Source organism: Kitasatospora sp. NPDC052868 (assembly GCF_044547105.1).
Classification (GTDB): Bacteria; Actinomycetota; Actinomycetes; order Streptomycetales; family Streptomycetaceae; genus Kitasatospora.
The window spans coordinates 256,450-310,592 of record NZ_JBITZW010000010.1 but is presented as its reverse complement, the minus strand read 5'-3'; the positions used below and the strand labels follow the sequence as shown (position 1 = coordinate 310,592).

At 73.7% G+C, this 54,143-nt stretch carries 59 protein-coding genes and 1 pseudogene (2 of these 60 only partly in view); 20 read left to right on the top strand and 40 right to left on the bottom strand.

Annotation, left to right across the window (positions count from 1 at the left end):
* Positions 1 to 521, bottom strand: partial view of a collagenase gene (locus tag ACIGZJ_RS19835; protein ID WP_396458431.1) — the beginning only. The gene continues 1,957 nt to the left of window position 1, outside the view; only the first 521 of its 2,478 coding nucleotides appear in the window; it begins with the start codon at positions 519 to 521; its stop codon lies beyond the left edge, outside the window.
* Between the two features lie 356 nt (positions 522 to 877).
* Entirely contained in the window at positions 878 to 1,447 is a 570-nt protein-coding gene (locus ACIGZJ_RS19830) for a DoxX family protein (RefSeq protein ID WP_396458407.1), read from the bottom strand.
* 167 nt (positions 1,448 to 1,614) lie between these two features.
* Here ACIGZJ_RS19830 and ACIGZJ_RS19825 point away from each other — a divergent pair, with 167 nt between their 5' ends.
* Together ACIGZJ_RS19825 and ACIGZJ_RS19820 are read left to right on the top strand one after the other, a co-directional pair.
* A complete protein-coding gene (locus tag ACIGZJ_RS19825; RefSeq protein WP_396458406.1) occupies positions 1,615 to 2,211 on the top strand; it encodes a TIGR03086 family metal-binding protein in 597 nt (198 codons plus the stop codon).
* A gap of 92 nt (positions 2,212 to 2,303) precedes the next feature.
* Entirely contained in the window at positions 2,304 to 2,930 is a 627-nt protein-coding gene (locus ACIGZJ_RS19820) for a hemerythrin domain-containing protein (protein WP_396458405.1), read from the top strand.
* A gap of 60 nt (positions 2,931 to 2,990) precedes the next feature.
* Here ACIGZJ_RS19820 and ACIGZJ_RS19815 read toward each other — a convergent pair whose 3' ends face one another.
* The 11 genes from ACIGZJ_RS19815 to ACIGZJ_RS19765 form a co-directional block, all read right to left on the bottom strand.
* Positions 2,991 to 3,779, bottom strand: coding sequence for a VOC family protein (locus tag ACIGZJ_RS19815; RefSeq protein ID WP_396458404.1), 789 nt, complete (start codon positions 3,777 to 3,779; stop codon positions 2,991 to 2,993).
* Between the two features lie 259 nt (positions 3,780 to 4,038).
* A complete protein-coding gene (locus ACIGZJ_RS19810) occupies positions 4,039 to 5,436 on the bottom strand; it encodes an ABC transporter ATP-binding protein (protein ID WP_396458403.1) in 1,398 nt (465 codons plus the stop codon).
* Positions 5,433 to 6,245, bottom strand: a complete 813-nt coding sequence (locus ACIGZJ_RS19805) for an ABC transporter permease subunit (RefSeq protein WP_396458402.1) — start codon at positions 6,243 to 6,245, stop codon at positions 5,433 to 5,435. Before ACIGZJ_RS19805 ends, ACIGZJ_RS19810 begins: the two co-directional genes overlap by 4 nt.
* Positions 6,242 to 7,186, bottom strand: coding sequence for an ABC transporter permease (locus tag ACIGZJ_RS19800; RefSeq protein ID WP_396458401.1), 945 nt, complete (start codon positions 7,184 to 7,186; stop codon positions 6,242 to 6,244). Before ACIGZJ_RS19800 ends, ACIGZJ_RS19805 begins: the two co-directional genes overlap by 4 nt.
* Entirely contained in the window at positions 7,183 to 8,754 is a 1,572-nt protein-coding gene (locus tag ACIGZJ_RS19795) for an ABC transporter substrate-binding protein (RefSeq protein WP_396458400.1), read from the bottom strand. Before ACIGZJ_RS19795 ends, ACIGZJ_RS19800 begins: the two co-directional genes overlap by 4 nt.
* Before the next feature lie 2 nt (positions 8,755 to 8,756).
* Entirely contained in the window at positions 8,757 to 9,560 is an 804-nt protein-coding gene (locus tag ACIGZJ_RS19790; protein WP_396458398.1) for a class I SAM-dependent methyltransferase, read from the bottom strand.
* Positions 9,557 to 10,762: an MFS transporter gene (locus ACIGZJ_RS19785; RefSeq protein ID WP_396458397.1), complete on the bottom strand. Its 1,206-nt coding sequence runs from the start codon at positions 10,760 to 10,762 to the stop codon at positions 9,557 to 9,559. Before ACIGZJ_RS19785 ends, ACIGZJ_RS19790 begins: the two co-directional genes overlap by 4 nt.
* Positions 10,759 to 11,823, bottom strand: a complete 1,065-nt coding sequence (locus ACIGZJ_RS19780; RefSeq protein ID WP_396458396.1) for a dipeptide epimerase — start codon at positions 11,821 to 11,823, stop codon at positions 10,759 to 10,761. Before ACIGZJ_RS19780 ends, ACIGZJ_RS19785 begins: the two co-directional genes overlap by 4 nt.
* A complete protein-coding gene (locus ACIGZJ_RS19775) occupies positions 11,820 to 12,887 on the bottom strand; it encodes a PLP-dependent cysteine synthase family protein (RefSeq protein WP_396458395.1) in 1,068 nt (355 codons plus the stop codon). Before ACIGZJ_RS19775 ends, ACIGZJ_RS19780 begins: the two co-directional genes overlap by 4 nt.
* A complete protein-coding gene (locus ACIGZJ_RS19770; protein WP_396458394.1) occupies positions 12,884 to 13,714 on the bottom strand; it encodes a Rossmann-like domain-containing protein in 831 nt (276 codons plus the stop codon). Before ACIGZJ_RS19770 ends, ACIGZJ_RS19775 begins: the two co-directional genes overlap by 4 nt.
* Complete coding sequence (locus ACIGZJ_RS19765; RefSeq protein WP_396458393.1) at positions 13,711 to 14,988, bottom strand: ATP-grasp domain-containing protein; 1,278 nt, start codon at positions 14,986 to 14,988, stop codon at positions 13,711 to 13,713. The genes ACIGZJ_RS19770 and ACIGZJ_RS19765 overlap by 4 nt, the downstream gene beginning before the upstream one ends.
* 168 nt (positions 14,989 to 15,156) lie before the next feature.
* On the opposite strand from ACIGZJ_RS19765, the gene ACIGZJ_RS19760 reads away from it, so the two are divergent.
* The 4 genes from ACIGZJ_RS19760 to ACIGZJ_RS19745 all read left to right on the top strand — a co-directional run bounded on the left by ACIGZJ_RS19760 (position 15,157) and on the right by ACIGZJ_RS19745 (position 18,869).
* Entirely contained in the window at positions 15,157 to 15,714 is a 558-nt protein-coding gene (locus tag ACIGZJ_RS19760) for a GNAT family N-acetyltransferase (protein ID WP_396458392.1), read from the top strand.
* 146 nt (positions 15,715 to 15,860) lie between these two features.
* Complete coding sequence (locus ACIGZJ_RS19755; protein ID WP_396458391.1) at positions 15,861 to 16,529, top strand: TetR/AcrR family transcriptional regulator; 669 nt, start codon at positions 15,861 to 15,863, stop codon at positions 16,527 to 16,529.
* A gap of 68 nt (positions 16,530 to 16,597) precedes the next feature.
* Positions 16,598 to 18,130 (top strand): MFS transporter, encoded by a 1,533-nt coding sequence (locus ACIGZJ_RS19750; RefSeq protein WP_396458389.1) that lies wholly within the window; start codon positions 16,598 to 16,600, stop codon positions 18,128 to 18,130.
* A 298-nt stretch (positions 18,131 to 18,428) separates the two neighbouring features.
* Positions 18,429 to 18,869 (top strand): PPOX class F420-dependent oxidoreductase, encoded by a 441-nt coding sequence (locus ACIGZJ_RS19745; RefSeq protein WP_396458388.1) that lies wholly within the window; start codon positions 18,429 to 18,431, stop codon positions 18,867 to 18,869.
* Positions 18,870 to 18,917: 48 nt separating this feature from the next.
* On the opposite strand, the gene ACIGZJ_RS19740 is transcribed toward ACIGZJ_RS19745, so the two are convergent.
* Positions 18,918 to 19,148 (bottom strand): hypothetical protein, encoded by a 231-nt coding sequence (locus ACIGZJ_RS19740; protein ID WP_396458386.1) that lies wholly within the window; start codon positions 19,146 to 19,148, stop codon positions 18,918 to 18,920.
* A 57-nt stretch (positions 19,149 to 19,205) separates the two neighbouring features.
* The gene (locus ACIGZJ_RS19735) at positions 19,206 to 19,475 is read right to left on the bottom strand and encodes a DUF1876 domain-containing protein (RefSeq protein WP_392928228.1); all 270 of its coding nucleotides are present in this window, start codon (positions 19,473 to 19,475) and stop codon (positions 19,206 to 19,208) included.
* A gap of 159 nt (positions 19,476 to 19,634) precedes the next feature.
* Here ACIGZJ_RS19735 and ACIGZJ_RS19730 point away from each other — a divergent pair, with 159 nt between their 5' ends.
* Together ACIGZJ_RS19730 and ACIGZJ_RS19725 are read left to right on the top strand one after the other, a co-directional pair.
* Positions 19,635 to 20,489, top strand: coding sequence for a YndJ family protein (locus ACIGZJ_RS19730; protein WP_396458385.1), 855 nt, complete (start codon positions 19,635 to 19,637; stop codon positions 20,487 to 20,489).
* Positions 20,486 to 21,100 (top strand): DUF1990 family protein, encoded by a 615-nt coding sequence (locus tag ACIGZJ_RS19725; RefSeq protein WP_396458384.1) that lies wholly within the window; start codon positions 20,486 to 20,488, stop codon positions 21,098 to 21,100. The genes ACIGZJ_RS19730 and ACIGZJ_RS19725 overlap by 4 nt, the downstream gene beginning before the upstream one ends.
* 91 nt (positions 21,101 to 21,191) lie before the next feature.
* Here the strand turns inward: ACIGZJ_RS19725 and ACIGZJ_RS19720 are convergent, their stop codons facing one another.
* Together ACIGZJ_RS19720 and ACIGZJ_RS19715 are read right to left on the bottom strand one after the other, a co-directional pair.
* On the bottom strand, positions 21,192 to 21,557 hold the full coding sequence (locus tag ACIGZJ_RS19720) for a darcynin family protein (protein ID WP_396458382.1): 366 nt from the start codon (positions 21,555 to 21,557) through the stop codon (positions 21,192 to 21,194).
* Between the two features lie 49 nt (positions 21,558 to 21,606).
* Positions 21,607 to 22,500 carry an NAD(P)H-binding protein gene (locus ACIGZJ_RS19715; protein ID WP_396458381.1) on the bottom strand — a complete coding sequence of 298 codons (894 nt, stop codon included), beginning with the start codon at positions 22,498 to 22,500 and terminating at the stop codon, positions 21,607 to 21,609.
* Between the two features lie 106 nt (positions 22,501 to 22,606).
* Here ACIGZJ_RS19715 and ACIGZJ_RS19710 point away from each other — a divergent pair, with 106 nt between their 5' ends.
* Positions 22,607 to 23,557 carry a LysR family transcriptional regulator gene (locus ACIGZJ_RS19710; protein ID WP_396458380.1) on the top strand — a complete coding sequence of 317 codons (951 nt, stop codon included), beginning with the start codon at positions 22,607 to 22,609 and terminating at the stop codon, positions 23,555 to 23,557.
* Between the two features lie 41 nt (positions 23,558 to 23,598).
* Here ACIGZJ_RS19710 and ACIGZJ_RS19705 read toward each other — a convergent pair whose 3' ends face one another.
* From ACIGZJ_RS19705 to ACIGZJ_RS19695, 3 genes are all read right to left on the bottom strand, one after another.
* Positions 23,599 to 24,381 carry an anti-sigma factor family protein gene (locus ACIGZJ_RS19705; RefSeq protein ID WP_396458378.1) on the bottom strand — a complete coding sequence of 261 codons (783 nt, stop codon included), beginning with the start codon at positions 24,379 to 24,381 and terminating at the stop codon, positions 23,599 to 23,601.
* The gene (locus ACIGZJ_RS19700) at positions 24,378 to 24,950 is read right to left on the bottom strand and encodes a sigma-70 family RNA polymerase sigma factor (RefSeq protein WP_396458377.1); all 573 of its coding nucleotides are present in this window, start codon (positions 24,948 to 24,950) and stop codon (positions 24,378 to 24,380) included. Before ACIGZJ_RS19700 ends, ACIGZJ_RS19705 begins: the two co-directional genes overlap by 4 nt.
* 71 nt (positions 24,951 to 25,021) lie before the next feature.
* Positions 25,022 to 25,621, bottom strand: coding sequence for a hypothetical protein (locus ACIGZJ_RS19695; protein ID WP_396458376.1), 600 nt, complete (start codon positions 25,619 to 25,621; stop codon positions 25,022 to 25,024).
* 189 nt (positions 25,622 to 25,810) lie between these two features.
* Here ACIGZJ_RS19695 and ACIGZJ_RS19690 point away from each other — a divergent pair, with 189 nt between their 5' ends.
* Complete coding sequence (locus ACIGZJ_RS19690; protein ID WP_396458374.1) at positions 25,811 to 26,200, top strand: thioredoxin family protein; 390 nt, start codon at positions 25,811 to 25,813, stop codon at positions 26,198 to 26,200.
* Positions 26,201 to 26,365: 165 nt separating this feature from the next.
* Here ACIGZJ_RS19690 and ACIGZJ_RS19685 read toward each other — a convergent pair whose 3' ends face one another.
* The 6 genes from ACIGZJ_RS19685 to ACIGZJ_RS19660 form a co-directional block, all read right to left on the bottom strand.
* Positions 26,366 to 27,583 carry a hypothetical protein gene (locus tag ACIGZJ_RS19685; protein WP_053683279.1) on the bottom strand — a complete coding sequence of 406 codons (1,218 nt, stop codon included), beginning with the start codon at positions 27,581 to 27,583 and terminating at the stop codon, positions 26,366 to 26,368.
* Positions 27,584 to 27,722: 139 nt separating this feature from the next.
* Positions 27,723 to 28,145, bottom strand: coding sequence for a hypothetical protein (locus ACIGZJ_RS19680; RefSeq protein ID WP_053683281.1), 423 nt, complete (start codon positions 28,143 to 28,145; stop codon positions 27,723 to 27,725).
* Positions 28,146 to 28,215: 70 nt separating this feature from the next.
* Positions 28,216 to 30,207, bottom strand: coding sequence for a ParB N-terminal domain-containing protein (locus tag ACIGZJ_RS19675; protein WP_107091151.1), 1,992 nt, complete (start codon positions 30,205 to 30,207; stop codon positions 28,216 to 28,218).
* A 100-nt stretch (positions 30,208 to 30,307) separates the two neighbouring features.
* A complete protein-coding gene (locus ACIGZJ_RS19670) occupies positions 30,308 to 30,769 on the bottom strand; it encodes a DUF6197 family protein (RefSeq protein ID WP_053683283.1) in 462 nt (153 codons plus the stop codon).
* 17 nt (positions 30,770 to 30,786) lie between these two features.
* Positions 30,787 to 31,029: a hypothetical protein gene (locus tag ACIGZJ_RS19665; protein ID WP_053683285.1), complete on the bottom strand. Its 243-nt coding sequence runs from the start codon at positions 31,027 to 31,029 to the stop codon at positions 30,787 to 30,789.
* 68 nt (positions 31,030 to 31,097) lie between these two features.
* Positions 31,098 to 31,841, bottom strand: a complete 744-nt coding sequence (locus ACIGZJ_RS19660; protein WP_053683287.1) for a DUF2786 domain-containing protein — start codon at positions 31,839 to 31,841, stop codon at positions 31,098 to 31,100.
* Between the two features lie 559 nt (positions 31,842 to 32,400).
* Between ACIGZJ_RS19660 and ACIGZJ_RS19655 the strand changes: the two genes are divergently transcribed.
* From ACIGZJ_RS19655 to ACIGZJ_RS19645, 3 genes are all read left to right on the top strand, one after another.
* Positions 32,401 to 32,814 (top strand): hypothetical protein, encoded by a 414-nt coding sequence (locus ACIGZJ_RS19655; protein ID WP_053684196.1) that lies wholly within the window; start codon positions 32,401 to 32,403, stop codon positions 32,812 to 32,814.
* Between the two features lie 286 nt (positions 32,815 to 33,100).
* Positions 33,101 to 33,436, top strand: coding sequence for a hypothetical protein (locus tag ACIGZJ_RS19650; protein ID WP_396458373.1), 336 nt, complete (start codon positions 33,101 to 33,103; stop codon positions 33,434 to 33,436).
* 92 nt (positions 33,437 to 33,528) lie between these two features.
* Positions 33,529 to 33,888 (top strand): hypothetical protein, encoded by a 360-nt coding sequence (locus tag ACIGZJ_RS19645; RefSeq protein ID WP_159040783.1) that lies wholly within the window; start codon positions 33,529 to 33,531, stop codon positions 33,886 to 33,888.
* 140 nt (positions 33,889 to 34,028) lie between these two features.
* On the opposite strand, the gene ACIGZJ_RS19640 is transcribed toward ACIGZJ_RS19645, so the two are convergent.
* Positions 34,029 to 34,178 carry a hypothetical protein gene (locus ACIGZJ_RS19640; protein WP_199840497.1) on the bottom strand — a complete coding sequence of 50 codons (150 nt, stop codon included), beginning with the start codon at positions 34,176 to 34,178 and terminating at the stop codon, positions 34,029 to 34,031.
* Positions 34,179 to 34,235: 57 nt separating this feature from the next.
* Positions 34,236 to 34,391, bottom strand: a pseudogene (locus tag ACIGZJ_RS19635) (DUF255 domain-containing protein); the annotation flags it as partial.
* A gap of 227 nt (positions 34,392 to 34,618) precedes the next feature.
* On the opposite strand from ACIGZJ_RS19635, the gene ACIGZJ_RS19630 reads away from it, so the two are divergent.
* The 3 genes from ACIGZJ_RS19630 (at position 34,619) to ACIGZJ_RS19620 (ending at position 39,863) form a co-directional block, all read left to right on the top strand.
* Positions 34,619 to 35,785, top strand: coding sequence for a serine hydrolase domain-containing protein (locus ACIGZJ_RS19630; RefSeq protein ID WP_396458372.1), 1,167 nt, complete (start codon positions 34,619 to 34,621; stop codon positions 35,783 to 35,785).
* Between the two features lie 114 nt (positions 35,786 to 35,899).
* On the top strand, positions 35,900 to 37,066 hold the full coding sequence (locus ACIGZJ_RS19625; protein WP_396458371.1) for a serine hydrolase domain-containing protein: 1,167 nt from the start codon (positions 35,900 to 35,902) through the stop codon (positions 37,064 to 37,066).
* Positions 37,067 to 37,688: 622 nt separating this feature from the next.
* Positions 37,689 to 39,863, top strand: coding sequence for an MMPL family transporter (locus ACIGZJ_RS19620; protein ID WP_396458370.1), 2,175 nt, complete (start codon positions 37,689 to 37,691; stop codon positions 39,861 to 39,863).
* A 222-nt stretch (positions 39,864 to 40,085) separates the two neighbouring features.
* Here the strand turns inward: ACIGZJ_RS19620 and ACIGZJ_RS19615 are convergent, their stop codons facing one another.
* On the bottom strand, positions 40,086 to 40,274 hold the full coding sequence (locus ACIGZJ_RS19615; RefSeq protein WP_396458369.1) for a hypothetical protein: 189 nt from the start codon (positions 40,272 to 40,274) through the stop codon (positions 40,086 to 40,088).
* A gap of 48 nt (positions 40,275 to 40,322) precedes the next feature.
* Positions 40,323 to 41,228, bottom strand: coding sequence for a mycothiol conjugate amidase Mca (gene mca, locus ACIGZJ_RS19610; RefSeq protein WP_396458367.1), 906 nt, complete (start codon positions 41,226 to 41,228; stop codon positions 40,323 to 40,325).
* 239 nt (positions 41,229 to 41,467) lie between these two features.
* On the opposite strand from mca, the gene ACIGZJ_RS19605 reads away from it, so the two are divergent.
* Entirely contained in the window at positions 41,468 to 41,881 is a 414-nt protein-coding gene (locus ACIGZJ_RS19605) for a DUF4307 domain-containing protein (protein WP_392928668.1), read from the top strand.
* Between the two features lie 393 nt (positions 41,882 to 42,274).
* Positions 42,275 to 42,775, top strand: coding sequence for a transcription elongation factor GreA (gene greA, locus ACIGZJ_RS19600; RefSeq protein WP_387944600.1), 501 nt, complete (start codon positions 42,275 to 42,277; stop codon positions 42,773 to 42,775).
* Between the two features lie 72 nt (positions 42,776 to 42,847).
* Here greA and ACIGZJ_RS19595 read toward each other — a convergent pair whose 3' ends face one another.
* The 3 genes from ACIGZJ_RS19595 to ilvA form a co-directional block, all read right to left on the bottom strand.
* Positions 42,848 to 43,705, bottom strand: coding sequence for an ABC transporter permease (locus ACIGZJ_RS19595; protein WP_396458366.1), 858 nt, complete (start codon positions 43,703 to 43,705; stop codon positions 42,848 to 42,850).
* 1 nt (position 43,706) lies between these two features.
* Entirely contained in the window at positions 43,707 to 44,768 is a 1,062-nt protein-coding gene (locus ACIGZJ_RS19590) for an ATP-binding cassette domain-containing protein (RefSeq protein ID WP_396458364.1), read from the bottom strand.
* A gap of 219 nt (positions 44,769 to 44,987) precedes the next feature.
* Complete coding sequence (gene ilvA, locus ACIGZJ_RS19585; RefSeq protein ID WP_396458363.1) at positions 44,988 to 46,199, bottom strand: threonine ammonia-lyase; 1,212 nt, start codon at positions 46,197 to 46,199, stop codon at positions 44,988 to 44,990.
* Between the two features lie 122 nt (positions 46,200 to 46,321).
* Here ilvA and ACIGZJ_RS19580 point away from each other — a divergent pair, with 122 nt between their 5' ends.
* Positions 46,322 to 46,801 carry a MarR family winged helix-turn-helix transcriptional regulator gene (locus ACIGZJ_RS19580; protein ID WP_396458362.1) on the top strand — a complete coding sequence of 160 codons (480 nt, stop codon included), beginning with the start codon at positions 46,322 to 46,324 and terminating at the stop codon, positions 46,799 to 46,801.
* A gap of 33 nt (positions 46,802 to 46,834) precedes the next feature.
* On the opposite strand, the gene ACIGZJ_RS19575 is transcribed toward ACIGZJ_RS19580, so the two are convergent.
* On the bottom strand, positions 46,835 to 47,989 hold the full coding sequence (locus tag ACIGZJ_RS19575) for a cystathionine gamma-synthase (protein ID WP_396458361.1): 1,155 nt from the start codon (positions 47,987 to 47,989) through the stop codon (positions 46,835 to 46,837).
* Positions 47,990 to 48,131: 142 nt separating this feature from the next.
* Here ACIGZJ_RS19575 and msrA point away from each other — a divergent pair, with 142 nt between their 5' ends.
* Complete coding sequence (msrA, locus tag ACIGZJ_RS19570) at positions 48,132 to 48,797, top strand: peptide-methionine (S)-S-oxide reductase MsrA (RefSeq protein WP_396458360.1); 666 nt, start codon at positions 48,132 to 48,134, stop codon at positions 48,795 to 48,797.
* A 46-nt stretch (positions 48,798 to 48,843) separates the two neighbouring features.
* On the opposite strand, the gene ACIGZJ_RS19565 is transcribed toward msrA, so the two are convergent.
* The 6 genes from ACIGZJ_RS19565 to ACIGZJ_RS19540 all read right to left on the bottom strand — a co-directional run.
* Positions 48,844 to 49,332, bottom strand: a complete 489-nt coding sequence (locus ACIGZJ_RS19565) for a DUF1203 domain-containing protein (RefSeq protein WP_396458359.1) — start codon at positions 49,330 to 49,332, stop codon at positions 48,844 to 48,846.
* A gap of 160 nt (positions 49,333 to 49,492) precedes the next feature.
* Positions 49,493 to 50,269: a hypothetical protein gene (locus ACIGZJ_RS19560; RefSeq protein WP_396458358.1), complete on the bottom strand. Its 777-nt coding sequence runs from the start codon at positions 50,267 to 50,269 to the stop codon at positions 49,493 to 49,495.
* Positions 50,266 to 50,820 carry a SigE family RNA polymerase sigma factor gene (locus ACIGZJ_RS19555; RefSeq protein WP_396458357.1) on the bottom strand — a complete coding sequence of 185 codons (555 nt, stop codon included), beginning with the start codon at positions 50,818 to 50,820 and terminating at the stop codon, positions 50,266 to 50,268. The genes ACIGZJ_RS19560 and ACIGZJ_RS19555 overlap by 4 nt, the downstream gene beginning before the upstream one ends.
* A gap of 280 nt (positions 50,821 to 51,100) precedes the next feature.
* Positions 51,101 to 52,414: an Ig-like domain-containing protein gene (locus ACIGZJ_RS19550; protein ID WP_396458356.1), complete on the bottom strand. Its 1,314-nt coding sequence runs from the start codon at positions 52,412 to 52,414 to the stop codon at positions 51,101 to 51,103.
* 195 nt (positions 52,415 to 52,609) lie between these two features.
* Positions 52,610 to 52,945 carry a hypothetical protein gene (locus ACIGZJ_RS19545; protein WP_396458355.1) on the bottom strand — a complete coding sequence of 112 codons (336 nt, stop codon included), beginning with the start codon at positions 52,943 to 52,945 and terminating at the stop codon, positions 52,610 to 52,612.
* A gap of 460 nt (positions 52,946 to 53,405) precedes the next feature.
* Positions 53,406 to 54,143 carry the 3' portion of a cystathionine beta-synthase gene (locus tag ACIGZJ_RS19540; protein ID WP_392928645.1) on the bottom strand. It continues 663 nt past the right edge of the window, so only the last 738 of its 1,401 coding nucleotides appear in the window; its start codon lies off the right edge, out of view — the gene reads right to left on this strand; the stop codon is at positions 53,406 to 53,408.

Below are 54,143 nucleotides of genomic sequence, written 5' to 3'. Positions count from 1 at the left end.
CCGGGGTGGTACCACTGCACGAAGTAGCCGGCGCGCAGGAAGAGCACCAACTGGCCGGTGGCGGTGGTGTTGTTCCCGGGGTAGGCCGCGGCCGCGTCGCGCAGCGCGTTCGCGACCGTCACCATCTGGTCCTCGCGGAACGCGTTGCGCGCGTCGGTGCCGGTGATGTTGAACAGCTGGTTGACGCAGTTCAGGTCGACGGACTTGATCTGCTGGACGAGGGCGCTGCCGGTCCGGCTGGTGAAGTCGCCGACGTTGCAGGCCGCGGCCTGCGCCGCGGCGGCGCCCTGACCGAGCGACTTGACGGACTTCTGCTGCGCCTCGGCGGTCAGCATCAGCGGGGCGCGGTCGCGGGCGGGAACGGCCTTGTTGGCGCCGTGCTCGTCGAGGTCCGCGCCGATGGCCGGCTGGGGGGCCGGAGCGGTCGATGCGGCGGGGGCGGCGTCGGGCTTCGGCGCGGTCGGGACGGGAGCGGCGGAACTGCGCGGGGTGAACAGGCCGAGCGCCAGCAGCATCGCCATGGCGAACGTCAACAGCCGCGCTATCTGCGCACGTTGGATCGGTGGAGCGGTTCTCACGTGGGGGCCTCCGGGCCATCTTCGGCCGCGCTGGGGGGTGCGGCCGTACGGGAGTGAGGACCGTAGCGACGGCGCCGTTGGGGAGGCTCCGTCGTGCACACGGTGGGGAGTGTGACATGTACAATGGCATACATCACATGACGGTGGGAACCCTCGGGTGCCGACGAGTTTTCGACGGCCGCACGCGGACAGCGCGAAGGCCGCCGCAACGGGATTGACTCCTCGTCACGACGGCCGCTCGGGGGGGGCGTCCTAGCTACCGGCCACCGGGGGCTGCGGCCGGATCATCCGGCCTCGGGTCACTTGCGCAGCAGCAGGATGACCCCGGCGGTCAGCAGGCCCACCACCACGGCGGACGCGCCGTACGCGAGCCGGTGCGAGCGCAGCACGGGCAGGAAGCGGTCCACGGCGTAGCGGCCCGGCCCGGTGAGGGCGAGCGCGGCGGCGCCGGCGGTGAGCAGCAGCTCGTACTCGCTGCCCTTGGGGGCGAAGAACCCGCCGCCCCAGGTGACGGCGATCGCGTTGACCATGGTGCCGACGATCGCGGCGGCGGCCAGCGGGGTGAGCAGGCCGACGGCCAGGGCGAGTCCGCCCAGGGTCTCGGTGAGGCCGGCCACGACGGCCATGGCGTCGCCGGCCGGGTAGCCGCTCATGGTGAAGAACTGACCGGTCCCGTCGATACCGCCGCCGCCGAACCAGCCGAAGAGCTTCTGGCTGCCGTGCGCGGCCATGGTCAGGCCGAGGACGAGGCGCAGCAGCAGGAGGCCTGCGTCGTAGGCGTGCGGGGAGGTCGTGGCGGGTCCGGGTGCGAACCGGTCCGGACGGGCGGGGGCGGTGGCGGCGGTCGTGCTCGGGCTGGTGCTCGGCATGCGCGTCTCCATCATTCATGGTCAGGCTTTGTTCAAATTCGAACCGATCGCCATCGACGGTACCTGCTGGTTCGAATTTGAACAACCTGCCGCGCGGCGGGTGACGGTCCGGACCGCCGGGGCGCCGCGAGTCGCGGGCGGGCCGCTCCCGGGGGCAGGCTGGAGCCATGGCTCATCGCAGGGAACACCGGCGGACCGCCCAGTCCGGTACGCCGTACGCGCAGGCGCTGGCCGAGTTCGGGGACCGGGTCCGGCTCGTCGCCCCCGGCCAGTGGGAGGCTCCGACGCCGTGCACCGACTGGTCGGTCCGCGACCTGGTCAACCACCTCACCGCCGAGCAGCTCTGGGTGCCCGAGCTGCTGATGGGTTCGACGGTCTCCGAGGTCGGCGGCCGGTTCGACGGCGACGTGCTCGGCGCGGACCCGGCCGCCGCCTGGACGGCCGCCGCCGACGCCGCCCGCGAGGCCTTCGAGGTGCCGGGCGCCACCGAGCTGACCGTCCACCTGTCCTACGGCGACGTGTCCGCCCAGTACTACCTGGACCAGCTCACCACCGACGCCGTCGTGCACGCCTGGGACCTCGCCGAGGGCATCGGCCACCGCACCCGGCTGCCGGAGCCCCTGGTGGACTTCGCGCTCGGCGAGCTCGCCGGCGCCGGGGACCTGTCCGGCAGCGGGCTGTTCGACGCGCCGCTGCCCGTCCCCGACGGCGCGGGCCCGCAGACCCGGCTGCTGGCCCTCACCGGGCGTCGAGACCGGCTCTGACCTGCGGGATCGTGGTGGTCACCCGCCGTACCGCCCGGTGACGCCGGATACTGGAGGTGTCGGGGGGCAACCGGACGAGAGGCGGGCGGACCATGAGCCGCAGGCCGGACATCCTCGGCGAGTTCACCGCCGACCACCGGGCGGTGACGGAACTGCTCGCCCGGATCGAGGGCGGGACGGAAGCGGGCCCGGGCGCGGCGGCGCTTCCAGAGGGCCCGGCGGCTGCGGCCGCGGGCCCGGGCGGGACCGCGGCCGCAGCGGGGGAGGCAACCGGTCCGGAGGCGGCGGCGCCCGTGGCCGGGGCGCCGGCGGCGGATGACGCCCCCGCGGACGCCGGAGCCGGTGCCGACGGGCGGGGCGAGCTGCTCGCACAGCTCACCGATCTGCTGTTCAGCCACTGCGCCGCCGAGGAGGAGCACCTGTTCCCGGTCGTCCAGCACGACGTACCGGAGGGCGGCGCGCTGGTGTTCGCGAGCATCCACGAGCACCTCGCGATCGGCCAGTACCTCTCCGACCTGCAGGGCCTGGCAGCGAACGACCCGGCCTTCGACACGCTGGTCCAGGGGCTGGCCGAGACCGTCCGGCGGCACCTCACGGCGGAGGAGAAGGCGCTGTTCCCGGCCGCCCGCAAGGCGCTGCCCGCCGCCGCCCGGGCCGCGCTCGGCGAACGGCTGCGGGCGGAGCGGGCGGCGGCGGAACCGGCGGGGCCCGGGAGCTGAGGCCGGCCGGGCCGATCGGGCCGAGCCCTGGGCTTCGGACCTTGGCGTCAGGCCGGGGTATCAGGCCTTGGGGCCGAGCACCGCGAAGCGCCCGCCCTCCGGGTCCTGGAGGCGGGCCACCCGCCCGTACGGGGAGTCGAAGGCCGCACCGACCGCCGAGCCGCCGAGCTCCTCGGCCCGGGCCAGCGCCGCGTCGGTGTCCGGGACGGCGAAGGACACCTCCCAGTGCGGCGGCAGCCCCTGCGGGCCGCCAGCCTGCTCCCGGGCGAGGGCGGCAACGCTGTGCCCCTCGGCCCGCAGCACCACCCGGTCGTGCTCCCAGCGCACCTCGAAGCGCTCCGGGTCCCGGCCGTCCCAGCGGAACACCTCGCCGTAGAAGAGCGCCGCCGCGAACGGGTCGGGCGTGCGCAGCTCGATCCAGACCGGCGCTCCGGGCAGGTCCAGGCGCCGGGCCCGGCCCAGCGGCCCCTCCCAGATCCCGAACACCGCCCCCGCCGGGTCGGCGGCGAACGCCATCCGCCCCGCGTCGAAGGCCAGCGGGCCCACGGCCAGCGTGGCACCGCGCTCGCGCACGGCGTCGGCGGCCGCGTCCGCGCTCTCGGTGCCGAAGTAGCTGGTCCACGCCACGGGCAGGGTGAGACCGGCGCCGGCCACCCCGAGCCCGGCCACCGCCTCGCCACCGGTCACCGCGTGCACGTACGGGCCGAAGCGGTCCGGCCCGGGCTCGAACTCCCAGCCGAGCAGCGGGCCGTAGAACGCCTTGGCCGCGTCCAGATCCCGGGCCATCAGGCTCACCCAGCACGGAACGGCCGCCACGCAGCGCACCCTGGCGGTCTCGCCGCTGCTCATCGCGAACCTCCTTGACCGCCCGGCCGCCGGGCCCGTCCCGACTCCCACGGCCTGCCGGCCGCCCGGGCGCCCTCAGCCTAGGCCGTGTCCGACGGTTCCCGTCGGATCAGCGCGCGCCCGGCGGGTACTGCTCGGGCCCGGGTGCGGCACGGCGCCCGACCCGCGGGCGCGGGCGCCCGGGGCCGTCGGGTCGCCGCGCGGGGGCTCTGCGCAGGCTCTCGGAACCGGTACCGGGGGCCGCGAAAGAGTCGCGGGCCGGTCAGCCCCCGGTCAGTCGGCCGTCGGCCAGGACGGCGACGGCGTCCGCGAGGGCGTTCGCGGCGGTGAGGTCGTGGGTGATCAGCAGCAGCGCCGGGCCGGTTCGCCCGCGCAGGGCGGCGAGCCGGTCGAGGACCGCCGTACGGGTGGCGGCGTCCAGCCCGGAGGTGATCTCGTCGCAGACCAGGACGGCCGGGCGGACGATCAACGCCCGGGCGAGGGCGGCCCGTTGCAGCTCGCCGCCGGAGAGGGCGCCGGGGCGCCGGGCCGCCTTGGCGGTGTCGAGTCCGAGCGCGGCGAGCAGCTCCGCGGCCTCGTCGGCGGCCGCCCGCCGGGGCAGACCGCGCAGCCGGACGGCGGCCCGGGCGACCTGTTCGACGATCGGCCGGTGGTCCGCGAAGGCGGCCCGGGCGTCCTGGAACACGTACTGCACGGCCGCGAGTTGGCGGCGGTCGCGTCGGCGGACGCTGCGCGGCAGCGGTTCGCCGTCGAGGCGGACGGCGCCCTCGTGGCGCGGGTGCAGTCCGGCGAGGCACCGGCCCAGCGTGGTCTTGCCGCTGCCGGACGGCCCGACCAGCGCCAGGCACTCCCCCGCCCGCAGCTCCAGCCGGACGTCGTGCAGCACGGCCGCGCCCCCGGCGTGGCGCGCGGTGAGGCCGTCGACGGCGAGGCGGACGGCGCCGCGCGGTGGGCGGCGTCCATCGGGGGCCGGCCAGGCCGACCGCTCCGGGGGTGGTCCGGGCGCGGCCAGTACCGAGGCCGGCGGGCCGGTGCGCACCGTGCGGCCGGCCGCGAGGACGACCACCTCGTCGGCCAACTCCCGGACCACGTCCAGGTCGTGGCTGAGCAGCACGATGCCGATGCCGTCGGCGGCGAGCTCACCGAGGAGGGCGGTGAGGCGCTGTCGGGTGAGCGGGTCCTGACCGGTGGTGGGCTCGTCGGCGATGACGATACGGGCGCCGAGCAGCAGCGCCTGGGCGAGCACCACCCGCTGCTGCTGGCCGCCGGAGAGCTGGTGCGGGAAGCGCCTCAGCACCCCTTCGACATCGGCCAGCCGGGCCTGCCGCAGGGCCTCGCGGACGGCGGGCGCCCCGCCGCCCGTGCGGCGGGCGATGTCGCGCAGCAGGACGCCGACCCGGCGGGCCGGGTTGAGGACGGTGGCGGGGTGCTGCGGGAGGTAGCCGATCGGACCGGCGGGGGCCGCCACCGTGCCGCCCACCGACGCGCCGGGCGGGTACTCGCCGAGCAGCGCCAGGGCGGTGGTGGTCTTGCCGCTGCCGGACGGCCCGACCAGGGCCGTGACCCGGCCGGGGCGGACCCGCAGGCCGACGTCGTGCACCAGCACGCGTCCGTCGACCTCGACCCGCAGGCCGTCCACGGTGGCGAGGGCGGCGGTCATCGCCTGGGCTCCTTCCGGCCGGGGCGGACCCGGTGGCGCCGGCGCTGGAGCGCCGTGTCGAACAGCAGGTTGGTACCGGTGGCGAGGCCGGCGATCAGCAGGGCGGGGACGAGGACGGCCCACGGCTGGAGCAGGAGGCCGGGCCGGTTGCGGTCGACCATCACGGCCCAGTCGGCGGCGTCGGGTCGGACGCCGACGCCGAGGAAGGCGGCCGTGCCGACCAGGTGGAGCGCGCCGACCAGGCGGGTGCCCGCGTCGGCGGCCAGGGTGCGGCGGATCGAGCGGGCGACCTGGCCGAAGGCGATCCGGTGCCAGGACTCGCCGTGCAGCCGCAGCGCCTCCACCACCGGGCGGGCGGCTGCCTCGACGCCCGCCGCGTGGGCCACCCGGGCGGCGTCCGGGGCGGCGGCGAGCGCGACCAGGGCGGCCAGCCCGGCCGGGCCCGGGCTCACGGCGGTGGCGACCAGCAGGACGAGCAGCAGCGAGGGCACCGCGATCAGCACGTCCAGTGGCCGCAGCAGCAGCTCCTCCAGCCAGGCGCGGCCGGTGAGCGCGGCCGCCAGCGCGAGCGGCACCGCCAGCGCGTAGCCGAGGGCCGTCGCGGCGACGGCCACCAGGACCACCGACCGCCCGCCGAGCAGGACTTGGCGCCACACCTCGCGGCCGGTGAAGTCGGTGCCCAGGCCGAGGCCGCCGCCGGACGCGAAGGAGACGCCGTGCTGGCCGGGCGGCCCGGCGAGCAGCGGCCCGAGCAGGGCCAGCAGCAGCGGGACGGCGACCAGCGCCGCCCCGAGCCCGTACCGCCTCACACCGGCACCTCCGTCCGGGGTGCGAGTCGGCGGGCCAGCAGGTCGGCGGCCAGGTTCACCACGACCGTCACCGCGCCGAACAGCACCGCCAGCCCCTGCACCACCGGCAGGTCGCGGGCCGCGACGGCGTCGAGCAGCAGCGTCCCGAGGCCGGGCAGGACGAACAGGGCCTCGGCCACCACGACCCCGCAGAGCAGCCAGTCGGCGGTGCGGGCGAGCTGCTGGGCGGCCGGGGCCAGGGCGTTGGGCAGGGCGTGGGTCCAGCGGACCCGGGCGGGCGGGACGCCGCAGCGCCGGGCGTGCACGGCGTAGGGCGCGGCCAGCGCCTCGACCAGACCGGCCCGGACCAGCCGGGCGACGCTGCAGACCGGGCGGGCCAGCAGCACCAGCACCGGCAGGACCAGGACGGCCGGCTGCCGCCACACCCCGCCGACGGCGGTCGGCGGCAGCCAGCCCAGCCGCAGGGCGAACACCGCGGTCAGCAGCACCCCGAGGGCGAACTCCGGTACGGCGTAGACCGCCAGGGTGAGCGCGCTGATCGCGCGGTCCAGCGGACCGCCCTCGCGGCGGGCGGCGAGCATCCCGAGGCCTACCGCCGACGGCACCAGCAGGGCCAGTACCAGGGCGGCCAGCAGGGCGGTCGGCCCGAAGCCCTCCGCCAGGAGGTCCGCCACCGGCCGTCCGCTGACCAGCGAGCGGCCGAGCCCGCCGTGCGCCAACTCCCCCGCCCAGTCGGCGAACCGTTCGACGGCCGACCGGTCCAGCCGCAGCTCGGCGCGGAGCGCGGCGATCCGCACCGGGTCGGGGTCGTCCCCGGCGAGGGCCACGGCGGCGTCGCCGGGCAGCGCCTCGGTGAGGACGAAGACCAGCACCGGTACCGCCGCCACCTGTGCGGCGCCGAGCAGCAGCCGGCGCCCGGCCCAGCCGCGCAACGGGCTCATGCCAGCCAGACCTTGTCGAAGCGCGCCCAGTCCAGGGTGTTGGCGGGTGCGTCGGCGGCCACGCCGTGCAGCCGCCGGGAGGTGCCGAGGATCCAGTCCGCGAAGCCCCAGATCAGGAAGCCGCCCTCGTCGTGGAGCCGGCGCTGCATCTGCTCGTAGAGCGCGGCGCGGGCGGCCTGGTCGGCGGTGGACTGCGCCCTGGTGTACAGCTCGTCGAACTCGGGGTGGCGCCAATGGGTGGCGTTGGTGGTGGAGTTGGAGAGCAGCCGCTGGGAGAGGTGCGACTCGACGGGCAGCGCCCCGGAGCGGTAGGAGGCGAGCACCCCGCCGTCCAGGATGTCCTTCCAGTAGGTGTCCTTGCTGCCGACCCTCACCTCGACCGTGACGCCCGCCCGGGCCGCCTGCTCCCTGAGGATGCCTGCCGCCTCGACGAACCCGGCGGCGACGGGCGAGGTGTCCAGGGTGACCTTGAGGCCCTCCGCGCCGGCCTCGCGCAGCAGGGCGCGGGCCCGGTCGAGGTCCTGGGTGCGCTGCGGCAGGTCGGCCGGGTAGTACTGGGCGCCCTTGCCGAAGACGTCGTTGCCGATCTCGCCCGCCCCGGAGAGGGCGCCGTCGACCAGCTCCCTGCGGTCGGCGATCAGGAAGAACGCCCGGCGGACCCGAGGGTCGTCGAACGGCGGCCGGTCGGTCTTCATCACGAAGCCCTGCATGGCGCTGTTGCGCAGCCGGACGATGCCGATCCGGCCGCCGCGTTCGTGGGTGCGGGCGGTGGCGGGGGCCAACTCGTGGGCGTACTCGGCCTGTCCGCCGATGAGGGCGTTGATGCGGGCCGACTCCTCGTTGGCGACCAGGATCTCCAGCTCGTCCAGGTGCGGGGCGCCGTCCCAGTAGCCGGGGTTGCGCCGCACGAGCAGGGCGGATCCGGGGGTGAAGGAGACGAAGGCGAACGGTCCGGAGCCGACCGGCCGGGTGAAGTCCTCGGCGCCCTCGGGGACGATGTAGGCGCCGAACGCGGCCAGCACGTTGGGGAATTCGGCGTAGGGCCGCTTCAGTCGGAACTCCACGGTGGCCGTGTCCACGGCGCGGCTGGCGGCGAGGTCGATCGGTTCGAGCGAGGCGCGGGCGCGAAACGCCCGCCCGGGGTCGGCTATCCGCCGGTAGCTGTAGAGCACGTCGGCGGCGGTGACGGGCCGGCCGTCGTGGAAGGCGGCCTTGCGCAGCCGGACCGTCCAGGTGTCGAGGGTGGCGTTGGGCTCCCAGCCGCTCGCCAGCCGGGGGCGGGCGGCGAGGTCGGCGCCGGCGTCGGCGAGCTTGTCGTAGAGGGCCTTGGCGCGGGCCGCGTCGGCGAAGAGGTTGGTGAGGTGCGGGTCGAGGGTCTCGCCCGCGCCGCCGCCGGCGAAGACGGCGCGCAGCCGGCCGCCGCCGCGCGGGGTGGCGGCAGTGGTGGCGGCGGCCTCGGCGCCGGTGGCGGCATCGGTGCCGGTGGCGGCGGTGCGGGAGGTGCAGGCCGCGAGGCCCAGGGCGGCGCCGGCGGTGAGCAGGGTGCGGCGCGCAAGTGCGTTGGTCATTCTCAACTGCCTTTTCTCACATGTGGATCGAGTCGGGCGACCAGGTGGATCCGGTCCGCCTCGGCGGTGTCGGCGGGCCGGTCGCCCTCCGCCCAGGGCGGGTCGGTGCGCGGTCCGGGGCGGTCGTAGAGGTCAAGGACGGAGAAGCCGTTGGCGGCGAGCACGTACCGCAGCTCCTGTGGGAGGAGCAGCCGCCAGGCGGAGTGCTGGGTGACCGGCTCGCCGCCGGCGTCGTCGGTCCAGATCCGGGTGCGGCGCAGGAGTTGGGCCGCGTGGTCGATCCGCAGGGTGGTGTGCGAGGTGTGGGTGACGCCGTCGTGGGTGAGGGTGTCGGTGCGCGGGGCGTCGAGGAGTTCGGTGCGGCCGAGGAAGAAGGCGCCGTTGCGCATCTCGGCGATCAGCAGCCCGCCGGGGTGCAGCCGGCGGCGCAGGCCGCCGAGCAGGGCGTCCAGGTCCTCGTTGGTGTGGCAGTAGAGCAGTGCGCTGTCCAGGCACAGCGCCGCGTGGAAGCGCCGGCCGGGCCGCAGGCTCCGCATGTCGCCGACGTGGTAGTCGGGCCCGGGGTGGCGGGTGCGGGCGTGCCGGATCATCGCCTCGGAGCTGTCCAGGCCGGTGACCGTGCGCCCGGCGGCCCGGTGCAGCCACTGTGCGTCGCGGCCGGTGCCGCAGCCGAGGTCGAGCACCTCGGCTCCGGCGCGGTACTCGCGCAGCACCGACTCGGCCCACCGGGCGGCCCGGAACCCCGGGTCGGGGAAACGCAGTTCGTAGAGTTCGGGGTTGTCGGTGAGCAGGTTGCGGCCGTTCATCGGGCCTCGCTGGGGAGTGGGCGGGCGGGGGTGGGGAGTCGTCCGGTGCGGTGCAGGCGGGTGAGGGCGGCGGCGGAGGCCAGGCCGAGGCCGCAGCAGAGCAGCCAGGGCGCGGCGGCGGCGCCGTCCATGGCCCGCCCGACCGCCGTGTTGCCGAGGGCGGCGGCGACGCCGGAGACGACGTAGTAGAGGCCGTAGTAGGTGCCGGTGAGGCCGTCGCGGCCGAAGGCGGGGATGAGTTCCAGCACGAAGGGCTGGGCGGTCATCAGGCCGAGCTGGAGCAGCAGGACGCCGCCGAGGACGCCGGGCAGGCCGGGCGCGGCGAGCGGGAGCAGGAAGCCGGTGGCCGCCAGCGCGAGCCCGAGCGGGATCCAGCGGCCGGGGGCGGCGCGCTGTTGGAGCCTGGTGGTGATGCGCAGTTGGAGGGTGAGGTTGGCGAGGGTGCTGGTGAGGAAGACCAGGCTGACGGCGCCCTCCCAGCCGGTGGCGCGGCGGGCGGCGTCGGGCAGCAGCAGGTAGAGCTGGCTCTCCATGCCGAACAGGCCGACCATGGCGACGGCGAAGGCCAGGAAGCGCCGGTCGGCGGCGACCTCGCGCCAGTCGGCGAGCAGGCCGCGCTCGGGCGGCGGGACGTCCCGGGCGGGCAGGGCGAGGGCCTGCGCCGCGGTGAGCAGGGCGAAGATCCCGGCGGCGGTCAGCGCCGCGGCCCGGAAGTCGACCAGCAGCAGGAGGGTGCCGAGCAGCGGGCCGGCCAGCGCGCCGGTGGTCGCGAACACGTTGAACAGCGCGAACGCCTCGGCCTTGCGCTCCCCCGCCTCGTGCGCGACGTAGGTGCGGACGGCCGGGTTGAACAGGGCGCCGGCCAGGCCGCTGAGCACCGAGGCGGCGAGCAGCACGGCGAGCGAGTCGCCGAGCGCGAACAGGCCGAAGCCCGCGGTGCGCAGGGCGCAGCCGGCGATGATGACGCGGCGGGCGCCGAGCCGGTCGGCGGCCGAGCCGCCGATGATGAACAGGCCCTGCTGGCTGAGGTTGCGCACGCCGAGGACGGCGCCGACGGCGAGGGCGGAGAGCCCGAGGTCCTGGCCGAGGTGGCCGGCGAGGTACGGGATGAGCAGGTAGAAGCCGGTGTTGACGCCGAGCTGGTTGACCAGCAGCAGCCGTACGGGCAGCGGGAAGGTCCGTACGGCGCGCAGTATCCTCACCGGCCGGCCGCCTGGTCGGGGGTGCGGACGGGCAGCACGCCGAGGCCGGCCCGGTCGGGGGTGCGGACCGTCCCGTCGGCGCCGCCGATGCCCTGCCAGGGGTCGTGGGCGAGCAGCAGGTGGCCGTCGAGGTCGACCCAGCGGGCGCGGTCGGCGAGGTGGACGGCGGGGGCGATGCCCAGCGAGCTGGCGGCCAGGCAGCCGAGCATCAGCTCGGTGCCGCTGCCCTGGAGGGCGGCGTGGATGCGCAGCGCCTGGTGGACGCCGCCGCACTTGGCGAGTTTGATGTTGACGCCGTGGACCCGGCCGGCCAGCCGGACGGCGTCCTCGTAGCCGACGGCGTCCTCGTCGGCGATGATCGGCAGCGGGGAGTGCGCGGCGAGGGCGGCGAGCTCCTCGGGCCGGCCGGGGGCGATCGGCTGCTCGACCGCCTCGACGCCCAGGGCGGCGAAGGCGGGCAGGAGCCGGCGGGCGGTGGACGGGCTCCAGGCGCCGTTGGGGTCGAGCAGCAGGCGGGCCTGCGGCGCGGCCTCGGCCACGGCGCGGACCCGGGCGAGGTCCTCGGCCGGGTCCGCGGAGCCGGCCTTGATCTTGAGCACGGTGAAGCCGGCGGCGTCGAGCCGGGCGGCCTGGACGGCGGCGCGGGCGGGCTCCTCGATGCCGATGGTGCGGGCGGTGGGGGCGGCCACCGGGGCGAGCCGGCCGAGGAGTTGGTGGACGGGTGCGCCGGCCCGCTTGCCGACCAGGTCGACCAGTGCGGCGTCGACGGCGGCCAGCACTCCGGCTGCCGGTTCCTTGAACTGCGCCGCTCCGCGCTGGAGTTCGGCGAGGGCGCACTCCGGGTCGGGGAGCCGCTCCAACCCGGGCCGCAGGGCTTCGAGTTCGCGCAGGATGCGGTCGGTGGGCAGCTGGAGGTAGGCGCTGCTGACGGCCTCGCCGTGGCCGGTGAGGCCGCCGTGCGAGACGGCGAGCCGGACGGCGTCGCGCTCGGTGGTGACCGAGCGGGAGATCCGCAGCGGCCGGGCGAGCCGCAGCCGTACGGTGTGGACGGCGATCCTCATCGGCGTTCCTCCGGGCGGTCGGTGCGCCAGCGGGCCCAGCCGGCGACCTCGACGGCGGCCGGGTGCGGGATCTCGATCGGGCGGGGCGCGGCGGGTGCGGGCTCCAGCCCGTGGCGGTGGCAGAACGCGTCGTCGTAGACGGTGCCGAGGTAGCGGTGCGGGCCGTCGGGGAAGACGGTGGCGACGGCCGCGCCGGGGTGCACCCGGGCGGCCCAGGCGGCGACCAGGGCGACGGCTCCGGTGCTCCAGCCTCCGCTGACGAAGCTGCCGCGGGCGAGCCGCCGGCAGGCGTCGACCGCCTCGGCGGGGCCGACCCAGTGGATCTCGTCGAAGACGTGGTGGGCGACGTTGCGCGGGTGGATGGAACTGCCGAGGCCGCGCATCAGCCGGGGGCGGGCGGGTTGGCCGAAGATGGCGGAGCCGACGGAGTCGACGCCGATGATCCGCAGGCCCGGCCAGCGGCGGCGCAGCGGTTCGGCGAGCCCGGCACTGTGGCCGCCGGTGCCGACGCTGCACACCAGCACGTCCAGGTGGTCGAGTTCGGCGGCGATCTCCTGGGCCATCGCGTGGTAGCCGGCCGCGTTGTCGGGGTTGTTGTACTGGTCGGGCCAGTAGGCGCCGGGGAGTTCGGCCAGCACGGCGCGCAGCCGGGCGAGTCGGGCCGCCTGCCAGCCGCCCTGGCGGGCGGGTTGCCCGACGATCTCCAGCCGGGCGCCGTAGGAGTACAGCAACTGGCGCATGGACGGTTCGAGTTCGGCGTCGCCGACCAGCACGACGGGGTGGCCGAGGGCCTGGCCGGCGAAGGCGAGGCCGATTCCGAGGGTGCCGGAGGTGGACTCCACCACGGTGGCGCCGGGCCGGAGTTCGCCGCGGGCGTGGGCGCCGCGGAGCATGGCGACGGCGGAGCGGGCCTTCATGCCGCCGGCGCCGAGCCCCTCCAGTTTGGCCCAGAAGCCTGGGTGCGGGTGGGGCAGCGGGGTGCGGATGCGGGCCAGCGGGGTGCGGCCGAGCAGGCTCAGCAGCTCGGGGTTGCCGAGGCCGGCCGGGGTGAGCAGCGCGGTCACCGGGTGTCGCCGCCGTACAGGTGGAGGACGGTTGGTCCGCCGTCGAGCCAGAAGAAGGGGTACGGCTCGGCGCTGACGGCGGTGGCACCCTCGCCGAGCAGTCGGGGCAGCACGGCGCTGCCGGTCTGGGCGAACAGCACCAGCGGTTTGCCGGTGTCCCGGGCGTGGGCGAGCAGCGGGTCGAGCGTGCCGTTGCCGAGGGTCATCCCGGAGGCGAGGACGGCGTCGCAGTCGTCGAGGTGGGCGAGGGCGTCGGTGCGCACCGGCTCGCCCCACTCGGTGGTGCCGCCCTTGAGGTCGCACGGGAGGTAGTCGATGCCGCGCGAACGCAGCTGTTCCAGCAGCGAGTTGACGACGCCGACGACGAGGGCGCGGCGCACCCCCGCGGCCGGGAGCAGGCCGGTGACGGCCCGGGCGCGGGCGCGGGACTTCGCCAGCGAGCCGCCGGCCGGCAGGGTGACCGGGCGGGCCCCCGCGGCGCGGGTGTGCGGCCGGCAGTGCATCAGGTAGGCGTCGAGGGCGGCGACCCGGACGGCGGTGAGCGGGTGGTCGAGCAGTGCGGCGACGCTCGCGCCGACGCAGTCGGTGAGCGCGTCGGCGGGCAGTTCGCCGGGCTCCACGGCGCAGGAGCCGACGGCGGCGCCGAGGCGCAGGCTGAGCACCTCGTTGCGGTAGCCGCGGGCGCGGCCGGTGTGCCGGACGGCCTGGCTGGTGGCGAAGGCGAGGGCGATGTGCTGGTCGGCCGGGTCCGGTCCGTACCGCCCGGCGCGGGCCTGGTCGGTGAGCGTCGACAGCGCGGTGGCGCCGTCCAGGGCGGTGGCCGTCATGCGGGCACCGCCTGGGCGGCGGCGGGGCGCAGGCGCGGCCGCAGGCCGGTCAGCAGCCGCTCGGCGGTGCGGCGGGCGCCGAGCCCCTCGGTGTCGGCGGTCATCACGTGTCCGAGGTACTCGTTGTTGCTGGTGGCGGGCCGGATGTCGCGGCCGGGACCGGCGAGGGACAGCTCGACGACCGCCTCGTCGCGCCGGACGGCGGGCTCGCCGTCGAAGCCCTCCAGCAGACCGGTCCGCTCCGGCAGCAGGAAGGCGATCGCCGCGCTGGCGACGCCGGTGCGGTGGACGGTGAGGTCGGGGCGCCGGCCGAGGGCGACGTCCACGCAGGCGGCGGCGAGGTCGACGCCGGTGACCCGTCGGACGAGTTCGGTGATCCGGTTGCCGGCCGGGCGCGGGTTGACCTCGACCACCCGGGGGCCGGCGGGGGTGAGCTTGATCTCGGTGTGGGCGACGACCTGGTCCAGTCCGAGCGCGGCCAGTGCGGCGACGGCGGTGGCGACGGCGGCCCCGGCGTCGGCGGGGTCGAGCGCGGCGGGGAACATGTGGCCGGTCTCGATGAAGGAGGGCGCGCCGCCGACGCTCTTGTCGGTGATGCCGACGACGTGCGCGGAGCCGTCGAAGGAGACCGTCTCGACGCTGACCTCGGGACCGGTCAGCAGCTCCTCCAGCAGGACGACGGGGGCCCGCCGCTGGCCGCGCGCGTTGACCGGGAAGGCCTCCATGGCGCGCAGGGCGGCGGTGAGCTCGCGCTCGTCGAGCACCTCGCGGACGAACATCCCGGCGCACAGGTCGACCGGTTTGACCACCAGCGGGTAGCCGATCGCCCGGGCGGCGGCGAGCGCCTGGCCCGGGTCGTCGCAGAGCGCGTAGGAGGGCCCGGGCACGCCCGCCTCGGCGAGCGCGCGGCGGGTGAGGTCCTTGCGGCAGGCGGCCTCGACGGCGTCCGGTGCCGGCCCCGGCAGGCCGACCCGGCGGGCCGTCCGGGCGACCAGCGGCAGGTAGTAGTCGCAGGAGGAGAGCACCCCGTCGAAGCCGAGCACCGCGTGCAGCCGTTCGGCGTACGGGAGCAGCGCGGCGGGGTCGTTGGTGTCGGCGGTGAGGATGTTCCCGGCGGCCAGCAGCGGGTGCGGCCCGTCGCCCGGGGCCGCCCGCAGGTAGTGGTGCAGGTCGCGGGTGAGGAAGGTGAAGCGGTGCCCGCCCTCCCCCAGCGCCCTGGGCAGCAGTCTGCTCATGGAGCCGACCCAGCTCTCGATCACCAGCAGATGCGCCACGGACGTCCCTCTCGACGGAGTGCGGCGGACCGCTCCGGACCGCCTGGGGGAGAAACTTAACGGCATCCGTTTTCATTTTCAACACGCCTGCCGACGGGTCGACAGATGAAAGTCGTTTTCATGTAGGCTCGCAGCCGCCCACCCCCGCCGCAGCTCCGGAGGCAGCCGATGGACCGTCAGACCGCCTACACCGTCCGGCACGCCAGGCCCAAGGACGTACCGGGCGCCCGCCGACTGATCCTCGACACCCTCTACCGCGAGTTCGGCTACGGCTACGTCCCCGAGTGGCACGCCGACGTCGTCGACCTCCAGGGCCACTACCTCGACCACCCCCGGCACACCCTGCTGGTCGCCGTCCGCCAAGGCGAGGTGGTCGCCACCACCGCCCTGCACTCCACCGGGCCCGCCCACCCGCCGCACCCGCGCGAGGTCGCCGAGCGCTACCCCGGCGGGACGACCGCCCAGCTCGTCCGGGTCTACGTCCGGGCCGAGCACCGCCGGCACGGCCTGGCCCGCGAGCTGGTCCGCCGGGCCTGCGCGTTCGCGGCCGCCGAGGGCGGGTACCGGTGCGTCTACCTGCACACCAACGCGGACATCCCGGGCGCCGAGCCGTTCTGGCGCAGCCTCGCCGAGGAGGTCCACGACGCCCGCCCCACCGGGGAGCACGGCCCGGGCGTCGCCACCGTCCACTTCGAGATCCCGCTGCACCGGCCGGCCCTGGTCTGACCCCGCCCGCCCGCACCCGGGGGGCCTCATTCCAAATGTGACGCAGGTCACACTCCAGGGTGAAATTTCCGGGGACGGATTCCCCGTTTGCTCCTTCGTACGTCGAAACGGGGAAGATTTCCCCGGTATCGTGGGAGGAGCACGAAGTGAGCAGGACCGCCGCCGCCGAGCCGGCCCGCACCACGGACCCTGTCCGCGCACCCAGACTGCGCGCGGACGCGACCCGCAACCGTGAGCGGATCATCCTGGCGGCCCGGGAGGCCTTCGTCGAGCACGGCGCCGACGCGCCGCTGGACGAGATCGCCAAGCGGGCCGGTGTCGGCAACGCCACGCTCTACCGGAACTTCCCGGATCGCTCCGCGCTGATCCGGGAGGTGGCGCTGCTCGTCAAGAACCGCATCCTGGCGGCCGCCGAGGCGGCGACCAGCGAGGGCGTCGGCCCGTTCGACGCGCTGCAGCGGTTCGCCCATGCGGCGGTCGAGGAGCAGGTCGGCGCGCTGTGCCCGATCTTCTCCAACCACGTCGACCCGTTCGACCCGGCCCTGATGGAGGCCCGTGAGCGTCTGGCGACCGCCGTCGGCGGTCTGATGGAGCGCGCACGGGAGGCCGGCGAGCTGCGGGCGGACGTCGATCACGGCGATCTGTTCGTCGCGATCAGCCAGCTCACCCGACCCCTGCCGGGCACCTCCTGCGAACTGCTCGACGGCTTCGTCCACCGGCACCTGCAGCTGTTCCTGGACGGCCTGCGGGCGCCCGCCCGTTCCACCCTGCCCGGCCGGGCCGCGACCTTCGAGGACTTCCAGCCGCACCACTGATCCGCCACCGCGTTCCGCACACCGACAGCCCGGATTCACCCGCAACGCACCGTGAAGTGAGTACCCCCATGCCCAAAACCGCCGCTCAGCCGGACATCCAGCCCGATCCGAGGCGCTGGAAGGCGCTGATCTTCATCGGTCTCGCCCAGCTGATGGTCGTGCTCGACGCGACCATCGTGAACATCGCCCTGCCGTCCGCCCAGCAGGACCTCGGCATCACCGACGGCAACCGCCAGTGGGTCATCACGGCCTACGCGCTCGCCTTCGGCGGCCTGCTGCTGTTCGGCGGCCGGATAGCCGACCTGTGGGGCCGCAAGCGGACCTTCGTGGTGGGCCTGACCGGCTTCGCCGTGGCCTCCGCGCTCGGCGGCGCGGCCGCCAACACCGCGATGCTGCTCGGCGCGCGCGCCCTCCAGGGCGTCTTCGGCGCCCTTCTCGCCCCGGCCGCGCTCTCGCTGCTCGCCGTGATGTTCACCGAGGCCAAGGAGCGCGCCAAGGCGTTCGGCATCTACGGCGCCATCGCCGGCGGCGGCGGCGCGATCGGCCTGATCCTCGGCGGCCTGCTGACCGAGTACCTGAACTGGCGCTGGACCTTCTTCGTCAACATCCCGTTCGCCGTGGCCGCGGCGATGGGCGCCGTCATGGTGATCCGCGAGCCCGCCGGGAGCCGCAACCGCAACCGGCTGGACATCCCGGGCGTGCTGCTGGTCACCACCGGCCTGGTCTCCCTGGTCTACGGCTTCACCCGGGCCGAGTCCGACGGCTGGAGCTCCGGCATCACCATCGGCCTGTTCATCGCCGCCGCGATCCTGCTGACCGCCTTCCTCGTGGTCGAGCGCGTGGTGAAGGCCCCGCTGCTGCCGCTGAGGGTCGTCCTGGACCGCAACCGCGGCGGGGTCTACCTGTCGCTCGGCCTGGCCGTGATCGGCATGTTCGGCCTGTTCCTCTTCCTGACCTACTACCTGCAGATCGTGCTCGACTACAGCCCGGTGCTGACCGGCGTCGCCTTCCTGCCGATGGTGGCGGGCATGATCACCGGCTCGACCCAGATCGGCGCCCGGCTGATGACCCGGGTCCCCGCGCGCTACCTGATGGCGCCCGGCTTCCTGGTCGCCTCGCTCGGCATGCTGATCCTCACCCAGATCGACCTGGACACCTCCTACCCGGCGCTGATCCTGCCCGGTCTGGTCCTGATGGGCCTCGGCATGGGCACCGCGTTCATGCCCGCGATGAGCCTGGCCACGCACGGCGTCCAGCCGCGCGACGCGGGCGTGGCGTCCGCCATGGTCAACACCTCGCAGCAGGTCGGCGGCGCCATCGGCACCGCGCTGCTGAACACCATCGCGGCCAGTGCCACGGCCACCTACCTCGCCGGCCACCTCGGCGGCGCGACCAGCCCGGAGGCGGCCAAGGTGGTGCAGTTCCAGGGCATGGTGCACGGCTTCTCGACCGCGATCTGGTGGTCGTTCGGGATCCTGGTGGCGGCGGCCGCGATCGCCTTCGTCCTCATCAACGCCGGCCGGCCCGGCAGCGGCGCCGAGGGCGCGGACGCCTCCGAGGGCGCGGGCAGCGCCAACGACGTGCCGGTGCTGGTGCACTGAGCCGACGGGCCCTCGGGCCGAAAGAGCGGCCCTGACGGGCGGCGCGGGTGCGGAGCGGCCCGTCCGGTGTTTCGACACCGGGCGGGCCGCCCGCCGTTTCCGGCCCCACAGGCCCCAGGCGCGCTCGGTCCGACCCGCACGATCCGCCCGGTGCGCGCCGCCCGGACCGCACCCGGGCGGCTCCGCCCCCTCGATCCGGCGGCCGGGGTGGACCAGAATGGAACCGCCCACCCGGCCGGGGGCAGACCTTCCAGGCGTCGGCCGGTGGCCGCGTACCCGCCCGGCAAGGGAGGACATCGTGCCCGACCGTACCGACCAGCTCGCCGACCACAGATACCTCCTCCTCACCACCTTCGACGAGGACGGCGGCCGGGTGCGTTCGCAGATCTGGGTGGTCGCCGACGGTGCGGCGCTCGGCATCTGGACGCCCACCCACTCGGGCGAGGCCGAGCGCATCCGCCGCCACCCCCGGGTGCTGGTCGGCCCGTGCGACTCCCACGGGCGCCCGACCGGCCGCCAGCTCCCGGCCCGTGCCGCGGTCTGCGACGCGGACGCGACGGCGCGCTACCGCACCTCGTTGCTCAACAAGTACGGCATGACGGCGCTGATCGCCCTGGCCCGCAGCCGGTTCCGGCTCGGCCTGGCCGGGACGGTCGGCATCCGGATCACCCTCACCGAGCTCGAACAGCGGCTGATCGGCCCGGAGTGGCAGCCGCCGGCCTCGTACTGCCCGAACTGACGGGCGGGGGGCGGTGGCTTCCGACCGGGGCGGCGGCGAAGGCCCGGGTCAGCCCGTGGCCGCCCCGCCGCCCTGGCCGTCCTCCGGCGGGCCGTCTCCGTCCCCGGGCGGGTCGCCGCTCCCGGGCAGGCCGCTCCCCGGCGCCCGCGCCAGGTCGGCGGGCTCGCACGCCTCGCGGCCGGTTCCCGCGTGCACCACCTTGACGGCCCGCTCGGGGCCGCCCGGCACGACCTGCTGCTCGCGGCCGCACCGCGGGCAGATCAGCGGAATGGTCGGCATCCGCGGCTCCCTCCGCCGGAGATCCGGTCGGATCAGACCGGATCAGACCGGATCAGCTCAGGTCAGGGGGTGGGTCGGGACCGGGCTGACGGCCTGGATCTCGCCGTGGGCCTTGGTGAGCAGCTGCGACGCCAGGTCGTTGAGTGCGCGGGCGGCCGCGATCTCCTCGCCGACCCTCAGCTGTTCCGGGTCGGACGGATGGCGGCTGGTGTAGCCGTGGGCGCGCAGCTCCGAACCGTCGCCGAGCCGGAGCATCGCCGCGGCGGCCGTCCTCGCGCCCTCCTCGCGGAATTCCATCTCGATGTGCCAACCGACCAGAGTCTGCATGGCGGATCACCTCCATCGGTTACCACCTCCAGAGTGCGCCGCACCCAGCGTGAACACCAGGGCTGACGGGTCCGGGCCGAGTTGAACGCGTTCAACCCTGGGGCGTAGAGTCACCGCCGTAAGAATTTGAACGCGTTCAACGAAGGGGGTGCGACCGCCATGGGCCCAGGCACCGCGGAGCTGGTCAACCTCATCGTCCTGCTCGGCATGGGCGCCGTGATCCCGCTCGGCCTCACCCTGATCGACGAGCCCGGACTCGCCCGGGTGCGCCGGTACTGGCCGCTCGCCGCCGTACCCGGCGCGCTCTCGCTCTGGCTGCCGCGCGGCGGCCTCGCCACCGGCTGCGCCGCGCTCTACGCGCTCGGCACCCTCGCCCTCGCCGCCCACGCACCGCTGCGGCTGCGCCGAACCCGCTCGCTCGCGCCGCGCGAGATCGCCGTGCTGACCGCCCTCGCCACCCCCTCGGTGGCCGGGCTCGCCCTGGTCGCCGAGCGCTCCGGCCACCGGCTGCTCGGCTTCGACCTCGACATCCTGGCGCTCACCGTGCCGCACTTCCACTTCGCCGGGTTCACCGCCGCGCTGGTCGCCGGGCTGGTCTGCCGGACCGCCCCCACCGCCAGCGCCGCCGCCCGGTTCGCAGCCCTCAGCGTGCCGCTCGGCACCCTGCTGGTGCTGGCCGGCTACTTCGTCGACGACTGGGCCGAGCTCGCCGGAGCCGTCGTGCTCACCATCGGGATGTGGCTGGTCGGCCTGCTCACCTGGCGCGACCTCCGGCCCCGCGCCCGCACCGCCGACCGGACCACCGCCGCGCTGCTCGCGGTGTCCTCCGCGGTGCTCGCCGCCACCATGCTGCTCGCCCTCTGGTGGGCCCTCGGCGAGGCGTCCGGGATCCCCCACCCCACACTGGGCTGGATGGCCGCCACCCACGGCGTCGGCAACGCGCTCGGCTTCGCCCTCTGCTCCCTGCTCGCCTGGCGCCGGCTCGGCGCCGCCACCGAGGAGACCCCCCGATGAACGACCCCGCCCGCCCGGACCTCGACCAGGCCGCCCTCGACCACCCGAACCTCGACTATCCGGACCTCAACTACCCGGAGCTCGGCGCCAGCCGTACCGGCGGCCCCCTCCCGGCCGGGTACAACCACCTGCGCCACCGCGTCCTGATCGGCCACGGCCGCGCCGCCCTGGACGCCGCCGGCGCCGCCGTCCTCGGCTGGCGGATGCACCGCGCGACCGGCGTCCTGGTCACGCCCGAGGCCGACCGGGCCGCTCCCGGAGTGGCCGTCGAGTGCGCCATCGGACTCGGCCCGCTCCGGGTCGGCGCCCCCTGCCGGGTGCTGTGGACCGCCGACGGCCCCGACCGCTACGGCCTCACCTACGGCACCCGGGCCGGTCACCTGGCCCTCGGCGAGGAGACCTTCCTGGTCGAGATGGGCCCCGACAAGGCCGTCTGGTTCAGCGTCACCGCCTTCAGCCGGCCGGGCCGCTGGTTCGCCCGCCTCGCCGGCCCGCTGCTCCCCCTCGGCCAGCACCTCTTCGCCCGCCTCTGCGGCCGCGCCCTCACCCGTGTCGCCACCGCGGCCACCGCCGCCTCGGGCACCGCCCGCGGGGAGCGGGCCGGGGCCTGAGCGAGCCGCCCGCACGCCCCTCCGGCCGGTCCTGGCCGGAGGGGCGTGCGGGCGGCCGGAGGGGCGTGCGGGCGGCCGGAGGGGCGTGCGGTCAGGTGGCGATGGTGGCGACGGGTTCGAGGCCGTAGGTGCGGGCGTAGCCGTTCTCGGTGCCGACGAGGAGGTCGACGACCTCGAAGTAGCGGTCCCAGAAGGGGGTTTCGCGCAGCGCGTCGATGAGGAGCCGGTAGGCCCGGTGGTCCTCGGCCTCCCACACCCAGACGTCGGTGACGCGCGCGGAGTAGAACTCGGTGTCGTAGAAGCGCGACCGGACGCCGGTGGTCCTGGCCTCGATCACGGGCAGGACCAGGGTGGTGAAGGCCTCCACGCGCTGCGGGACGGTCAGGGCGAGCCACTCGGGTGTGGTCTTGACGAGCATGAACGCCGTGACCGGCGGTTCGGTCGGGTCGGCGGGCATCAGGGTGCCTCCTGGTCCGGGCCGGAGTACGTCCGACGGGTGGTGGGTTTCAGGAGCGGACGGCGGGCTTGAGGGTCTGCGCGCACCACTGCTCGAAGCCGGTGGGGGAGGCGGTGCCCGGGGTGCGGGTGACTCCGGCGTCCAGGCCCTGGTCCTTGGCCCGCTTCATGTCGACGATGCCCTGGACGAACTCCTCGTTGAGGCCGTAGCCGACGAGGGCGGCGGACAGCTCGTCGAACGGCCGGCGCTCGTAGCGGACGGGGCGGCCGAGCTGTTCGGTCATGATGCGGGCCAGGTCGTTGGGGGACACGTCCCGGGGGCCGAGGACCGGGACGCTGCCGGTACCGGTCCACGAGCGGTCCAGCAGCAGGCGGGCGGCGACGGCCGCGATGTCGGCGGTGGCGACGAGCGGGGCCCTGCGGTCGGCGTCGACGACGTCGGTGAAGACGCCCTGCTCGCGGATCGAGTCGGCCTCCTCCAGCAGGTTCTCGAAGAAGGACGGACAGGCCAGGGCCCGGTAGGCGGCGCCGCTTCCGGCGAGGAGGTCGTCCATGGCGAGGGAGGCGGCGACCAGGCCGGCCCGGTCGGCGAGCGGGGTGCCGCGGCCGAGCGCGGAGACGCCGACGACACGGCCGACAGCGTGCGCGGCGAGCGCCTTCACCGCGGGGCGGGTGAAGCCGCTGAACGCGTCCCGCGGGGGCAGGGCCGCGTCCGGGGGGACGAGCCAGAAGACGGCGTCCGCCCCCTCGAAGGCCCGGTCGAGGACCTCGGCGTCCCCGTGCGAGCCCACGACCACCTCGACGCGTCCGCGCGCCGCCTCCGGGAGCCGGGCGGGATCGCGCACGACCACGCGCAGTTCCTCGCCCGCGGCGGGGCCGGACTCCAGGAGCCGGGAGAGCAGGGGACGGCCGATGTTCCCGGTGGGAGCAGTAATGACGATCATGAAAACCTCGCAGGTCGTGCCGGTCGGTACGCCCCTCATCCTGCTGAGGACGCGAGTGCTGCCACAATGGGAACTTCGGCACGGAATCATTGACTGAAACGGAATAATGCTGGTGAACAGCCCGGATCCGGCCCTCGACGCCAATCTCGCCATCGCCTTGGACGCCCTGCTGGCCGAGCACAGCGTCACCCGGGCCGCCGCCCGCCTGCACACCTCGCCCGCCGCGATGAGCCGCACGCTCGCCCGGCTGCGCCGCACCCTGCAGGATCCGCTGCTGGTCCGGGCCGGGCAGGCCATGGTCCCCACCCCTCGCGCGCTGGCCCTGCGCGAGGAGGCCGCGGCCGTGGTGCAGCGCCTCGGAGCGCTGCTCAGCCCCGATACCGGCGTGGACCCGGCCACCCTGGACAGCACCTTCACCCTCCAGGCCGCCGACCTGGTCGGCGCGGCGCTGGCCCCCGGACTGCTGCGCCTGGCCGAGCAGGAGGCGCCGGGGGTCTCGTTCCGACTGCGGGCCGAGGAGTTGGAGGCCGGACCCGCCCTGCGCGACGGCCGGATCGACCTGGAGGTCGGGTCGATCGACCACGTGGACCCGGAGACCAGGGTCGAGGAGCTGGTCAGCCTCCGGATGGTGGCGGCCGTCCGGCCCGGGCATCCGCTGACCGAGGGGCCGCTAACCCCGGCCCGGCTCGCCGCCGCCCAGCACGTCGCGGTCAGCCGCCGCGGCCGGTTCACCGGGCCGCTCGACACCGCCCTGGCCGAGCAGAACCTCCGACGGCGGGTCGGCATCGTCCTGCCCAGCCACCTGGCCGCCATGACCCTCGCCGCCCGCAGCGACATCGTCTGCCTGGTCCCTGCCGCGCTCCCCGGCGCCGCGCCCTCGCCGCTCACCGGCGGCGCCCTCGACCTCGGACTGCACCTCCTGGACATCCCCCTGGCCCTGCCGCCGGTGACCGTCGGCATGGCCTGGCACCCCCGCCACGCGGCCGACCGGGCCCACCACTGGCTCCGCAACGCCGTCCGCCGGACCCTCCGCGCACCGGGGAGCCCGACCACGTGATCCGAACGCGTGATCCGGCCGCGTGATCCGGCCGGGGTGGCTCAGACGGTGCGGGCGGGGACGGAGACCAGCAGGGTGGCGCCGTCCAGGGTGCGGACCTCGAAGTGGTCGATGTCGCCGGGCTGAAGGGCCGCACCGCCGCCGGTGCGCAGCGAGCCCGGCTTGGCCGAGGTGCCGTAGCCGGCCGCGGGGACGGCCCAGGTGGTGACGGTCTGGCGGTCGCCGGTCCGCGAGACCGCGACCAGGTCGCAGGTCAACGGCCCCTGGACGTGGGAGAGTTCGAGGCTGATCTGACTCCCCCAGGCCCTGCCGTCGACACCGATGACGGCGCTGGCGCCGGTGGTGGGGTCGGTGGCGCTGAACTGGGCGACGGCGACCGCCGCCGGGCCGGAGTCACCGGTGACCACGGCGGCCGTGACCGCGGGGCCCGCCACCACCAGGACGGCCGCCGCGGCGACCAGCACCAGCCGCCGCACCCGGCCCCGCCGGCGGCCGGCGGCGACCTCGCCGACCAGCCGGTCCAGCAGTCTCGGGCTCGGGCGCGGCCGGTCCGCCGGGTCGATCCCGGCGGCCTCGGCGGAGGCCGAATATTCGGCCAACAGCGGTTCGACGAAGCCGAGTTCGGCCACCTCCCGGGCGCACTGCGGGCAGCCGTCCAGATGGCTCTCGAAGGCGGCGCGCTCCGCGGGTTCGAGCAGGCCGAGGACGTACGCGCCGACGTCGACGTGCTCGCCGGTCGGACCGTGTCCGCCGGTCGGCGCCTGCCCGTCGGCCGCGCCGTGGTCGCGCTCGGGGCCGGCGGGTCCGGGCTTGGACGATGTCACGATGTCACTCCCCGTTCCTCCAGCGCGAGCCTGAGCGAGCGCAGTGCGTAGAACACCCTGGACCGCACGGTACCGGCCGGGATGTCGAGTTCGGCGGCCGCCTCGTTGACGGTGCGGCCCTTGAAGTACGTCTCGACGATGATCTCCCGGTGGGCGTCCGACAGGTCGCCCAGCGCCTCGGAGATCGTCATCAGCCGGAGCGCCCGGTCGAGTTCGTCCTCGGCGGGCAGCAGCTCCAGCGGCGACGGGTCCACCTCGTGCGGCCGGGCCCGGCTGCTGCGGTGGTCGTCGATGACGATCCGCCGCGCCACCGTGACCAGCCAAGGCCGCAGCGAGCGGGCCCCCGGGTCGAGCCGGTGGATGTTGCGCCAGGCCCGGACGAGCGTCTCCTGCACGACGTCCTCGGCCCGCTGGCGGTCCCCCGCTACCAGGTGGAGCACGAAGCCGAGGAGCGGTCCGGCGTGCTCCTGGTACAGGGCGCGCATCAACTCCTCGTCGGGCGCGCCCGTACCGCGTGCGGCGCCACCACCGCCGGGGTGCTCCTCGGTCACGACGCCATCCTTGCGCACCCGTACCTCCGGGTCGAGATTTCCACGTCCGATTCGGCCACGACTGCCCGCCGTGATCCGAAAGAGCGGGCTCAGTAGCCGCCGTACCCGCCGCTCGGGGTGGTGGGCGCGGCCGGTGCCGCTCCCGCCTTGCCGCCGGTCGGGGTCAGCACGAACCAGGTGCCGCCGACGCCCTGGCCCAGGGTGTCGCCGGGCTTCTTGTCGGGCGCGTAGCGGTAGGCCGGCCAGCCGTTCAGGGTGAGCTGCTTGCTGCCGTCGGCCCGGGTGACGCTGCCGACCAGCTTGCCGTCGATGCCCTTGACGGTGGCCGAGCCGTCGGCCGGGACGGGCGGCCAGTTCGTGGCGCAGGTGCCGTTGCAGTTGGACATCGGGGGTGTGGCGGTGTCCTTGTCGAACCGGTACAGGGTGAAGCCGTTGCCGTCGGTGACGATGGCGCCGAGCTTGGGGTCGTTCGCGGTCTGCAGGCCGGCGGCGGCCGGGCTCGCCGGCGCGCTCGGGCTCGCGGTGCCGCCGGGCGTCGCGGGCGCGGTGGCGGTGGCGCCGCCGCCGGAGGGTGCCGGGGAGCCGCTGCTCCCGGAGCCGGAGGAGCCGCAGCCCGCGACCAGGGCGACGGTGGCGATGCCTGAGGCGGCGAGGACGGCGATGCGTCCCCCGTTGCCGAGTGTGCGCATGATGGTTCTCCCCCAGTGGAATAGCGAATGCGGACACCCTCCAGTACGGACGGGAGCGGCGGGCTGCTCAACGGTCGGTGGGATTTTTTCGGCCAACCCGCGGAGCCCCGAGGAATAGCGGGCGGAGCAGGGCCGTTGTCGCGGGCACATGGCCTGAGCCGCCTCCTCCGGAAGGGCAGGAATCGCGAGATGAGCAGCACGGTCGAGCTGACCAAGGAGAACTTCGACGACATCGTCCCGGGCCCGGACGGCAAGGACTTCGTCTTCATCGACTTCTGGGCGGGCTGGTGCGGCCCGTGCCGGCAGTTCGCCCCGGTGTACGAGAAGGCCGCCGACCGCCACCCGGATCTGGTGTTCGCCAAGGTGGACACCGAGGCGCAGCAGGAGCTGGCCGCGGCGTTCGGCATCCAGTCGATCCCGACGCTGGCGATCATCCGCGAGGGCGTGCTCGTCTTCTCGCAGGCGGGCGCGCTGCCCGAGGCCGTTTTCGAGGACCTGATCGGTCAGGCCCGGAAGCTGGACATGGCCGAGGTGAAGCGCAAGGTGGCGGCGGATCAGGAGGCGGACCGGCAGGTCTGAGCCGGAGCCCCGGGGGTCCGGGGTCCGGGTCCAGGGGGCCGGAGGTACGTCGGCGGGGGGGGGGGGGGGGGGGGGGGGGGGGGGGGGGCCCCCCCCCCCCCCCCCCCCCCCACGACCGGCGGCCGGGGGCGGGCCGGACGGTGGTCTCCGCCCGGCCCTGCCTTCCTAGGCGGCGACCGGCTCGCGCTCGGTGACGCGGCACCGGGTGAGCACGGTCTGGGCGGTCTGGCCGTAGGTGCTGTGCTCCTTGACGGTGCCGGTCAGCTCGACCTCGTCGCCCTTGTCCGGGACGGTGGCGGCGCTACTGAACCAGACGTAGACGTTGCCGCTCGGGTCCTGGAACTTGACCAGCCTGCGGCGCTGGGCGTGGTAGCCGTAGTGCCGCTCCTCCAGCTCGATCACGGTGGTCACGGTGGCGGGGACGGTGAGCCGCTCACCCTTGGTGCCCTGCGGCTTGCTGTTCTGGGCGGCGCGCTCAATGGCCTCCTTCTCCTGGTCGCGGTGCCATCCGGCGATGGCGGACACCAGAGTCGGCAGGTGGCGGGGGGCGACGGTCTCGCCCTTGGCCAGCTGGCCCACCTTGTGGCGGTACTCGGAGAGGCTGCCGTACCCCTGGAGGGCCCACGCCCGGACGGCGGCGGCGATGCTGGCCGCGTCGGGCTCGGCGTCGATTCCGGCCCGCCACTCCATCGGGGCCTTGCGGTCGAAGAAGTAGGCGTCCACCGAATCGGCGGTGGGCACGCGGTTCTTCCACTGCTCGGAGCGGCTGTAGAAGCGGCCGTCCTGGGCAACGACGGCGGCGGCCACCCGGAGCACCTCGTCCACCGGCACCCGCAGATCGGCAGGGACACCGCCCTCGTCGCCGTCCCAATCGGAGTCCTTGATCGCCCCGAGTCGCCACAGAGCCTCAAGCCCCTTGATCGGCAGGCCGGTGTACGGCTCGACGCACGTGGTGCCCAGCTGCTTGATCTCGCCGTTCTCGTGGCGGGCGAGATAGGTAGCGGTGCGGTGGCGGGAGACAGCGCACCCCTGGCAGTAGTTCTCGACGGCACGGTGCTGGCGCGCGGCCTCGGCGTCCCGCTCCGGCAGGCCCGGGAACAGGCTGGTGATCGTCTCGCCCTCCTCGTCGTGGTCAAGGCGGGCGATGACGGTCCAGCCCTGGTGACGGGGGAGGTCGCCGCTGATCGTCACGGCGACGGTGGGGCGCTTGCCGATCACGCGGCCGTCAACGTCGCGGTAGTCGGCCAGGAACGGGGCGGAGATGTCGAGCGCGTACGGGCTGAGGCGATGGACGGCGGCGCGGGCGTTAGTGGCCTCAACAAGCTGGCGGACGCGGGCCTGGGCGGTGGCGGGAACGGAAAACCGCATGGCTGCGCTGGTCATCGGGGTGCTCCTGCTGGTGAGAGGAATCGAGTCCCCCGGCCGGGCGGGTTGCCCTCCGCGTGCGGCCGGGGTCGGGTCGGGGCCGGCTGGCGGCCCGTGGGTCGGAGGGGGTGTTGCCCTCCCCCTCCGACACCGTTAATTAAACCATGTTTTGGGGTGTGGGGCAAACGTCTCGGCCGGGGATGTCGAGTGCGGCGCGGTCCCGCAGAAAGGCGGCGAACAGGACGGCGGTGAGGCTGTCCGGGGTGCCGTAGGTGCGGCGGGAGTCCAGCGCCCCGATGCGCTCGCCGTGGTGGCGGACGGGGAACGGCTGGCCGGGCTCGGGGATGACCAGCGCGTACAACCCGCGCGGAGTGTCCACGCGCAGGACGACGGCGGCGGCCTCGGGGTCGTAGGCGGCCGACCAGCGGGCGGACCCGATGCCGAACTCCGCGAGTCCTCCCGCGATGGCGCGGGCCTGCATGAGGTCGGCGGCGACGCTGGCGTTGGGCTCGGCGGGCGCGGCGGCGTATCCGCAGCAGTGGTCATCGGCGTAGGTCTCGGAGAGGACTGCACGGGTCACGGTGGGGCTCCTGGGAGGTGGCCGGGGGCGGGGCGGGTTCCCGCCCCCGGCGTCGGTTCGGTGGGGAGGATCAGGCGGTTTCGGTCTCGGCGGTCGGCTCCTCGGCCGCCGGGGCGTCCGACTCGGCCTCGGCCTCCGGCTCCGGCTCCGCATCGTCACCCTCGCCCTCTGCGTGTTCGGCCTCCGGCTCCGCGTCGGCCTGCTCGCCCTCGGCCTCGGCCGGGGCTTCCGGCTCGGGCTCGCCCTCCGGGTTCTCCTCGGCCTGCTCCGGCTGGGCGTCGGGGGCGGCCTGCCCGTCGTCGCCCTCGGCGGGTTCGGCCTCCGGCTCCTCGTCGCCCTGCTCGTCGTCGTCCTGCTGGGCGTCCGGCTCGGCCTCCTGCTCGCCTCCGCCGAGCAGGGAGGCGCGGGGCTGCTCCTTCTTCGCCGGGTCGTACGGCGTCTCGTCGGCCACGGACCGCTCGATGGGCGTCAGCTGGTACCCGAGGGACTCCAGCACGCGGAACCATGCGGCGGTGGGCTTCCGGGTCCACGGGGCCTGCTGGCTGTCGGTCCGCCATGCCGACCGGTTCGCGCACTTCTCGCGGACGGCGGCGATGGCCGCGAACTGGAGTTGAGGGGCCCGGCGCGGGTCCTTGGCGGCGTGCTGGGCGAAGGCGCTGCGGTCCTTGGCCTGCTGGGCGTTCAGCCCCAGGAACGCGGCCAGGATCTCGGTGGTGGGCTCCTTGTTCAGGTCGTCGCTGATTCCCCACGTGCCGCTGAGAAGCGCTTCGTTGACGTGGCGGATCAGGGCGTTGGTGCTGGCCTTCGGGAGGGTGCGCGACTTGATCAGGTCCGCGAGCCACTTCCGGCGGATCACCTCGGCGGCATCCCAGTCGATATTGCCCGCCTTGACGGCGGCGCGGGCGGCGCGCTCGGCCTCGACCTGGGCGGCGGTCCTCACGCCGCCGACCCCGCTGGTCCTGGCACTCTCGGGCGCGGTGTGTCCGTACAGTCCGGGGGCCGTGCAGTAGGGCTCGTACCGGTCGCCGCGCCGGTCATCGAACACCCACACCTGGCCCTTGCACCCGTTGTGGTCCTCCTCGCTGACGCCGCTCAGCCGCGACACCCGCGCGGCCCGCTCGGACAGTTCCTCAATGTCGCGGATCTTCTGCCCGGCGGCTTCCAGCTCCGCGCGGTGGGCCGCCGCCTTGGCGGCCTTGTCGCGCTTGACCCGCTCGACCTCGATGGCCCACTGAACCTTGCTCTCGTCCGCGTTCTTGGCGGCGGCGGCCTCGGTGATCGCGGCGAGCGCCTCCGGGTTGTCGGCGAACTCGGAGAGGGCGGCCATGTTCTCAAACGTCCACGTGTAGCCGCTCGCGGCGCTGATGGCGGCGCTGAGCTTCTCGTCGTTACGGACCTTGACGAGAGTGCGCACGTCCTTCTGCCTGACCCCCGCCGCCTTGGCAATGCGGCCGACCTGTGCGCCCGCCTCGGCGGCGCTGAACATGGCCTGGTTCATCTCCTTCGTGGTCAGGCCCTTGCGCTGCTCAGAGGTGGTGATCATGTCGAGGAACTGCCCGGCGGCGTCGCGGTCGTCGTCCTCCCACTCATACGGCAGGTGGGTGAGGCCCGCGTCCTGCGCACCGAAGTAGCGGCGGTGACCGTCGTTGACCTGGATGATCCCGCCCTCAAGCCGCTGGATCTTGACGGGGATGCGGCAGCCCTCGGCGCGGAAGGACTCCACGAACCGCGCGTTGATGTCGAGGTCCTCGCGGGCGTTCTCCGGGTGCGGGGTTAGCGCGTCGATCCGGATGACCGGGCGGGGCGTGAACGGCAGGGTCTCCAGCCCCGCGTCGACGGCGGCGGCAAGCCGCTGGAACCCGTCGATGATCTGCGGCACGTTGCCGTTGGTGCGCACGACGTACAGCGGCTCCTGGACGCCGTTGGCCCTCACGTCGGCCAGCAGATCGGCCGGGGCCTCGACGGAGCGGACGTTGCCGGGGTGCGCGAGGAGCTCTGCCGTGGTGATGGTCGGCCACGGGGCGGGAGCGGTCTGGACGCCGGCCTGGGTCTTGGTGGTCATCGTCGTACTGCCTTTTGGTGAGAGGTACCGCCGGGGCCGGTCGGCCCCGGCGGGGGGGTGTCGGTCGGGGGTGTTGCCCTCCCCCTTCCGACATCATTAATTAAACCATGTTCTGGAGGGTGGGACAACCGGGGACAATGTGATCGGCGTCACCCCCGTAGAGGGCTGCGGCGGAGCGGATCAGGGCGGCGGCCTCGGCGGTGGTCCGGCCGGGGGCGTCGGTCCAGCACCACAGGAGTGTGCGGCGGTAGGCGTCTTCGGTCAGCCCCAATTTCCGCCACCGGACGGGCGACACGGGGCGGCCGTTGGCCTGGTTGCTGAGCACCACCAGGGAATCGAACAGCGCCCGCTGGAAGAACTCCCACGCCTCGCCGCGCGTGGACCAGCGGGGGCGAGCGGCGCGCACGCCGCGCCCCCATGCGTGCAGCAGGTTGCACGGGGCAGTGCTGCCCATCCGGCCGGGCTGCCAGAGGTGGTCACCCTGATACAGGCCGACGCGCTCGATGTGGTCGGCGGCGGCGGTGAGGATGCGGGCGGGGGTGGCGCGGTGCCGGGACGGCATGACGGTCTCCTGGGCGGTCAAGGTGCTGTGCTTCCAACGGACTTGGCGGCAATGGTGCAGTCAGTGCAATAGCAGGGGGTGCGCCACTGATGCCCGGCCGGGCTGGTGCTGGCGAAGGTGCGGGCGGCGGTTTCGCTGATCCGGCCGGTGCCGGGGACCTTCGGGGCGGCGGCATTCCACGCCTGGGGGACGCTGTAGACCTGGAAGTAGTGGCGGCCGTCCTCGTCGGTCTTGTGGAACCTGATCCAGTCCATGAACACGCGGGGCTCCTCGGGGCGCGCGGGGGTGGGCCGGGGCGGCGGGCCGCCGCCCCGGCGGGGTGCTCGGATCAGGCGGCGAGCGATCCGGCGGACCTGACTCCGATGCGGCGGCTTCCGCCGATGTCGGCGCGGTTGCCTGCGGCGACTCCGTCGCCGTACCCGGTGCCGCTGAGGGAGCTACGCCGCTTCACGACGTTGGGATGGGCCTTCCGGTAGGCGGCCCGGACCATGGCGTCACGGTCGGCCAGCACGAGTTCGCCGCTGCGGCCGGTGACGGACGTCTCTCCGCTGGCGGCAGCTCGGGCGGCCTCCTCGATGGCCTCAAGCCGCTCGGTGACGCGCACGATGAATCCGAGCTGCCAGGAGTTGCGCCACGCCTTCGCGCTGCGCACGCCATACGGCACGGCCTGCCGGTTGAGGCCGTTGAGCATCTGGAGCAGAAGCGAGGTGTAGAGGATCTCCGCCCGCTGGACATCGGACTCATAGCCGACCACATGAACGCGGCGACCGCCGTTCGCGGCCGGGCCCATGTGAACGGCCTGGCAGCCGACCGCCTTTGCAATGAGGCACATGAGGCGGACGCGGGACATCGACCAGGGGTTGGGCAGGTCGAAGCTCTTGTCCGTAACCCCATCCCGCGACGGCTGCCCGTCGCTCAGGAGTGCCTCATCCACGCCGTACTTCGCCACCATCTCCATCGCCCGCGTGCGGGCAAGCTCGGCCTCGGCCTCCGGCGCGGCCGGGTCCTCAGCCTTGGCCAGCAGCGCCCGGATCGTTGCCAGCTTGGGGTTCGCGTCCGCCTGGGTGGTCACAGCCTGTCTCCTGGTGAGAGTGGATACCGGGGCCGGTCGGCCTCCGGTGGCCGGCTGGGGTGTTGCCCTCCCCTTCCGACATCACTAATTAAACCATGTTCTTGGGGTGGGGTCAAGCCGGACAACCCCCTGACCTGCCCTTTTCCCGCCGCCTCCACCCGCACCCGCCCGGCCGGGCCCGGCCACTACGGGCCCCGGGCGGGGTTCCCTCCTCGGTCGGACAGCGCCAGCCGGATCAGGGTTCCGGGTGGGGTGTCCAGGCTCGCGCAGCGACCGCGAAGCGGCCCGGCCTGGACACCCTGCCCGGGGCCCTGATACGCCCTCCGGGTGTCCGGCCGAGGAGGGAACCCCGCCCCCACAACCCCAACCACGAACGACGCCGCACCTACCCACCCGCCCCCTCCCCCTCCGAGAGAGGACCCGCCGGAGGCACAAAAACCTGGAAGTTCCTTCCTGTTAGCGGGATTTGAGGCGTCTGCGGACTCGTGCTTACGGTGCGCGCGGCAAGCACGGATCTAGCTGGGATGGGGAACGGGTGGGTACGACTTCGACGGCTTCGGTGAGCGCGGCGGAACTGCGGCGGCGGGTTCGCGCGGTCGAGGAGATCCAGGCCCGGACGCGGGAGCTCGCAGCGGCCAACGCTCTGGCGACGCGAGAGGCCGCAGTGACAGCGGCGAAGGCGAAGGATGCCGCCGAGGTCGCGGCGCGGGAGGCTGCCGCAGCCGTCCTTCGGCTGTTCAACAACGACGCCGAGTTGGTCGCGCAGCTGCTCGACGTCACGGCGGAAGAGCTGGAGCGTGAGGCGAAGCCTGTTACCGCAGCTCGCGCGAAGGAGGTGATCGAGGAGCTGCGCGCCCGTGCCGAGCGCCCGCGCCCCGTCCGTCGCGCCAGGCAGGCCGGCGCCGCTTCCACGGCACCTTCTGCCCCCGCTCTGGCCTCCACCTTGGAGGGCGGCCTGGCCGATGCCGGCTGAGAACGGCGGCCCTGGGCCCGGACTCTTCCCGCTTGCTGCGGTGAAGGGGTCCGGGCCCGTTCGCGTTGACGAGCAGCTCTCCCTTCTCGGCGACCCAACACCGGTGCGAATAGCTGCGGTTGAGTGGGCTGCATGGTTGGCTGATGAGTCTGTCCAGGCCCGGTACTGGGCGAAGGTCTATCGGGCCCCGGCCACGGGGTGCTGGTTCTTCACCGGTGGGATCTCCAGCACCGGGCATGCCACTTTCCGCGCCACCTCGCGGCCTGGCCGGACGCGGCGGGGCACGGTGCCCGGGCACCTGTACGGGTATCAGCTCGCGCACGGCGTCATTCCGCGGCTGGGGTGGGGCAACGATCTGACCGTCTGCCACACCTGCGACAACCACTCCTGCCAGCAGCCCGCGCACCTTCGGCTGGGCACGGCGGCGGAGAACCGGGCCGAGTGGGTGGCCCGACGGCGCGACCCGGGCAGTCCGCTGGCGGATCTGCGCGGCCCCGCCGGCCGATCCCGTGCGATCGGCGCCGCGATCCGCGCCAGTCTGGCGGCCGGCAAGTCCGAAGCGGAGATCGCCGCGCGGGTCGAAGCGGTGATCGCGGAGGGGCGCCCACTGAGCCTCTGGTGATCGGCGACACCGCCGGTACAACGGCCAGGGCGGTGTCACACCGGTGCGTTACGGTCGGCGGGAAGGTGTTGAACGTGTCAGAGGAGCCCCCGGTGCCCGAAGCCCATCCCGCCCACGTCGGCCTCCCGGCGCTCTACGGCGCCGAGGTGTCGGCCTTCCGCGGGCGATGGGTGTTGGAAGTCATCGCGCCGGGGCCCGAAGTCGTGGTCGGGCCGGTCGATCTCGGCGCTGCGGACACGCTCGTCGTCCCCGGGCCGGAGGACCCGGGCCGCTACATGATCGACCTCGAAGGCGAGGAAGTTCCGGTGCTGCCCAGGGAGGCCGCGGTGCAGCAGCTGGAGGAGCACGGCTACGTGGTGGCGGAAGAAGCGCGCGTCGACAGCAAGAGGGATCACGGCTGGGTGCAGGTCGCCGCTGCCTTGTGGACTGCTCCGTGCCGCCCCATCGCTTGAGCGTGGCGGGCACCCTGCGGGCCGGCTGAGCCAGGCTCGCCGATACCCGCCGCCGGTTCACACAACAGTGCCGTGGGCGAGGACCGATCGATCCTCGCCCACGGCACTGTTGTGTGAACCGCAGTCTGCGGCGGTGCCCCCTACTCCTCAGCAGCGGCAGCGGGTGCGCTGTCCTCCAAGCGCTGGCGGATGGCGGCGTACTTCTCGGGCCCCCACTCGGGCGAGGCAGCCAGTTCGGCCTCCACCCAAGCGTCGATACTCGCGTTCAGCTCCTCATCGTACGTGTCCATGCGACTACCCCCTGGCAACACCCCAGGTCAGGACTACCTGGTTGTGTAAGTTCATTGGCACCAGTGGCAGGCGGCGTACCCGACGCTCAACAGCACCGGCACCCCCCGCTGGCGCGCCTCCTCGAAGGCCTCCGGCCCCCACTCCCACCAGTCCACGGGATTGTCGGCGTGCTGCTGCAGGTACGGCGACGTCGCGCCCGCGAGTCGGTTCATACCTGCATCGTCCCACGAGCCGGGGCGCAGGCACTGCAACTGCCATCCGGGAAGCAGTCGGCCGATCGGCACCGGTGGCCAGGAGTACGGTCCTGGCCGGGGCCCGCTCCCGGAGTCTGCTCCCGGGCGCGGTTTCGTCCTGGGTGCGGACGAACTCCCCTGCCCCCGAATGGTCCTCTTGATCAAGGCCGGGAATCACCGGCGCCATTCATCGGAGGGGTCCTCTCGTGTACGAGCATGCACCGCACAGCCGCTTCCCGCGCTCCCGCCGGGGCGGCCGGCACCGGGCGGTGGCGGTCGTGACCGCCGTGGCCGCCGGGGTCATGGCGGCCGGGGCGCTGGCACCGACCGCGGCGTTCGCGGGCGGTAGGCCGGACAGCGTCCAGTCGAGCCTGAACGCGCTGGTGAAGGACGACGGCGTGCCCGCCGCGCTGGCCTCCGTCAAGGGCCGCGACGGCCGCACCCGCAGCTACACCGCCGGCGTCGGCGACCTCGCCACCGGAGCCAAGGTCCCCGTGGACGGGCAGATACGGATCGGCAGCAACACCAAGGCCTTCACCGCCGTCGTCGTCCTCCAGCTCGTCGCCGAAGGAAAGGTGGGCCTGGACTCCCCCGTCGAGACCTACCTGCCGGGCCTGCTGCGCGGCGACGGCATCGACGGACGCAACATCACCGTCCGTCAGCTGCTCCAGCACACCAGCGGTCTTCCCGAATACGTCGACAAGGACTCGATCCTCACCAGTCCGAAGCGGTACTACGAACCGCGCGAACTGCTGGACGCGGCCCTCGCCCAGAAGGCTCATTTCGCCCCGGGCACGCGCTGGGAGTACTGCAACACCAACTACCTGATGGCGGGCCTGATCATCCAGAAGGTCACCGGGCGGCCGCTCGGTGAGGAGATCAACCGGCGCATCGTCGACCGCATCGGCCTGCGCCACACCTACTTCCCCACCCCCGGGGAAACCGGCATCCACGAGGCCCACCCCAAGGGTTACAACCGGGAGGCCGACGGCTCGCTCCGCGACTACACCGAACTGGACCCGTCCTGGGGCTGGGCGGCGGGCGCCGTCGTCTCCACCAACACCGATCTCAACTCGTTCTTCACCGCGCTCCTCGGCGGCCGGCTCCTCCCGGCGGCCCAACTCGCCCAGATGCGCACCACGGTTGCCGCCGACGAGGTGGGTCCGGGCGTCCGCTACGGGCTGGGCCTGATGAGCCTGCCACTGTCGTGCGGCGGCCAGTACTGGGGCCACGGCGGGACCATTCCGGGCTACGAGACCGCCGGGGGCGCCACCGATGACGGCCGCGCCGTCAGCATCGCGGTGACCATGATCCCGGGTGACGTGGCCAAGCAGCGCGTGGGGGCCACGGTGGACTCCACCCTGTGCCGCTGACCCTCCCCGATCCGGCCTGAGCGTCTGCACCGGTACGACCAGCGGGTTCTGCGCGCACCTGCGCGCAGAACCCGCACACCCTGCCAATTCCCCCTCCAGTAAATGAGTTCCCTCGTGAACGAGCACGTACAGCACAACCGGGCCGACCGACGCCGCCGCGTACGGCGCGGGTTGGCGGTGGCCGTGGCCGCCTGCGCCGTGGCGGCCGGGGCACTGGCACCGACCACGGCGTTCGCGGGCGGTAGGCCGGACAGCGTCCAGTCGGACCTGAGCGCCCTGGTGAAGGACGACGGCGTGCCCGCCGCGCTGGCCTCCGTCAAGGGCCGCGACGGCCGCACCCGCAGCTACACCGCCGGCGTCGGCGACCTCGCCACCGGAGCCAAGGTCCCCGTGGACGGGCAGATACGCGCCGGCAGCAACACCAAGGCCTTCACCGCCGTCGTCGTCCTCCAGCTCGTCGCCGAAGGAAAGGTGGGCCTCGACGCGTCCGTCGAGACCTACCTCCCCGGCCTGCTGCGCGGCGACGGCATCGACGGACGCGACATCACCGTCCGTCAGCTGCTCCAGCACACCAGCGGCCTGCCCGACTACATGGAAACCCCCGCACTCCCGGACTTCACCACGATCCAGTACCGCTACTTCGAGCCCCGCGACCTCCTCGACAGCGCCCTCGCCCAGAAGGCCCGCTTCCCCGCGGGTGCCAGCTGGGAGTACAGCAACACCAACTACATCGTCGCCGGACTCCTCGTCCAGAAGGTCACCGGACGACCCGTCGGCGAGGAGATCACCAAGCGCGTCATCGACCGCATCGGCCTGCGCCACACCTACTTCCCCGTTCCCGGGGACACCCGCATCCACGAGGCCCACCCTCACGGCTACTACCGCAGCTCGCCGGACGCGCCTCCGATCGACTACACCGAGATGGACTCCTCGGCGGCCTGGGCGGCGGGGGCGATCGTCTCCACCAACACCGATCTCAACTCGTTCTACGCCGCACTCCTCGGCGGCCGGCTCCTGCCCGCGGCGCAGTTGGCCGAGATGCGCACCACCGTCCCCGCCGAGCTCCTGGGCCCGGGGGTCCGCTACGGGCTGGGCGTACAGAGCAAGCCGCTCTCCTGTGGCGGCCTCTCCTGGGGCCACGGCGGGACCACCGCCGGCTACCGCTCCCGCAACGGGATCACCGACGACGGTCGCGCCGCCGCCATCACGGTCACCACCATCCCGGGCGGGGTCGGCGCGCAGCACATGACGGACGCCCTGGACGCGGCCCTCTGCCGCTGACCCACCCCTCGCGCGTACAGGGTGCCGGGACACCCGTCCACGCCTGTCTGCGCGAGGTCGACCGCCTGCTGCCCGTCGTCCGCCTCGGCCACCACCTCGAACCCGGGGTCGGGGGCCAGGATCAGGGCCAGGCCCCGCCGCACCAGCGGCTGGTCGTCCGCGATCAGCACCCTGATCCGCTCCGGGGACCGCGTCATCCGAACCGTTCCTCTCCGCCGGCCGGCGCCACCGGCAGGCTGGCCGCCACCCGGGCGGCGGCCTTCGCCGGTTCACCCGCGACCGTCGTCCGTGAGCCAGGTGCCGTTCCCGCAACGGCCAGAGGTCCCCGGGGGGAAGCGCCCGCGGTCCATTCTCGCAGCGGCCCCCGGCCCCGGGCAGGCACCCGGGGGCCGACCTCGGACCAGGACCGTGGTCCTGGTCCGGGCCGTGTACCGGGCCCAGCTCCCGACGGCGTTCTCCTCCCCCGCTCGGACGAGAACGCCCGGTACGCCGTGATGGTCTGGAGACGTGCCGGAACTCCCCGGCTACAGCACCACAGCCGGAGGACATCGTGATCCGCGCCCTGACCGGATTCTCCACCAGGAATCCGTGGAAGGTAATCGCCGTATGGGCGGTCCTGGGAATGCTCCTGACCGTCCTGAGCCAGACCTTGATCTACCGGGTGACCCAAACGCAGACGGCCGACTTCCTGCCGAAGAGCTACGACTCGGCCGCCGCCATGAAGATCGCCCACGACCGCTTCGGGGCGAAGCCCGACGCCAACCCGGTGACCATCCTGGTCGCGCGGACCGACGGCCGGGCGCTGACCCCCACGGACCACGAGCAGATCGACGCCGGGGCGAAGCGGCTGAGCCGCTTGAAGGTCACCATGCCCAAGTCCAAGGACGCGGCGCCCCTCCAGCGGGACTACTCGCAGATCCCTCAGGTCGGTCCGGCCATGACGGCACCCGACGGAACCTTCGAGCTGCTCTCCGCCAACCTCACCGGAAACTCCGCCGACCCGGGCCTGGCGGACACCTTCCGGGCGTTCCGGGACAACGCCCGGGCGGAGTTCGCCACCCAGGGCCTGCGAACCGGCTTCACCGGAGCACTCGCCGACCAGGTCGACTCCGCCGACGACGGGAAGACCCTCGCGGCCATCGCCTCCGCCTGCTCCGTCGCCCTGATCGTGCTGCTCCACATCCTCGTGTTCCGCAGCGTCCTGGCCGCCCTGCTGCCGCTGGTCTCGATGGCCCTCATCAGCGGCGTGGCCGCCGGCGCGGTCGTGGGCACGGCGATGCTCACCGGCATCAAGCTCGACCCCTCCGTACCGAGCCTCATCACCGTGGTGCTCCTGGGCATCGGCATCGACTACTTCCTGTTCCTGATGTTCCGTTTCCGCGAACAGCTGCGGGCCCGACCTGATCGCCACCACCGCTCCATCGCCGCCGAGGTCAGTCAGAAGGTCGGCACCGCGATCACCTCGGCCGCGCTGACCATCGTCGCCGCCTTCGCCACCCTCGGGGTCGCCAGCTTCGGACAGTTCCGGGTGCTCGGCCCGGCCGTCGCGGTCTCGGTCCTGGTCATGCTGCTGGCCAGCCTCACCCTGATGCCCGCCGTGCTCGCGGCCTGCGGGCGCAAGCTCTTCTGGCCCTCACGCGCCCTCAAGGCCGAACCCCGCGAGGGCACCGCGGCCCGGTTCGGCAACCTGGTGGCCCGCCGGCCGCTGACCATGGTCCTCGCCTCGCTCGCCCTCCTGGGCGCCCTGGCCGGCGGGCTGGCCGGGATCAAGATGGACTACGGCCTGGGCGGCGGCCCCCGCACCGCGTCCCAGAGCACCGCCCTCGAGATCTCCCGCGCCCTGCCCGCCGGCGTGGCCGACCCGACCAGCGTCTACGTCGAAACCAAGAACGCCGGTCCGCTCTCCCCCGGCTCGCTCGACGGCCTGACCCAGCACCTCACCCGGGTCGCCGGGGTCGGCCAGGTGGCCAAGCCGGTCCTGAGCGAGGACCGGCAGGCCGCGCGGATCGACCTGTTCCTCACCGCGGACCCGCAGTCCCAGCAGGCCCGTGACCTGGTCTCCGGCCCGCTCCGCGCAGCCGTCGCCCAGAGCGCACCCGCCGACCTGACCGCGCACGTCGGCGGCACCCCGGCCGTCTTCGCCGACGTCTCCACCGCCGTCGACCACGACCTCCGACTGGTCTTCCCGGTCGCGGCGGTACTGATCGGCGTGATCCTGCTCCTGCTGCTGCGCAGCCTGCTCGCACCGGTGATCCTGATGGTCTCCGTCGGCCTCGGCTTCGCGGCCACCCTCGGCGCGGCCGCCCTGCTGTTCCAGCACGCAATGGACAAGCCGGGCGTCAACTTCACGCTGCCGCTGGTCCTGTTCCTGTTCGTGGTCGCGCTCGGCACCGACTACAACATCCTGATCAGCGACCGGATCCGGGAGGAGATGGAACACCCCGGGCCGCCCCGGGCCGCGGTCGCGCGCGCCCTGCGGCACACCGCCCCGGCCATCGCGACGGCGGGCCTCGTCCTGGCCGGCTCCTTCGGCAGCCTCGCGGCGACCCCGCAGCCCTCCACCCAGCAGATCGGCTTCGCCACCGCGCTCGGCATCCTGCTCTCCGCGTTCCTGCTGTCCATCGTGCTGGTGCCCGCCCTGGCCGCGATCCTCGGCCGCAGCCTGTGGTGGCCCGTGCGCCCCGAACGCACAACCACCCAACCCACCGGTCGGCACCACGCAGGCACGACGGGATCGCCGCAGTCGCCGCCCCAGTCCCAGTGGCCCGCGCCGCAGCACCAGGACACCTACCTGTAGAAGGCCGATGAAGGTCCTGGTGTGGTCCGGGCTGCCGCCGTCAGGCGGTGGCCCGGATTTGCCGGGTGGTGCCGCCGTGGTGGAGTCCGCACCTCGCGCTGGGCGCCCGCCCGCATGCCGGTGCCGATCGTCGCCGGCGCCGGCCGCTTCCTCCGGGTTCGCACCGGCGTGTACCCGGGTGGGGCCGGGGCGGCGGCCGCCCGTCCGGTCAGGCGGACGCCGTCACTCCTTCGGGGTCTCCGGCTCCTCGACGAAGTTCACGCGCTTGAACTGCTTGTTCATGGACTTGACCAGGAACCACGTGGCGACGCCGAGGGCGGCGAAGACCACGAAGCCCAGGAGGCCCGGGGTCACCTTCTCGTCGGGGACGAGGTCGGCGGCGAGGCTGGTGAGGTTCACGGGGGTGCTCATCTCTCCATGGTGGCCCGGCTCACGGGGAGCCGGGCCACCGGGGGTGGGTCAGTCGCGCGTGTCGGCGGCCTCGGCCGCCAGGCTGGGGGTGCGCAGGCCGGCGAACAGGTCGTCCTCCGGCAGGTCGGCGTCGATCAGGGTGCGGGCCAGCTCGTAGTCCTCGGTCGGCCAGACCTCGCGCTGGACCTCCAGCGGGACGCGGAACCACGGCCCGTCCGGGTCGATCTGGGTGGCGTGCGCGATCAGCGCGCGGTCCCGGGTCTCGAACCAGTCGTCACAGCGGACCCGGGTGGTGATCTCGCGCTCCTTGCGGCCGCTCTTCTCCCAGCCCTCGATCCACTCGCCGTAGGGCGACTCGTGGCCGTTCTCGCTGAGGTACGCGTGCAGCGCGCGGATGCGGCCCATCGGGAAGCCGTGGTTGTAGTAGAGCTTCAGCGGCTGCCAGGGCTCGCCGGCCTCCGGGTAGGCGTCCGGGTCCCCGGCGGCGTCGAAGGCCAGCATGGTGATCTTGTGGGTCATGATGTGGTCGGGGTGCGGGTAGCCGCCGTTCTCGTCGTAGGTCGTGATGACCTGCGGCTTGAACTCCCGGATCAGCCGGACCAGCGGCTCGGCCGCCTCCTTGACGTCCTTCAGCCCGAAACAGCCCTCGGGCAGCGGGGGCAGCGGGTCCCCCTCGGGCAGGCCGGAGTCGACGAACCCCAGCCAGGCCTGCTTGACCCCGAGGATCGCGCGGGCCTCGTCCATCTCCTTGCGCCGGACCTCGTGGATGTTCTCCTCGATCTCCGGACGCCCCTGCAGCTTCGGGTTGAGGACCGACCCGCGCTCCCCCCCGGTGCAGGTTGCCACCAGTACGTCCACCCCCTGCTCGACGTACATGGCCATGGTCGCCGCGCCCTTGCTGGACTCGTCGTCCGGGTGGGCGTGCACCGCCATCAGTCGCAACTGCTCAGTCAACGCCTGCGTTCCTTCCACCAATGTCCGGGCCTGCCGTCGCTCCGGCCTGCCCATCGTCCCAGCCGCTCGGTTCGGGGACCGCGTCGCCGCGGGACCGGCCACCGGAGATGCCACCGACACGGCCGAGCCCCGCCCCCGCCGAACCGGCCGCGGGCGTGCCCCTCCTATAGTGACGGACTGGAGGAGCCTTACATTCCCCCGCACCACCTGGCGGCCCTCCGAGGAGAGGACTGAGCCCGATGAGCGCAGGTACCACCGCCCCGCAGTTGCCCGAGGGCCGCTACGGCCGGCGCAGCGACCGCGAGGCGGACCGGCGGCTCAAGGTGGTGGGCGCGGTCGTCGCCGTCCTGGCGCTCGGCCTGGTGGCCTGGCTGGGCGGCTCGTACCTGATCCGCGAGACCACCATCAACGGCAGCGTCCCGACCTTCCAGGCGGTCTCGGACTCCGAGGTGAAGCTGCACCTGGCCGTCCGCAAGAGCGACGGCACCGCGGGCAGCTGTACCGTCCGCTCGCAGAGCGCGGACGGTGCGGTGGTCGGGGTGGCCGACTTCCCCGTCCCGGCCGAGCACGACAGCTACGACGCCTGGGTGAGCCTGCGGACCACCGCTCGCGGCACCACCGCCGAGCTGCTGGGGTGCACCCCGGCCAAGTAGCCGGGCCAGCCCCGGCCTAGTAGCCCGCCCCGGTCCCGGACAACCGGCCGACCCGCCCGTCCCGGCCCCGGCCAGCTGGCAGGCCCAAGGTCCAGGCCGGGTATTCGGTGGCGGTTGCGGCCCGCCCCGGCGCATATTCGATCCGGGGAGCGGGAATCGGTTCAGGAAGTCCGACCCGCCCGTCCTGTACACCTTGGCGCAATGCCGTCGTCAATGGCACGCCAACGACTCTCCCGCTTGTCGGCGGGAGTTGTTAGGCTCGTGGTTTCGCCCCTCTCGCACCGGATGGTACGGGAGCGGGCGTTGCTTTGTAGTTAAGACCGATATCACCACCACACCCCCTGCTGACGACTCACACCCTCAGCACAGCCCCAGCACCTACGAGGAGCACCCGTGACCCAGACCAGCGACCACGTGACCTGGCTCACTCAGTCCGGCTACGACCAGCTCAAGGCCGAGCTGGAGCATCTGACCGGCCCCTGGCGCATCGAGATCGCCCAGAAGATCGAGGCGGCACGCGAAGAGGGTGACCTCAAGGAGAACGCCGGCTACCACGCCGCCAAGGAGGAGCAGGGCAAGTACGAGCTGCGCATCCGCCAGCTCACCCAGCTCCTGGAGCGCGCGAAGGTCGGCGAGGCCCCGGCGGACTCGGGCGTGGTGGCCCCGGGCATGGTCGTCACGGTCGCCTTCGACGGCGACGAGGACGACACCATGACCTTCCTGCTGGGCTCGCGCGAGATGGCCGGCGGCGCCGACCTGAACATCTACTCCCCGCAGTCCCCGCTGGGCCGCTCCATCGACGGCAAGGCGATCGGCGACGACGCCAGCTACGAGCTGCCGAACGGCAAGCAGGCCTCGGTCAAGATCATCGAGGTCAAGCCGCACGCCGGCTGACCCGCGCAGAACCGACGAGGGCGGCCGTGGAGGGATCCACGGCCGCCCTCGCGCGTACCCGCGCCGGGCCGGTCAGCCCGAGGCCGAGCGGTACTTGCGCACCGACAGCCAGGAGAACACCCCGGTGATCACCAGCGACCAGAGCACCGACACCAGCACCGCGTGCTGCATCGGCCAGGCGCTGTCCACCGGGCCCACCTGGTTGCCGAACAGGTCGCGGCAGGCCTGCACGGTGGCGCTGAACGGGTTCCAGTAGGCGATCCCCTGGAGCCAGCCCGGCATGCTGCTGATCGGCACGAAGGCGTTGGAGATGAACGTCAGCGGGAAGAGCCAGATCAGCCCCGCCGAGGTGGCCGCCTCCGGGCTGCGCACCGAGAGGCCGATCAGCGCGCCGATCCAGGAGAAGGCGTAGCCGAGCAGGAGCAGCAGCGCGAACGCGCCCAGCGCCTTCGGCACGCCGTTGTGGATCCGCCAGCCGACCAGCAGCGCGACCACCGCCAGCACCACCAGGGTGAACGCCGTCTGGCAGAGGTCCGCGAGGGTGCGGCCGACCAGCACCGCCGAGCGGGCCATCGGCAGCGAGCGGAACCGGTCGACCAGGCCCTTGGTCATGTCCTCCGCGATGCCGGCGGAGGCGCCGGCCGTGGCGAAGGTGACCGTCTGGGCGAAGATGCCGGCCATCAGGAACTGGATGTACGTGGACGAGCTGGCCTGCGTCCCGGGGATCTGGATGGCCCCGCCCATGACGTACGAGAACAGCAGCACGAACATCACCGGCTGCATGAGGCCGAAGACCACGATCTCGGGAATCCTGGTCATCCGGCGCAGGTTGCGCTTGGCGACGACCCAGGAGTCGTGCAGGGTGGCGGCCGCCCCCCGGCGCTGCTTGGGGATCGCCCCGCCGATGGCGTGCTCGGTGGCGGTCGTCATCTCACAGCTCCTTGCCGGCCGGGACGGCCTGCTTGTCCGGGCCCTGGCCGTCGTCGTCGCCCGACCCGCCCCTGCCGGGCCCGCGGCCCCGCCCCTTGCCCGCGGCGCCCTCCTCCTCCTCGGCCTCCGTGACGTGGCCGGTGAGCGAGAGGAAGACGTCGTCGAGGGTCGGGCGGCGCAGACCGATGTCGTCGATCTCGATCGAGCGGGAGTCCAGTTCGCGGATCGCGTCGGCGAGCACCCGGGCGCCGCCGCTGACCGGCACGGTGATCTTCCGGGTGTTCTTCTCCACCGCGGCCTCGCCCTTGGCGTACGCGGCCAGTGCGGTGACCGCCTCGGTGACCAGGTCGGCGCGGTGCACCACCACCTCGATCCGCTCACCGCCGATCTGCGCCTTGAGCTGGTCCGCGGTGCCCCGGGCGATCACCCGGCCGTGGTCGACCACGGCGATGTCGTGGGCGAGGCGGTCCGCCTCCTCCAGGTACTGGGTGGTGAGCAGCAGGGTGGTGCCCTGCTCGACCAGGGTCTCGATGACCTCCCAGAGGGCGAGCCGGTTGCGCGGGTCGAGGCCGGTGGTCGGCTCGTCCAGGAACATCACCGGCGGCCGGACGACCAGGGCGGCGGCCAGGTCGAGCCGGCGGCGCATACCGCCGGAGTAGGTCTTGGCGGTGCGGTCCTTGGCCTCGGCGAGGTTGAACCACTCCAGCAGCTCCAGCGCCCGGGCCTTCGCCTCGCGGCTGCTCATCTGGTAGAGCTCGCCGACCATCTGCAGGTTCTCGAAGCCGGTGAGGTACTCGTCGACGGCGGCGTACTGGCCGGAGAGGCCGATCAGGCTGCGGACCCGGTTGGGGTGCTTGAGCACGTCGACCCCGGCCACCACCGCGCGGCCGGAGTCGGGCTGGAGCAGGGTGGTGAGGACGCGCACGGTGGTGGTCTTGCCCGCGCCGTTCGGGCCGAGCAGCCCGAGCACCGTGCCCTCGGGGACGTCGAGGCTGACGCCGTCCAGGGCTCGGACGTCTCCGAAGGTCTTCACCAGGTTCTCGGCTTGGATGGCTGGCGGCATGGGCCTGCCTCATCTCCTCGGACGATATGGGGTGATCTGTCCCACTCTGCCCCGAACACCGACATGCGGGCGACTCGGTTTCCGCGCGCACGGGCCCGCCCGCCACGAAGAACACGATGTATCGCGAGCCTGGCAGCTCGCGATATATCGCGTCAAGGGGTTTATGTGATCCAGACCACGCCAACGTGGCCCGGCCCCCCGTTGCCGTTGCCGCTACCGCTACCGCGAGACGACGAACCCCGCGTCCCGCAGCTCGCCGACCACCACCGCGCAGTGCTCCGGCCCCTTGGTCTCCAGGTGCAGGTCCACCTCGACCTCGGTCAGGCCCAGCTGCGGATCGATCCGGACGTGCGCCACGTCCAGCACGTTGGCGTCCACCCGCGTCAGCACCGCGAGCAGGTCCGCCAGCGCACCCGGCTTGTCCGCCAGCCGCACCCGCAGCGACAGGTAGCGCCCGGCCGCCGCCAGCCCGTGCCGCAGCACCCGCTGCATCAGCTGCGGATCGATGTTGCCGCCGGACAGCACCGCCACCACCGGGCCCTCGAAGGACTCCGGCTGCTCCAGCAGCGCCGCGATCGGGCTGGCCCCGGCGGGCTCCACCACCAGCTTCAGCCGCTCCAGCCCGAGCAGCAGGGCGCGGGAGAGCGAGTCCTCGGAGACCGTCCGGATGCCGTCGGCCAGGGTGTTGACCACCTCGAACGGGATGTCCCCGGGCCGGCCGACCATGATCCCGTCCGCCATCGTCGCGAAGTGCTCCAGCGTCACCGGCCGCCCGGCCGCCAGCGAGGGCGGGTACGCGGCCGCGGCCGCCGCCTGCACCCCGATCACCCGCACGTCCGGGCGCAGCGGCTTGACCGCCGCCGCGATCCCCGCCAGCAGCCCGCCGCCTCCCACCCCCACCAGGATGGTGCGCACCTCGGGGCACTGCTCCAGGATCTCCAGGCCGACGGTGGCCTGGCCGGTGACCACGTCCCAGTGGTCGAACGGGTGGATGAACACCGCGCCGCTCGCGTCCGCGTACCGCTGCGCGGCCTGCAGCGCCTCGTCCACCGTGGCACCGTGCAATCGGACCTCCGCGCCGTACTCGCGGGTCGCCGCGACCTTGGGCAGCGGCGCGGCCACCGGCATGAAGACGGTCGAGCGGACCCCGAGCAGCGCGGCCGCCAGCGCCACGCCCTGGGCGTGGTTCCCGGCGCTCGCCGCGACCACCCCGCCGGCCCGCTGCACCGGTGACAGCCCCGCGATCCGCACGTACGCCCCGCGCAGCTTGAACGAGCCGGTGCGCTGGAGGTTCTCGCACTTCAGGTGGACCGGTGACCCGATCAGCGCGGAGAGGTACCGACTGCCCTCCATCGGCGTCACCCGGGCGACCCCGGCGAGCATCTTCTGGGCGCCGCGGACATCGTCGATGGTGATCGGCCAGCTCTGCATAGCGCCAGCCTACGGCGGTCGTCACCGCCAACCGGGGATGTCGGGACTGTTCCCGGGCCCGCCCCGCGCGCGTACGCTGCTGCTTCTGAGCCTCCCTCACCGCACGACGATCGTGAGCCGCGATGACGACGACCTCGCCCCAGGCCACCGACCGCACCGACCCCGTGCACAGCCAACTCCAGTACCACCTGGCGGTCTTCGCCCGCCGGATGGAACAGGTCCGGACCTCCGACGGCGTGGGCGCCCTGGACCGGGCCGCCTACCTCCTGCTCGACCGCCTGGAGCGGCACGGGCCCGCCAACATCAAGGCCCTCGCCGACGCCCTCGGCGTCGACTCCTCGACCGTCACCCGGCAGGTCGCCCCGCTGGTGGCCTCCGGCCTGGTCGGCCGGGTCCAGGACCCGGCCGACCGCCGCGCGGTACGGCTCGCACTGACCCCGCTCGGCTCCCGCCGGCTGGCCGAAGTGCTGGCCGGCCGGGCCGAGTTGGCCCGCCGGCTGGTGGCCGACTGGCCGCCCGAGGAGCAGCGCGCGTTCTGCGCGCTGCTGGCCCGCTTCAACGACTCGATGGAGTCCTACGCGGCCGGGCGGACGGGCGACTGACGCGGGCCGACCGGGCCCAAGGCCCTTCCGGACCTAGCCCAGCGCCTGCTGCAGGTCCGCCAGCAGGTCGTCGATCGACTCGATGCCCACCGAGACGCGCACCAGGTCGGCGGGCACCTCCAGGGCGGAGCCGGCCACCGAGGCGTGGGTCATCCGGCCCGGGTGCTCGATCAGCGACTCGACGCCGCCCAGCGACTCGCCGAGGGTGAACAGCCGCGCGCGGTTGCAGACCTCGACCGCCGCCTCCTCGCCGCCGTTGACACGGAAGGAGACCATGCCGCCGAAGGCCTTCATCTGCTTGGCCGCGATGTCGTGGCCCGGGTGCTCGGGCAGGCCCGGGTACAGCACCTGGCTGACCTTCGGGTGGCCCGCGAGCAGCTCGGCGACCTTCTCCGCGTTGGAGCTGTGGCGGTCCATCCGGACACCGAGGGTCTTGATGCCGCGCATGACCAGCCAGGCGTCGAACGGGCCGGAGACCGCGCCCATCGCGTTCTGGTGGTACGCGACCTCCTCGCCGAGGCCCGCCTCGGCCAGCACCAGGGCGCCGCCGACCACGTCCGAGTGGCCGCCCATGTACTTGGTCGTGGAGTGCACGACCGCGTCCGCGCCCAGCGCGATCGGCTGCTGCAGGTACGGGCTGGCGAAGGTGTTGTCGACCACCAGCAGCGCGCCGGCGCCGTGCGCGATCTCGGCCAGCGCGGTCAGGTCGGTGATGCCCAGCAGCGGGTTGGACGGGGTCTCCACCCAGACCGCGCGGGTGTTGGGGCGCAGCGCCTCGCGGACGGTCGCCAGGTCCTGGGTGTTGGCGACGGAGAACTCGACGCCCCAGCGGGTCAGCACCTTGGCGAAGAGCCGGAAGGTGCCGCCGTAGGCGTCGTTGGGGATCACGATGTGGTCGCCCGGCTTGAGGATGGTGCGCAGCAGGGTGTCCTCGGCGGCGAGGCCGGAGGCGAAGGCGAGGCCGCGGGCGCCGCCCTCCAGCGCCGCGAGGCACTCCTCCAGCGCGGTCCGGGTCGGGTTGGCGCTGCGGCTGTACTCGTATCCGCCCCGCAGGCCGCCCACCCCGTCCTGCTTGTAGGTGGACACCTGGTAGATCGGCGTGACGACGGCCCCGGTCTGGGGGTCTGCTTCCTGACCCGCGTGGATGGCGAGAGTCTCGAAGCCCTGGGGAAGCTGGTGCTCGGTCATGGCTCCGAGCGTAGTGGGCGAATCCGGGAGTGCCTCCCGGAATGCGGCGGCGCCCGGCGGAAAGCCGCCGGGCCCCAGGAATCCGCGGGCGGCCGTTCGCGTTGGAACCTGCACCACCCCTCCCGACCAGCTGGAGCAGGCCGTGCTGTTCAACCGCGACAAGACCTCGCTCGTCCCCGCCGACCAGGCGCTGCCCGGCCGGGAGGCGCCGGGCTTCACCCTGCGCGAGCCGCACACCGTGCTCGGCCACCCGCTCACCGGCCCGTACCCCGAGGGCTTGGAGGTGGCCGACTTCGGGCTGGGCTGCTTCTGGGGCGCGGAGCGGACGTTCTGGCGCCTGCCGGGGGTCTGGACGACCCTGGTCGGCTACCAGGGCGGATACACCCCCAACCCGACGTACGAGGAGGTGTGCAGCGGGCGGACCGGGCACACCGAGGCGGTCCGGGTGGTCTTCGACCCGGCGGTGATCACGTACGAGCGGCTGCTGAAGACCTTCTGGGAGGCGCACGACCCGACGCAGGGCAACCGCCAGGGCAACGACGTGGGCAGCCAGTACCGCTCCGCCGTCTACACCCACTCGCCCGCCCAGGCGGCCGCCGCGGCCGCCACCCGGGAGGCCTTCCAGCCCGCGCTGACCGCGATCGGCCTCGGGTCGATCACCACCGAGATCGCCCCGGCGGGCCCCTTCTACCCCGCCGAGCCCTACCACCAGCAGTACCTGTCGGAGGCCAGGAACCCCAACGGCTACTGCGGCCTCGGCGGCACGGGTGCCAGCTGCCCGATCGGGGTCGCCCGCACCGGGGGCTGACCGGGGCCGGCGCCGGCCGCGGTCAGCCCCGTACCGGAACGCGGTCTCAGCCCCGCCGGACTTCGTGCATGAAGCAGCCGAAGTGCAGCGCGCGGACGTGCACCACGGCGACCTCGGGGTCGGCGAGCAGGGCGGCCGCGCCCGCCTCGGCGGTCTCGGGGGTGACGGTCACGCCGCCCAGGACGTGCCCTCGGCGGTCGTAGGCGCGCAGCACCCGCTCGCCGCCGTGGAACGCGGTCGGCCAGTCGGAGCCCGCGCCGGGGCAGGGCCCGTCGTGGAGGAAGACCGGGCCGAGCTCGTCGTACGGACCCGGGTCGACCCCGGTCTCGGCGGCCCAGCGGCGCAGCGGGGCGTAGCCGACGAGGGCGATCCGGTCGCCGGGCAGCGCCCGGCTGAGGCAGCAGCGCAGCGGGGCGCCGCCCTCGTGGTCCACGGACCGCACGGGCGGGCGCCCGGCGTCGTCGCGGACCAGCAGGGTGGCGTGCACGGCCGGGTCGATCGGCCGGACGGTCAGGGCGGGGGCGGTGGTCGTCATGCCCCCAGCCTCCCGCCGAAGCCGCGCCGAGTCCGGCGGGTTTCGGTCATCGCGTTGGACTGCGCACAGCGCCGGGCGCCGGGGCCTGCGATCCCCCCGGACCGCAGGCCCCGACGCCTTGAACTGGGCCTTCTCTTTCGGATCTGCCGGGAGAGAGGACCTAGAGGTGGGCCGGGGCGTTCCGGACCGCACCGTCCGCGCCGCGCCCCGGCAGTTCGGCCAGCAGCTTGCCCTCCGCGTCGTACGCGGCGACGGCGGGTGTGGCGAATCGGCCCTGCGCGGCCGTGGGCTCGCCCGGCAGCACCACGTAGTACGCGGTCCAGCCCTGCATGCCGGCGGTGGTGACCAAGGTGGCGACGGTCGACGTCCCGTTCTGGAACGCGACGATCCGGGCCGGGGCCGGGCCCAGGTAGAGGCTGGCCAGGACGACCCGGTCGGTGCCGAAGCTCCCCTGGGCGTAGATGCTGGGCCTGTCGTGATCCAGGTTGTCGCTGGTGGAGTCGCGGCAGCCCGATCCGCTGCCCCAGACACCGTTCCGGTCCCGGTACTCGTCGCACTTCTCGGTCGCGGTGACCCAGATCCTGGCGCCGTCGGCGAACTCCAGCTTCTCGCCGGCCGCCACCTGCCGGACCGGGGAGAGCGGCAGCGCCGCGGTGCCCGGTGTGGGCACCGCACTCGGGGTCGGCGCCGCGGCCGGGGCCGCGGCCGTGCCGGGCAGCGCCGGGGCGGCCGCCGCACCGCCCCCGCCCCCCGTGTGCTGCACGGTCACCGCCGCGGCGCCGCAGACCAGCGCCACGGCCAGGCCGGCCGCACCCGCGCCGACCACCCGCCGGCTCCGCCGCCGCCGGGACCGGGCGATGATCCGCCCCGGGTCCAGTCCGGCCGGTTCCCGGTCGTCCTCGTTGAGCAGCTCGCCGAGCCGCGTCTCGAAGCTCACACCTTCTCCTCGATGTCAGTGGGGTTCCAGCCCGCCGCACCGCCGAGGCGGTCGGCGAGCTCGGGACGTGCGCGCAGCTTCGCCAGTGCCCGGTGCAGGGTGCTCTTCACCGTGCCGGGTGCGATGCCCAGCTCGGCGGCGATCCCGGCCTCGCTCAGATCGGCGTAGTAGCGCAGCACCACGACGCTGCGCTCCCTGCCGGTCAGGGCGGCCAGCGCCTGCTGCAGCACGGCCCGCTGGGCCTGCCGCTCGGCGAGGTCCTCCGGACCGGCCCGGTCGGGTGCGCGGTCGGTGGGCAGCTCGCGGTTGCGCAGCAGCCGCCACCAGTCGCGGTGCTGGTTGACCACGATCCGGCGCACATAGGCGGTCGGGTCGTCGGCGCTGATCCGGTGCCAGTGCCGGTAGGCGCGTTCCAGCGCCGACTGCACGATGTCCGAGGCACGGTGCGGGTCACCGGTGAGCAACTCGGCCAGCCGGACCAGCCGTCGGCCGTTGCCGACCACGAACGCGCTGAACTCCGCGTCCCGGCACTCTCTCTGCTCGCGTTTCACACCCCCCTGACTCCTCGACCGGTCCGGGTGGTTCGGTCCCGGACCGGAGAAGTTTTCACCGGTCCGGAGCGGGCTCACCCGGAGCGGGCGCCCTCGGCTCCGGCCCACCCCGAGCCGGCGCCATCGGGGACGAGCGCCCTCGGCGCCGGCCCACCCCGAGCGGGCGCCGTCAGCGGGCGACGCGGCACACGCCGGACGCATCACGCCCCGGACGCAGGGCACACCGACACGGCGCAGGCCGGCCCGGCAGGAGCCGGACCGGCCTGCGGGCCGTTCGGGATCAGATCGCGCTGCCGGCCGTCCAGGCCGCCCAGCCCAGGTTCCAGCCGTTCAACCCGTTGGACGGCTCGACGGTCTTGTCGCCGGAGTTCACGACCTCGACCACGTCGCCGACCATCGAGCTCTTGTAGAACCGGTAGCCGTCGGTGCTCTGGTCCTGCCCGCCCTTGGCGTCCTTCAGGCCGACGCAGCCGTGGCTGGTGTTCTGGCCGCCGAAGATCGAGGACGGCGACCAGTAGTTGCCGTGGATGAAGGTGCCGGAGGTGGTCAGGCGCTGGGCGTGCGGCACGTCGGAGATGTCGTACTCGCTGCCGAGGCCGACGGTCTGCGAGTTCATCCGGGTCTGCTGGAACTGCTCGGAGATGACCATCTTGCCGCCCCAGGTGCGGTACTCGGGCGCGCCGCCGGAGATCGCGTAGACGGCGCTCACCTGGCCGTCGGTGGTGACGGTGAGCTTCTTGGTGGCGAGGTCGGCGACGCTGGTCTGGGCCCGGCCGATGGTGAAGCGGACGTCCTTCGACTGGGTGCCGTACACGCCCTTGGCGCCCTCGACGTCCTTGAGCCGGAGCTGGACGGTGACCTTGGTGCCCTTCGCCCAGTACTCCTGGGGACGGAAGTCGAGACGGGTGCTGGAGAACCAGTGCCCGACGATCTCGACGCCCGGCTCGGCTGTCACCGTGATCGCCTGCTGGACGGTCTTGCGGTCGGTGACCGGCTTGCTGAAGTTGATCGAGACCGGCATGCCGACGCCGACGGTGGAGCCGTCCTCGGGGGTGAAGTAGCCCACGAAGGTGTTGGCCGGGGTCGCCGTGGTGAAGGAGGTGTTGGCGTCCGCCTCCAGCTTGTCCTTGTCGGTGGCGGTGGCGGCGACCGTGTACTTGGTGCCGCTGGCCGGCGCGGCCGCGGAGGTCCAGCCGGTGCCGTCGGAGGAGAGCCGGCCCGCCAGCGCCTTTCCGGCGGCGTCGGTGACCTTGACCGAGCCCAGGGTGCCGTTGGCGACCGTGACCTTGACCGGGTCGCTGAAGCTGGCACCGGTGGCGCCGTCGGCGGGGGTGACGGTGATGACGGCGGCCGAGGTCTTCGGCGAGCTGCTCGCGGCGGTGGTCGGCCCGCCCGAACCGCCGGCGCCCGGGGTGCCCGCCGTTCCGCCGGAGCCGGCGTTGCCGCCGGAGCCGCTGGACCCGGCCGAGCCGCTCTTGTCGTCGTTGCAGGCCGCCAGCAGCAGGACCGGCGCCCCGATCAGACCCGCCAGCACGCCGCGCCGGCTCCAGTTGCTGCTCCCGGCCGACCGACCCTGCCCGTCCCGTGCAGTCACGTCACGCTCTCCCTGCTGATCATCCCGGGCATTACGGATAGAAAAACGCAATCCGACCCTTCACGGTTCCACCGCCAACGGGAAGCGATCGTATGAGACTACTCAACTTCCCGCCAAATATGGACAAAATGCCCGGCCTGCACAGGGCAGACCGGGCAGTCACGCGATGTGACGGTGGGGTCGCCCCCGGGGTGACTACTCGGCGGGCTCCTCCACCGTGTACTCGTCCCACTCCCCCTCGGGGTCGAACTCGGTCTGCGCGGACTCCCAGGTCGCCGAGGCGAGCTCCACCCCGGGAACGTCCCCGAGCAGGGCGACCGGGTCGATGAAGTGGGCGAGGGAACCCGACGGGTCCACCTCGATGGCCTCGACGGACTGGGCGCGCTCGTCGTCGTCGAGGTACTCGTCGGCCGTCACCTGCTGCAGGGCGGCCGCCTTGAGCGCCTGCTCGTCGGTGATCTCGGCGATGAGCTCGATGCTGAGCCGGACGTAGCGCGGGGCGTCCTGGCCGGTCGTGTCAGTGCTGGTCATGCGTGCGAGGTTACGGGAAACGGACACCGGAAGGGCCGGCCCCTCCGGGGAGGGACCGGCCCGCCGCCTCCGCCGGGCTCCCCCACCCGGGAGCCGCGGAGACGCGCCAAGCGGCGCGGTGAACGCCCGTGGGAGCCGCCGCACCCTGTCGACCGGCCGAAGCCGGACAGGGGCGGGACGACGGCGCCTCCCACTGACGGGCCCCTCCCGCTCCCGATGCCGGGGAGGGAGGGCGGGACACGGCCGGCCGGGTCAGGGCCGGCCGGTGTGTCCGGAGACGACCGCGGTCGCCGGGGAGCCGCTCCCGGACGGTTGCCGTCGTCTCGCTCGGCTTCTTGCCGTGCACACAACGATGCCCGACCGTTGTTAACCACATGCTGCGCGGAGGTGACGCCGGTGTACCACTTCAGCCGTGGACGAATCCTCAGCCGCACCGGGAGCGGTCAGGACTGACCAGGCGTCAGTGCGCGACCCGGCTGGCGAGGAACCCCAGCAGGTCCTGGCTGGTGACGATGCCCTGCGGCTTGCCCTCCACCAGCACCACCGCGGCGTCGGACTTCTCCAGCACGGCCATCAGATTGGTGACCGTCTCACCCGAGCCGACCACGGGCAGCGGCTTGGACATCACCTTGTCCAGGGTGTCGGTCAGCTGGATCTCGTTCGAGAAGACGCCCTCCAGCAGCAGCTTCTCGACCACCGAGCCGATCACCTCGCCGGCCATGATGTCGGGGTGCCCGGCGCCCGGGGAGACCACCGGCATCTGCGAGACGCCGTACTCGCGCAGCACCCGCACCGCCTCGGCGACGGTCTCGTTGGGGTGCATGTGGACGAACTGCGGGATGCCCTCGTGCTCGATGGCGTCCTTGCGGCCCAGCACCTCGCCGATGTGCGCCTCGTCCGTGGCCGAGGGCAGGAAGCCGTAGTCGGCCATCCAGTCGTCGTTGAAGATCTTCGACAGGTAGCCGCGGCCGCCGTCCGGCAGCAGCACGACGACCACGTCGTCCGGGCCGAGGTCCTTGGCGACCTCCAGCGCGGCCACCACGGCCATCCCGCAGGAGCCGCCGACCAGCAGGCCCTCCTCCTTGGCCAGGCGGCGGGTCATCTGGAACGAGTCCTTGTCGGAGACGGCGACGATCCCGTCCGCGACGGCGCGGTCGTAGGCGGTCGGCCAGAAGTCCTCACCGACGCCCTCGACCAG

Coding starts and splice junctions, on each gene's coding strand:
- ACIGZJ_RS19830 (WP_396458407.1), bottom strand. CDS start 1,447: ATGCCGAGCACCAGCCCGAGCACGACCGCCGCCACCGCCCCCGCCCGT.
- ACIGZJ_RS19825 (WP_396458406.1), top strand. CDS start 1,615: ATGGCTCATCGCAGGGAACACCGGCGGACCGCCCAGTCCGGTACGCCG.
- ACIGZJ_RS19820 (WP_396458405.1), top strand. CDS start 2,304: ATGAGCCGCAGGCCGGACATCCTCGGCGAGTTCACCGCCGACCACCGG.
- ACIGZJ_RS19815 (WP_396458404.1), bottom strand. CDS start 3,779: ATGAGCAGCGGCGAGACCGCCAGGGTGCGCTGCGTGGCGGCCGTTCCG.
- ACIGZJ_RS19810 (WP_396458403.1), bottom strand. CDS start 5,436: ATGACCGCCGCCCTCGCCACCGTGGACGGCCTGCGGGTCGAGGTCGAC.
- ACIGZJ_RS19800 (WP_396458401.1), bottom strand. CDS start 7,186: ATGAGCCCGTTGCGCGGCTGGGCCGGGCGCCGGCTGCTGCTCGGCGCC.
- ACIGZJ_RS19795 (WP_396458400.1), bottom strand. CDS start 8,754: ATGACCAACGCACTTGCGCGCCGCACCCTGCTCACCGCCGGCGCCGCC.
- ACIGZJ_RS19790 (WP_396458398.1), bottom strand. CDS start 9,560: ATGAACGGCCGCAACCTGCTCACCGACAACCCCGAACTCTACGAACTG.
- ACIGZJ_RS19780 (WP_396458396.1), bottom strand. CDS start 11,823: ATGAGGATCGCCGTCCACACCGTACGGCTGCGGCTCGCCCGGCCGCTG.
- ACIGZJ_RS19770 (WP_396458394.1), bottom strand. CDS start 13,714: ATGACGGCCACCGCCCTGGACGGCGCCACCGCGCTGTCGACGCTCACC.
- ACIGZJ_RS19760 (WP_396458392.1), top strand. CDS start 15,157: ATGGACCGTCAGACCGCCTACACCGTCCGGCACGCCAGGCCCAAGGAC.
- ACIGZJ_RS19750 (WP_396458389.1), top strand. CDS start 16,598: ATGCCCAAAACCGCCGCTCAGCCGGACATCCAGCCCGATCCGAGGCGC.
- ACIGZJ_RS19740 (WP_396458386.1), bottom strand. CDS start 19,148: ATGCCGACCATTCCGCTGATCTGCCCGCGGTGCGGCCGCGAGCAGCAG.
- ACIGZJ_RS19735 (WP_392928228.1), bottom strand. CDS start 19,475: ATGCAGACTCTGGTCGGTTGGCACATCGAGATGGAATTCCGCGAGGAG.
- ACIGZJ_RS19730 (WP_396458385.1), top strand. CDS start 19,635: ATGGGCCCAGGCACCGCGGAGCTGGTCAACCTCATCGTCCTGCTCGGC.
- ACIGZJ_RS19725 (WP_396458384.1), top strand. CDS start 20,486: ATGAACGACCCCGCCCGCCCGGACCTCGACCAGGCCGCCCTCGACCAC.
- ACIGZJ_RS19720 (WP_396458382.1), bottom strand. CDS start 21,557: ATGCCCGCCGACCCGACCGAACCGCCGGTCACGGCGTTCATGCTCGTC.
- ACIGZJ_RS19715 (WP_396458381.1), bottom strand. CDS start 22,500: ATGATCGTCATTACTGCTCCCACCGGGAACATCGGCCGTCCCCTGCTC.
- ACIGZJ_RS19710 (WP_396458380.1), top strand. CDS start 22,607: ATGCTGGTGAACAGCCCGGATCCGGCCCTCGACGCCAATCTCGCCATC.
- ACIGZJ_RS19695 (WP_396458376.1), bottom strand. CDS start 25,621: ATGCGCACACTCGGCAACGGGGGACGCATCGCCGTCCTCGCCGCCTCA.
- ACIGZJ_RS19690 (WP_396458374.1), top strand. CDS start 25,811: ATGAGCAGCACGGTCGAGCTGACCAAGGAGAACTTCGACGACATCGTC.
- ACIGZJ_RS19685 (WP_053683279.1), bottom strand. CDS start 27,583: ATGACCAGCGCAGCCATGCGGTTTTCCGTTCCCGCCACCGCCCAGGCC.
- ACIGZJ_RS19675 (WP_107091151.1), bottom strand. CDS start 30,207: ATGACCACCAAGACCCAGGCCGGCGTCCAGACCGCTCCCGCCCCGTGG.
- ACIGZJ_RS19670 (WP_053683283.1), bottom strand. CDS start 30,769: ATGCCGTCCCGGCACCGCGCCACCCCCGCCCGCATCCTCACCGCCGCC.
- ACIGZJ_RS19640 (WP_199840497.1), bottom strand. CDS start 34,178: ATGGACACGTACGATGAGGAGCTGAACGCGAGTATCGACGCTTGGGTG.
- ACIGZJ_RS19620 (WP_396458370.1), top strand. CDS start 37,689: ATGCTCCTGACCGTCCTGAGCCAGACCTTGATCTACCGGGTGACCCAA.
- ACIGZJ_RS19615 (WP_396458369.1), bottom strand. CDS start 40,274: ATGAGCACCCCCGTGAACCTCACCAGCCTCGCCGCCGACCTCGTCCCC.
- ACIGZJ_RS19605 (WP_392928668.1), top strand. CDS start 41,468: ATGAGCGCAGGTACCACCGCCCCGCAGTTGCCCGAGGGCCGCTACGGC.
- ACIGZJ_RS19595 (WP_396458366.1), bottom strand. CDS start 43,705: ATGACGACCGCCACCGAGCACGCCATCGGCGGGGCGATCCCCAAGCAG.
- ACIGZJ_RS19590 (WP_396458364.1), bottom strand. CDS start 44,768: ATGCCGCCAGCCATCCAAGCCGAGAACCTGGTGAAGACCTTCGGAGAC.
- ilvA (WP_396458363.1), bottom strand. CDS start 46,199: ATGCAGAGCTGGCCGATCACCATCGACGATGTCCGCGGCGCCCAGAAG.
- ACIGZJ_RS19580 (WP_396458362.1), top strand. CDS start 46,322: ATGACGACGACCTCGCCCCAGGCCACCGACCGCACCGACCCCGTGCAC.
- ACIGZJ_RS19575 (WP_396458361.1), bottom strand. CDS start 47,989: ATGACCGAGCACCAGCTTCCCCAGGGCTTCGAGACTCTCGCCATCCAC.
- ACIGZJ_RS19565 (WP_396458359.1), bottom strand. CDS start 49,332: ATGACGACCACCGCCCCCGCCCTGACCGTCCGGCCGATCGACCCGGCC.
- ACIGZJ_RS19545 (WP_396458355.1), bottom strand. CDS start 52,945: ATGACCAGCACTGACACGACCGGCCAGGACGCCCCGCGCTACGTCCGG.